54 protein-coding genes and 1 other RNA gene (2 of these 55 cut by a window edge) are annotated in these 57,671 nt (G+C 39.4%); 42 read left to right on the forward strand and 13 right to left on the reverse strand.

Translation table 11 applies throughout. The features are described from left to right. From NYP65_RS00215 to NYP65_RS00260, 10 genes are all read left to right on the forward strand, one after another. Positions 1-420: the end of a TrmH family RNA methyltransferase gene (locus NYP65_RS00215; RefSeq protein ID WP_410294037.1), read on the forward strand. The gene continues 561 nt to the left of window position 1, outside the view; only the last 420 of its 981 coding nucleotides appear in the window; the start codon falls outside the window, past its left edge; its stop codon occupies positions 418-420. A 53-nt stretch (positions 421-473) separates the two neighbouring features. Then, positions 474-1,541 (forward strand): phenylalanine--tRNA ligase subunit alpha, encoded by a 1,068-nt coding sequence (pheS, locus tag NYP65_RS00220; protein WP_473410435.1) that lies wholly within the window; start codon positions 474-476, stop codon positions 1,539-1,541. A gap of 3 nt (positions 1,542-1,544) precedes the next feature. Further along, the gene (gene pheT, locus NYP65_RS00225) at positions 1,545-4,163 is read left to right on the forward strand and encodes a phenylalanine--tRNA ligase subunit beta (protein ID WP_422112712.1); all 2,619 of its coding nucleotides are present in this window, start codon (positions 1,545-1,547) and stop codon (positions 4,161-4,163) included. Between the two features lie 242 nt (positions 4,164-4,405). Then, positions 4,406-4,948 (forward strand): arginine repressor, encoded by a 543-nt coding sequence (locus NYP65_RS00230; RefSeq protein ID WP_016797133.1) that lies wholly within the window; start codon positions 4,406-4,408, stop codon positions 4,946-4,948. Between the two features lie 154 nt (positions 4,949-5,102). Continuing rightward, a complete protein-coding gene (locus NYP65_RS00235) occupies positions 5,103-5,996 on the forward strand; it encodes an exodeoxyribonuclease III (RefSeq protein ID WP_473410436.1) in 894 nt (297 codons plus the stop codon). 69 nt (positions 5,997-6,065) lie between these two features. Then, on the forward strand, positions 6,066-6,893 hold the full coding sequence (locus NYP65_RS00240; RefSeq protein WP_473410437.1) for a DUF3710 domain-containing protein: 828 nt from the start codon (positions 6,066-6,068) through the stop codon (positions 6,891-6,893). A 90-nt stretch (positions 6,894-6,983) separates the two neighbouring features. Beyond that, positions 6,984-7,757: a DUF3159 domain-containing protein gene (locus NYP65_RS00245; protein ID WP_353938824.1), complete on the forward strand. Its 774-nt coding sequence runs from the start codon at positions 6,984-6,986 to the stop codon at positions 7,755-7,757. Positions 7,758-7,799: 42 nt separating this feature from the next. Next, positions 7,800-9,206 (forward strand): class I SAM-dependent RNA methyltransferase, encoded by a 1,407-nt coding sequence (locus NYP65_RS00250; protein ID WP_473410438.1) that lies wholly within the window; start codon positions 7,800-7,802, stop codon positions 9,204-9,206. A 385-nt stretch (positions 9,207-9,591) separates the two neighbouring features. Continuing rightward, on the forward strand, positions 9,592-9,759 hold the full coding sequence (locus NYP65_RS00255; RefSeq protein WP_004574620.1) for a recombinase family protein: 168 nt from the start codon (positions 9,592-9,594) through the stop codon (positions 9,757-9,759). Positions 9,760-9,960: 201 nt separating this feature from the next. Continuing rightward, positions 9,961-11,361, forward strand: coding sequence for a hypothetical protein (locus NYP65_RS00260; protein ID WP_004574619.1), 1,401 nt, complete (start codon positions 9,961-9,963; stop codon positions 11,359-11,361). A gap of 169 nt (positions 11,362-11,530) precedes the next feature. Here the strand turns inward: NYP65_RS00260 and NYP65_RS00265 are convergent, their stop codons facing one another. Next, positions 11,531-11,941: a hypothetical protein gene (locus tag NYP65_RS00265; protein ID WP_004128465.1), complete on the reverse strand. Its 411-nt coding sequence runs from the start codon at positions 11,939-11,941 to the stop codon at positions 11,531-11,533. A 251-nt stretch (positions 11,942-12,192) separates the two neighbouring features. On the opposite strand from NYP65_RS00265, the gene NYP65_RS00270 reads away from it, so the two are divergent. Continuing rightward, on the forward strand, positions 12,193-12,432 hold the full coding sequence (locus NYP65_RS00270) for a restriction endonuclease (protein WP_004132045.1): 240 nt from the start codon (positions 12,193-12,195) through the stop codon (positions 12,430-12,432). Between the two features lie 309 nt (positions 12,433-12,741). On the opposite strand, the gene NYP65_RS00275 is transcribed toward NYP65_RS00270, so the two are convergent. Then, a complete protein-coding gene (locus NYP65_RS00275; RefSeq protein ID WP_473410439.1) occupies positions 12,742-13,017 on the reverse strand; it encodes a type II toxin-antitoxin system RelB/DinJ family antitoxin in 276 nt (91 codons plus the stop codon). A 320-nt stretch (positions 13,018-13,337) separates the two neighbouring features. On the opposite strand from NYP65_RS00275, the gene NYP65_RS00280 reads away from it, so the two are divergent. Then, on the forward strand, positions 13,338-14,135 hold the full coding sequence (locus tag NYP65_RS00280) for an LEM-3-like GIY-YIG domain-containing protein (protein ID WP_004110959.1): 798 nt from the start codon (positions 13,338-13,340) through the stop codon (positions 14,133-14,135). Between the two features lie 378 nt (positions 14,136-14,513). Here the strand turns inward: NYP65_RS00280 and NYP65_RS00285 are convergent, their stop codons facing one another. Further along, the gene (locus NYP65_RS00285; RefSeq protein WP_473410440.1) at positions 14,514-14,765 is read right to left on the reverse strand and encodes a type II toxin-antitoxin system Phd/YefM family antitoxin; all 252 of its coding nucleotides are present in this window, start codon (positions 14,763-14,765) and stop codon (positions 14,514-14,516) included. A 432-nt stretch (positions 14,766-15,197) separates the two neighbouring features. On the opposite strand from NYP65_RS00285, the gene NYP65_RS00290 reads away from it, so the two are divergent. From NYP65_RS00290 to NYP65_RS00300, 3 genes are all read left to right on the forward strand, one after another. After that, positions 15,198-15,809 (forward strand): CadD family cadmium resistance transporter, encoded by a 612-nt coding sequence (locus NYP65_RS00290; RefSeq protein ID WP_004123508.1) that lies wholly within the window; start codon positions 15,198-15,200, stop codon positions 15,807-15,809. A 403-nt stretch (positions 15,810-16,212) separates the two neighbouring features. Then, on the forward strand, positions 16,213-16,698 hold the full coding sequence (locus tag NYP65_RS00295) for an NUDIX hydrolase (RefSeq protein WP_421779210.1): 486 nt from the start codon (positions 16,213-16,215) through the stop codon (positions 16,696-16,698). Between the two features lie 181 nt (positions 16,699-16,879). Next, entirely contained in the window at positions 16,880-17,482 is a 603-nt protein-coding gene (locus NYP65_RS00300) for a hypothetical protein (protein ID WP_410294045.1), read from the forward strand. Positions 17,483-17,633: 151 nt separating this feature from the next. Here NYP65_RS00300 and NYP65_RS00305 read toward each other — a convergent pair whose 3' ends face one another. After that, positions 17,634-17,882, reverse strand: a complete 249-nt coding sequence (locus tag NYP65_RS00305; RefSeq protein WP_422111692.1) for a type II toxin-antitoxin system Phd/YefM family antitoxin — start codon at positions 17,880-17,882, stop codon at positions 17,634-17,636. 169 nt (positions 17,883-18,051) lie between these two features. Here NYP65_RS00305 and NYP65_RS00310 point away from each other — a divergent pair, with 169 nt between their 5' ends. The 9 genes from NYP65_RS00310 (at position 18,052) to NYP65_RS00350 (ending at position 26,665) form a co-directional block, all read left to right on the forward strand. Beyond that, positions 18,052-18,192, forward strand: coding sequence for a hypothetical protein (locus NYP65_RS00310; protein ID WP_473410441.1), 141 nt, complete (start codon positions 18,052-18,054; stop codon positions 18,190-18,192). 239 nt (positions 18,193-18,431) lie between these two features. Beyond that, the gene (locus NYP65_RS00315) at positions 18,432-18,881 is read left to right on the forward strand and encodes a hypothetical protein (RefSeq protein ID WP_473410769.1); all 450 of its coding nucleotides are present in this window, start codon (positions 18,432-18,434) and stop codon (positions 18,879-18,881) included. Positions 18,882-19,315: 434 nt separating this feature from the next. Then, complete coding sequence (locus NYP65_RS00320; RefSeq protein ID WP_473410442.1) at positions 19,316-20,419, forward strand: ABC transporter ATP-binding protein; 1,104 nt, start codon at positions 19,316-19,318, stop codon at positions 20,417-20,419. A 10-nt stretch (positions 20,420-20,429) separates the two neighbouring features. Then, complete coding sequence (locus NYP65_RS00325) at positions 20,430-21,209, forward strand: ABC transporter (protein WP_473410443.1); 780 nt, start codon at positions 20,430-20,432, stop codon at positions 21,207-21,209. Then, on the forward strand, positions 21,206-22,156 hold the full coding sequence (locus NYP65_RS00330; protein ID WP_473410444.1) for an ABC transporter permease: 951 nt from the start codon (positions 21,206-21,208) through the stop codon (positions 22,154-22,156). Before NYP65_RS00325 ends, NYP65_RS00330 begins: the two co-directional genes overlap by 4 nt. Positions 22,157-22,581: 425 nt before the next feature. Further along, positions 22,582-23,088: a GNAT family N-acetyltransferase gene (locus NYP65_RS00335; protein ID WP_473410445.1), complete on the forward strand. Its 507-nt coding sequence runs from the start codon at positions 22,582-22,584 to the stop codon at positions 23,086-23,088. A gap of 129 nt (positions 23,089-23,217) precedes the next feature. Then, a complete protein-coding gene (locus NYP65_RS00340; protein WP_172535031.1) occupies positions 23,218-24,177 on the forward strand; it encodes a hypothetical protein in 960 nt (319 codons plus the stop codon). Positions 24,178-24,375: 198 nt separating this feature from the next. Next, the gene (locus NYP65_RS00345) at positions 24,376-25,659 is read left to right on the forward strand and encodes an MFS transporter (RefSeq protein WP_473410446.1); all 1,284 of its coding nucleotides are present in this window, start codon (positions 24,376-24,378) and stop codon (positions 25,657-25,659) included. A gap of 361 nt (positions 25,660-26,020) precedes the next feature. Beyond that, positions 26,021-26,665 carry a helix-turn-helix domain-containing protein gene (locus NYP65_RS00350; protein ID WP_473410447.1) on the forward strand — a complete coding sequence of 215 codons (645 nt, stop codon included), beginning with the start codon at positions 26,021-26,023 and terminating at the stop codon, positions 26,663-26,665. 23 nt (positions 26,666-26,688) lie between these two features. Here NYP65_RS00350 and NYP65_RS00355 read toward each other — a convergent pair whose 3' ends face one another. Then, positions 26,689-27,090: a DUF2178 domain-containing protein gene (locus NYP65_RS00355; protein WP_415702339.1), complete on the reverse strand. Its 402-nt coding sequence runs from the start codon at positions 27,088-27,090 to the stop codon at positions 26,689-26,691. Then, complete coding sequence (locus NYP65_RS00360) at positions 27,087-27,290, reverse strand: helix-turn-helix transcriptional regulator (RefSeq protein ID WP_004113289.1); 204 nt, start codon at positions 27,288-27,290, stop codon at positions 27,087-27,089. The genes NYP65_RS00355 and NYP65_RS00360 overlap by 4 nt, the downstream gene beginning before the upstream one ends. 776 nt (positions 27,291-28,066) lie before the next feature. On the opposite strand from NYP65_RS00360, the gene NYP65_RS00365 reads away from it, so the two are divergent. Together NYP65_RS00365 and NYP65_RS00370 are read left to right on the forward strand one after the other, a co-directional pair. Beyond that, positions 28,067-28,690 carry a peptidase gene (locus NYP65_RS00365; RefSeq protein WP_473410448.1) on the forward strand — a complete coding sequence of 208 codons (624 nt, stop codon included), beginning with the start codon at positions 28,067-28,069 and terminating at the stop codon, positions 28,688-28,690. Positions 28,691-28,861: 171 nt separating this feature from the next. Beyond that, on the forward strand, positions 28,862-29,617 hold the full coding sequence (locus tag NYP65_RS00370) for a permease (RefSeq protein ID WP_101889380.1): 756 nt from the start codon (positions 28,862-28,864) through the stop codon (positions 29,615-29,617). A 411-nt stretch (positions 29,618-30,028) separates the two neighbouring features. Here NYP65_RS00370 and NYP65_RS00375 read toward each other — a convergent pair whose 3' ends face one another. The 3 genes from NYP65_RS00375 to NYP65_RS00385 are packed head-to-tail and all read right to left on the reverse strand — an operon-like array spanning position 30,029 to position 32,339. Then, positions 30,029-30,793, reverse strand: a complete 765-nt coding sequence (locus tag NYP65_RS00375) for an ABC transporter permease (RefSeq protein WP_004132068.1) — start codon at positions 30,791-30,793, stop codon at positions 30,029-30,031. 59 nt (positions 30,794-30,852) lie between these two features. Beyond that, positions 30,853-31,578, reverse strand: coding sequence for an ABC transporter permease (locus NYP65_RS00380; RefSeq protein ID WP_020757887.1), 726 nt, complete (start codon positions 31,576-31,578; stop codon positions 30,853-30,855). Further along, on the reverse strand, positions 31,575-32,339 hold the full coding sequence (locus tag NYP65_RS00385; RefSeq protein ID WP_004132070.1) for an ABC transporter ATP-binding protein: 765 nt from the start codon (positions 32,337-32,339) through the stop codon (positions 31,575-31,577). The genes NYP65_RS00380 and NYP65_RS00385 overlap by 4 nt, the downstream gene beginning before the upstream one ends. 139 nt (positions 32,340-32,478) lie before the next feature. Between NYP65_RS00385 and NYP65_RS00390 the strand changes: the two genes are divergently transcribed. From NYP65_RS00390 to NYP65_RS00440, 11 genes are all read left to right on the forward strand, one after another. Next, on the forward strand, positions 32,479-33,180 hold the full coding sequence (locus NYP65_RS00390) for a response regulator transcription factor (protein ID WP_004574609.1): 702 nt from the start codon (positions 32,479-32,481) through the stop codon (positions 33,178-33,180). A 6-nt stretch (positions 33,181-33,186) separates the two neighbouring features. Continuing rightward, the gene (locus NYP65_RS00395) at positions 33,187-34,593 is read left to right on the forward strand and encodes a sensor histidine kinase (RefSeq protein WP_473410449.1); all 1,407 of its coding nucleotides are present in this window, start codon (positions 33,187-33,189) and stop codon (positions 34,591-34,593) included. 261 nt (positions 34,594-34,854) lie between these two features. Next, positions 34,855-36,069 (forward strand): argininosuccinate synthase, encoded by a 1,215-nt coding sequence (locus NYP65_RS00400; protein WP_415702171.1) that lies wholly within the window; start codon positions 34,855-34,857, stop codon positions 36,067-36,069. Positions 36,070-36,117: 48 nt separating this feature from the next. Beyond that, on the forward strand, positions 36,118-37,629 hold the full coding sequence (argH, locus tag NYP65_RS00405) for an argininosuccinate lyase (RefSeq protein WP_415696664.1): 1,512 nt from the start codon (positions 36,118-36,120) through the stop codon (positions 37,627-37,629). Positions 37,630-37,694: 65 nt separating this feature from the next. Then, positions 37,695-39,014, forward strand: coding sequence for a tyrosine--tRNA ligase (gene tyrS, locus NYP65_RS00410; RefSeq protein WP_473410450.1), 1,320 nt, complete (start codon positions 37,695-37,697; stop codon positions 39,012-39,014). Positions 39,015-39,095: 81 nt separating this feature from the next. Then, positions 39,096-40,652 carry a tetratricopeptide repeat protein gene (locus NYP65_RS00415; protein ID WP_473410451.1) on the forward strand — a complete coding sequence of 519 codons (1,557 nt, stop codon included), beginning with the start codon at positions 39,096-39,098 and terminating at the stop codon, positions 40,650-40,652. A 97-nt stretch (positions 40,653-40,749) separates the two neighbouring features. After that, positions 40,750-41,847 (forward strand): HAD-IIA family hydrolase, encoded by a 1,098-nt coding sequence (locus tag NYP65_RS00420; RefSeq protein ID WP_473410452.1) that lies wholly within the window; start codon positions 40,750-40,752, stop codon positions 41,845-41,847. 75 nt (positions 41,848-41,922) lie between these two features. After that, the gene (locus tag NYP65_RS00425) at positions 41,923-42,708 is read left to right on the forward strand and encodes a TlyA family RNA methyltransferase (protein ID WP_473410453.1); all 786 of its coding nucleotides are present in this window, start codon (positions 41,923-41,925) and stop codon (positions 42,706-42,708) included. A gap of 186 nt (positions 42,709-42,894) precedes the next feature. After that, positions 42,895-43,962, forward strand: a complete 1,068-nt coding sequence (locus NYP65_RS00430) for an NAD kinase (RefSeq protein WP_004132084.1) — start codon at positions 42,895-42,897, stop codon at positions 43,960-43,962. 9 nt (positions 43,963-43,971) lie between these two features. Beyond that, complete coding sequence (gene recN, locus NYP65_RS00435) at positions 43,972-45,768, forward strand: DNA repair protein RecN (RefSeq protein ID WP_060785468.1); 1,797 nt, start codon at positions 43,972-43,974, stop codon at positions 45,766-45,768. A gap of 97 nt (positions 45,769-45,865) precedes the next feature. Next, the gene (locus tag NYP65_RS00440) at positions 45,866-46,498 is read left to right on the forward strand and encodes an HAD family hydrolase (RefSeq protein ID WP_004132088.1); all 633 of its coding nucleotides are present in this window, start codon (positions 45,866-45,868) and stop codon (positions 46,496-46,498) included. A 38-nt stretch (positions 46,499-46,536) separates the two neighbouring features. On the opposite strand, the gene rnpB is transcribed toward NYP65_RS00440, so the two are convergent. After that, an RNA gene (gene rnpB, locus NYP65_RS00445) (RNase P RNA component class A) lies at positions 46,537-46,908 on the reverse strand. 157 nt (positions 46,909-47,065) lie between these two features. Between rnpB and hpf the strand changes: the two genes are divergently transcribed. Continuing rightward, positions 47,066-47,740: a ribosome hibernation-promoting factor, HPF/YfiA family gene (gene hpf, locus NYP65_RS00450; protein ID WP_004132090.1), complete on the forward strand. Its 675-nt coding sequence runs from the start codon at positions 47,066-47,068 to the stop codon at positions 47,738-47,740. 215 nt (positions 47,741-47,955) lie between these two features. Beyond that, complete coding sequence (gene secA, locus NYP65_RS00455; protein ID WP_020757898.1) at positions 47,956-50,724, forward strand: preprotein translocase subunit SecA; 2,769 nt, start codon at positions 47,956-47,958, stop codon at positions 50,722-50,724. Positions 50,725-50,828: 104 nt separating this feature from the next. Here secA and NYP65_RS00460 read toward each other — a convergent pair whose 3' ends face one another. After that, positions 50,829-51,368, reverse strand: coding sequence for a hypothetical protein (locus NYP65_RS00460; protein WP_018621066.1), 540 nt, complete (start codon positions 51,366-51,368; stop codon positions 50,829-50,831). Between the two features lie 72 nt (positions 51,369-51,440). On the opposite strand from NYP65_RS00460, the gene NYP65_RS00465 reads away from it, so the two are divergent. Continuing rightward, entirely contained in the window at positions 51,441-52,145 is a 705-nt protein-coding gene (locus NYP65_RS00465) for a lysophospholipid acyltransferase family protein (RefSeq protein ID WP_004574600.1), read from the forward strand. 9 nt (positions 52,146-52,154) lie between these two features. On the opposite strand, the gene NYP65_RS00470 is transcribed toward NYP65_RS00465, so the two are convergent. Further along, positions 52,155-54,452, reverse strand: coding sequence for a protein kinase domain-containing protein (locus NYP65_RS00470; RefSeq protein WP_004574599.1), 2,298 nt, complete (start codon positions 54,450-54,452; stop codon positions 52,155-52,157). 83 nt (positions 54,453-54,535) lie between these two features. Further along, on the reverse strand, positions 54,536-55,639 hold the full coding sequence (locus NYP65_RS00475) for a polyprenyl synthetase family protein (protein WP_115794200.1): 1,104 nt from the start codon (positions 55,637-55,639) through the stop codon (positions 54,536-54,538). A 263-nt stretch (positions 55,640-55,902) separates the two neighbouring features. Between NYP65_RS00475 and NYP65_RS00480 the strand changes: the two genes are divergently transcribed. Both NYP65_RS00480 and NYP65_RS00485 read left to right on the forward strand, forming a co-directional pair. Further along, a complete protein-coding gene (locus NYP65_RS00480) occupies positions 55,903-56,853 on the forward strand; it encodes a hypothetical protein (RefSeq protein WP_473410454.1) in 951 nt (316 codons plus the stop codon). Between the two features lie 135 nt (positions 56,854-56,988). Further along, a protein-coding gene (locus NYP65_RS00485) for an RNA polymerase sigma factor (RefSeq protein WP_115757643.1) crosses the window boundary here: on the forward strand, positions 56,989-57,671 show its 5' portion. 622 nt of this gene lie beyond the right edge of the window; the window shows 683 of its 1,305 coding nt (coding positions 1-683); it begins with the start codon at positions 56,989-56,991; its stop codon lies beyond the right edge, outside the window.

Raw genomic sequence — 57,671 nt, forward strand, 5'->3', positions numbered from 1 at the left:
GTTGACGATTGCGTAAGCCGATTTAACTCAAAGCTTGTTCGATCTAGTGCAGGATCGTTATTCCACTTGCCAGTAGTAAAAATGAGCGAAAACGAATGGTTTGATTGGGCAAAAAATGCAAAGATTAAAGTGATTGCTGCTGATATTTATGGCACGGAAAATAAAAAGCCAAAGTCGTTTGCGCGTGTTTTAGATTCGTTTAGAAATGAGTCTAATATCGCCGATAATGTCACCTCTAATGTCGCAATATTATTTGGAAACGAAGCCAGAGGATTGCCGCAAGAAGTCTTAAATAAAGTAGACGAAATATCGGTAATACCAATCTACGGAAAAGCAGAATCAATGAACTTAGCAACCAGTGCAGCGGTAATGCTAATGGGCTTGGCTATGTCTAGTCATGAGCGAAAAATGGGGATTTGAGACGTTTTTTGAATGCTTCACAAAAGTACGCATACACGGATAGGAAGGGTGCTGTGGCAAAGAGTCAGCCATTTGACGCAAAGTCAATTACAAAGGTAGTAAAAGAGGGCATTGCTTGTGTTCAAGCCGCTAAAACAATGGAAGATTTAAAAGCGGCAAAAACTAAGTATGCTGGCGCTCAGTCTGCAATGACACTTGCTAGCAAAGCTATTGGAAGTCTTCCAGTAGAAGAAAAGAAAGAAGCTGGCAAAGTAATGTCTGCTTTGCGTGCTGATTTTGGTAGGGAATTTGCAGCGGCTCAAGAGCGTATTAAAGCTCTAGAAGAAGCAAACATGCTTCAAAAAGAAACAGTCGATATGACTTTGCCAATAAATCGTAAGCCGCTTGGCGCTCGCCATCCGATTGCGCGTATTATTGAAGATTTTGAAGACTTTTTTGTGTCTATGGGTTGGCAGATTTCTGCAGGTCCAGAAGTTGAAACAGAGTGGTTCGACTTTGATGCATTGAACTTTGGTCCAGATCATCCTGCTCGCCAAATGCAAGACACTTTCTACGTGCAAGGAAATCAAGCAAAGGATGCTGCAGGATTTGTTGGATCTAACATGGTTTTGCGTACGCAAACTTCTTCCGACCAGGTTCGCGCGTTAATTGAGAGAGGCGTTCCTCTGTACATTGCATCCCCAGGTCGCGTGTTCCGCACGGATGAGCTTGATGCAACGCATACGCCAGTCTTCCATCAATGCGAAGCTTTGGCTGTAGATAAGTACTTAAGCATGGCAGATTTAAAGGGTGTGCTAGATCGCCTTGCTGTTGCAATGTTTGGCCCAGATGCAAAAAGCCGTTTGCGTCCAAGCTACTTCCCGTTCACGGAGCCTAGCGCAGAGTTGGATCTTTGGTTCCCAGATAAAAAGGGCGGCCCAGGTTGGATTGAATGGGGCGGATGCGGAATGGTTAACCCGAACGTTCTTAAGTCTGCAGGCTTAGACCCAGATGTTTATACGGGATTTGCTTTCGGTGTTGGTTTGGAGCGCACTTTGCTGCTTCGTCACGATATTAACGATATGCACGATTTGGTTGAAGGCGATAAGCGCTTCGCAGAACAGTTTGTGATGGGAGAGTAACTCATGCCAATGGTAGATATTGACTGGCTTAAAGATCATGTTGAAGTGCCAGAAGGTTTGACTTATGATCAGCTTGCTAAAGATTTGGTGCGAGTTGGCTTAGAAGAAGAAGAGATTCACGATTCTCAAGTTACAGGTCCTATTGTTGTAGGTTACGTTGTTGATGCTACTCCAGAGCCACAAAAGAATGGCAAGGTTATTAATTGGTGCCATGTTGATGTTGGAGATAAATACAACGAGGTAGACGAAAATGGCAATAAGGTTCCTCGTGGAATTATTTGCGGTGCTCCAAATATGGCTGCTGGAGAAAAGGTTGTTGTAACTCTTCCTGGCGCTGTTTTGCCTGGCGATTTTAAGATTGAGCCTCGCAAAACTTACGGCCACATTTCTAATGGAATGTGCGCGTCCGAGCGCGAGCTTGGGTTGGGAGATAGTCACGATGGCATTATTTTGCTTCGCGAATATGGATTCTCTAAAGCAGAATATGAGGCGTTAAAGCCTGGAGATGACGCAATGTCGCTTCTTCACTTAAACAAGCCTTTGCTAGAGATTAACATCACTCCTGATCGCGGATACGCGTTCTCGTACAGGGGTGTTGCGCGCGAATATCACCATTCAACTGGTGCTGCATACACGGATCCTGTAGTGGAACTTAATAATAAGGCAAGTCAAGTTTCTGTTGAAAACGCGTCTACAGATATTGAAGTTAGCATTGAAGATACAAACCCTATTCATGGTGTTGTTGGATGCGATCGATACTACGCGCGTGTAGTTAGAAACTTTAATCCACAATCCGCAAGCCCTAATTGGATGCGTAGGCGTTTGACTCGCGCTGGAATGCGTGGAATATCTCTTGCAGTAGACGTTACAAATTACGTAATGCTTGACTTGGGTCAGCCTCTTCACGCTTATGATTTAGATAAGATTGAAGGTCCTATTGTTGTTCGCCGCGCTAAAGCTGGGGAGCATTTAACAACTTTAGATGGCAAAGATAGAGAGCTTAACGTTGAGGACTTGCTTATTTGCGATTCTCCAAAGGGAAATCACGGTTCGCGTGTTCTTGGACTTGCTGGCGTAATGGGCGGAATGTATGGAGAAGTGACGAGCGAAACAAAGAATATTCTTGTTGAAGCTGCACACTTTGATCCCGTTTCTATTGCTCGTACAGCTCGTAGACACAAGCTTCCAACCGAGGCTTCTCGCCGCTTTGAGCGCGGAGTAGATACTCAGCTTCAGCCTGCAGCTGCGCAAATGGCTGTTACAATGCTTAGCGAGCTTGGCTCTGGAGAGCCTTCTAATACGCCTACAGACGTAAACAATACTGTTGATAGAAACGTTATTGTTTTCAAAGCTAGCGAGGTAGAGCGTGTTTCTGGATTAAGCATTGATTTGAACCGCATTAGCGATATTCTTACGGATATTGGATGCTCGGTTGCTGGCGGCGGAAATGGTTCGTTCTCTGTTTTGCCTCCAACTTGGCGCCCAGACTTGAATGATCCATGCGATTTGGTTGAAGAAATCGCGCGCTTGGTTGGCTACGATGAAATTCCTGTTAAGGTTCCAGCTGTTCCTGTTACTGGCAAAACTGGTTTAACGCAGGAACAAGCAACTCGTAGAGCTATTGCTTATGAGCTTGCAGAAATGGGCTTGGTTGAATCTTTGAGCTACCCATTTGTTGGTAAGGAAGATTTTGATGCTTTCCGCGAAGACGTTGATTCTGTTGCTAAAATTAGCGTAAAAATCGCAAATCCTTTGGCTGGCGATCGTCCTTGGCTTCGCAGGAATGTTCTTACCACTTTAGCTGGAACGGTTCGCAGAAATATTCGCCGCGGTTTGAGCAATGTTTCGCTTTATGAGCTTGGCCACGTGTATTTTGCAGATCCTAATGCTCCTGCAATTCCTGCTTTGCCTGGCTCGGTTCGACCTACGGATGCTCAGCTTGCAGCTTTGGATGCAGGTTTGCCTAAGCAGCCTTTGCATGTTGCAGCGCTTTTTACTGGTAAAGCAGAAGAAACTGGCTGGCTTGGTACGCATCGAGACGTTGATTACAGCGATGCTCTAGAAGCTGTTCAGCGTTTAGGAAAGCGCATCGGCGTTGATTTTAAGATTTGTCAGCTTAGTGCAAACGATGCTCCTGCCTCTTGGCATCCAGGCCGTACTGCCAAAGTGTTTGTTGCTGTTGATGGCGGCGACGATGTTGAAATTGGCATTGTTGGCGAGCTTCACCCTAGCGTGAATGAGAATTTGGATTTGCCAAAGCATTCTGCAGCATTCGAGCTTGATTTGAGCGCATTGTTTAATGCTATGCAAGTTAAGCCTGTTCAAGCAAAGCCTGTTTCTACATTCCCACCTGTTAAACAGGACTTTGCGTTTGTTGCTCCTTCTTCTTTGAGTGCTAGCGACTTAGAGAAAGCTATTGTTAAAGCTTCTGGCGATTTGCTTGAGTCTATAGAGTTGTTCGATGTTTATGAAGGCGAGCAGCTTTCAGATGGTTTGCGCTCTCTTGCTTATTCTGTGACTTTTAGAGCTGCAGATCGTACGCTTTCTGGCGAAGAAATGGAAGCTGTTCGAGAAGCAATTACAAAAGCGGCTAAAGATTTGCATGCAACTTTGCGCGTGTAAAATCGTGAATTAGCTTTTGATTAATGCGGCTGAATAACTATTCTTTAGTTGTTTGGCCGCATTTTTTATTGTGATTTTATTGTGATTTTTATCCAGTATATTCGTTATATCCAATATGCAAATATTAATAAAGATCAATATATATTAGTAAATATTGGCCAATCTTGGTAAATATACGGAAAGTTATGCATATATACATGTATATTAGATTGGAATAGTTTTTTTAGAAAGGTTTGTCAGCTATGGTTCATGCAAAGAAGAATTTTGGGAATTTTGATGATAATGACTCTGCTGGCAAACAGCGTCCTGCAACTAAGGCTGCGCGATTAAACGCGATTGAGCAGGCGCTTTTAAGCGAGGTTATTACTTCTCAATCGCAGCTTGCTGCTGTTTTGGCTCGTAATGGTTTTGATGTTACTCAAGCAACTCTGAGTCGCGATTTAGACGAGATAAATGCTGTTAAAATTCGTCTTACAGATGGCAGAATTGCGTACGTCTTGGGAGATGGAACTGGCAACCGTCACGCAATGGATACGGTTAGGATTGATCAGCAAGTTGCAAGAACTCTTTCTGGTCTTATTACAGAAGTTGGATTTGCTAATAATATTGTTGTGATTCACACTCCTTCGGGTGCTGCTCAATATGTTGCTAGTGTTATTGATAGACAGCCGTTAAAGGGGATTTTAGGTTCGGTTGCTGGCGATGATACCGTGCTTATGGTTTGTGTTTCTAACGAAGAAGCGGAAAATCGTGCAAATTGGATGCTTTCTGTTGCGTCACGGTAGTTGAAAATCTGTAGCAAAGCTGCGCGCAAAGATACAATTATTGATATAAATATACAATTATTCGTTATTTTGTAATATGCATTTGTAATATTCATTTGTAATATTCATTTGTAATATTCATTTGTAATATGCATATTCGATTAGAGTGGATTTTATGATTACTATTGCAACTTCAAACTTGAATGGTATTCGCGCTGCAGAGCGCAAGGGGATGCTTGATTGGGTGCAAAATCACACTCCAGATGTGTGGTGTATGCAAGAGGTTCGCGCTCCGCAAGATGCGATTGACCCGATTATGGGTAAAATCAAGGATTTGTATGCGTCTAAAAGTGGTGAATCTGTGCAAGATGAATCTGTGCAAGATGAATCTGTGCAAAATGACAAACAATTTTGCGTTACAAATCAGATTTGCGATATAAAAGGGCGTGCTGGAGTAGCGCTTGTAACATCTTTGCCAGTTGTAAGTCAGCGCTATGGCCTGCCTGGTTTAAGCGAAGACGTGGATTCTGGCCGCTGGATAGAAACCGACGTTCATACGCCTGAAGGGTATGATATTACGGTTGCTTGCGTGTATGTTCACGCTGGAAATGTTGACGATCCGCAGAAAATGCATCAAAAATTCCGCTTTTTAGACACTATGCTTACGCGATTAGGGGAGCTTAGAGATATTGCTGCAAGTGGCGGAAATCAGGCGATTTTGTGTGGTGACTTTAATATTGCACACACCCCTTTTGATATTAAAAACGCTAAAGCGAATGAGAAAAGTGCTGGATTTTTGCCAGAGGAGCGCGCGTACATCGACCGCTGGATTAACGAGTATGAATTTGTAGACGTTATGCGAATGCTTGCTGGCAATATTCAAGGGCCATACACGTGGTGGAGTCAGCGCGGCAAGGCTTTTGATAACAATGTTGGATGGCGTTTAGACTATCAATTTGCTACTCCAGAGCTTGCGGAAACTGCTTGCGGATTCGTGATTGATCGCGCGCCAAGCTACGATTCGCGTTGGTCGGACCATGCTGCGCTAAGCATAAGATACAATGTGTGATTTTGCTTTGCTTGTGGTAATCTTGTGAAGTTGAGTAAAAGTGGCATTGGCCGTTAGAAAAGAGGAATCATGGGATGGTTTAAGTCGAAGCGCAAGGCTAAAGCTGATAGTAAAAATGCTGGAAATCTTGCGGATTTGCAATCCCAAAATTCGGCCTTAAACGAGCTTATTGAAGGCGGATACAGCGCAGACACGTATTTGGGTCGAGGAAATCTTAGAGGTCCTTGGAATATTTCAGACGAAAAAGTTCCTGATTTAAGTACATATATTGACTTCGGAGCTATTCGTATTCCGTATTTGCAAGGAATAGAGTTGCGCGTAAAAAAGCAGCGCGAGTCTAACCAAGTTCTTGGCATAACAGTTACGTATAGGTCTTCTAGTGTAGAAGTTGAAGCGTTTGCAGCTCCTAAAACAGAAGGAATCTGGAACGAAGTTCGCGCGGATTTGCTTAAGGGGAATTCTGATGCCAGGGAAGTGAATGGCGTTTTTGGCAAAGAGATTATATTACCAGTTAAAGTTGAAGATAAGACTGTAGATACGCGAATTGTTGGAGTTGACGGTCCGCGTTGGATGCTTCGCGGAGTTTTTTCTGGTGTAGCTGCTGGCGATTCTTCGGTTGCTGGTGATGCAAAAAAGGCGAGTGATGAAGCAGTTTTGCTTAACAAGTGGTTTAGCGACATTGTTGTAGACCGAGGCAGTGAGCCATTAGCTCCTCGAGATATGATTCCAATGCATGATGTTTCGGTTCCTAGAGATTCTGACAATGGTGGTTCTGGCGATTCTGCTGGTGATTCTGGTGAAATTCCAGGCCGTCCAAAGGGTCCGCTTGGCGCAGATCAGCAGGTAGAAGTCAAAACTACGCTAACTCGCGGTCCAATGTTCTCTGAAGTTCGTTAGTAAAGCTTTATAGTAAAAGTCGAATAGCAAAAGTCGAATAGTTGAATAGCAAAAGTCGTTAGCAAAAGTCATGTAGCAAAGGATATTGTCTTGGAAAAAAATGCGAGCAGCAAAAAACGCTCAGGATTAGCCTCTTTAGCTTCCATCGGTTCCGAAGGAAAAGCGTTTTCTGTGATTGACTCCATTGGCGGAGTTCGAGGCGTAATCGAATCCATGCTTCCAGGATTACTGTTTGTTATTTGCTTTGTTGTAACGCGAAACGTGCAAACAACGGTTATTGCGTCTGCAGCTCTTGCAGTTTTGCAAGTGGTGGCGCGACTTATTCAACGTCAGTCGATTATGGGCGCGCTAAGTGGGCTTGTTTCCGTTGGAATATGCCTTATTTGGGTGTGGACTAGTCATCAAGCGCGCGACTACTACATGATGGGCTTTATTACAAACGCTGTTTATGGTGCGCTTCTTGCGATTTCGCTGATTGCGCGCGTGCCAGCTCTTGGGCTTGTGATTGAGTCGATTCGCAAAATGCCTACGGAAAATTTTGGCGCGTGGCTGCACGAATGGCTTGATTACAGGCCACTTAAGCGTGCATACATGTATGTTACTGGATTGTGGATTGGTGTTTTTGCGCTGAGGCTTGTTTTGCAAGTGCCATTATATTTGACGAATCACGTTGTGTGGCTTGGCACTGTTCGATTGCTTATGGGATTGCCGTTCTGGGCGCTGGCAATTTGGGTTTCTTACTTGATTATTGCAACGCCATTTATGCGTCTTCATCATAAAAATCGAGAAGTAGAGCAGAGTGAAGTAGAGCAGAGTGAAGTAAATTCTAGCGAAGTAAAATCTAGCGAAGCAAAATCAGCTTAACAAAAAATCAGCTTAACAAAACGCAAAACTAAGGGGTAGTACATGCAAGTAACGATGCGAATCGAGAGATATGCGGATCAAGGCAGATGCGTAGGTCATCTCGAAGGACGCGTTGTATTCGTGCGATTTGCGCTCCCTGGTGAGCTGGTTGTTGTGCGCATGGATGAGCCGATGCGTTCAAAAGCGCACTTTTTTACTGGCGAAGTTGTAGAAGTTTTGGAGCCTAGTGCGGATCGTGTGGAGCCGCAATGGAAGCTTGCGGGCCCGCTGGCTCAGGGCGGCGGAGTTGGCGGCGCGGATTTAATTCACGTTTCTTTGCCTGGTCAGATTCGTTGGAAGGCTTCCGTAATTGCCAATCAATTCCAGCGTTTAGCGCATATGGATGTTGCGGAAAGCGATGTTAGTGTTGAGCGCATTCCAGGGGACGAGGAGCTTAACGGATTTAATTGGCGTACGCGCATGGAGTTGGTTGCGGATGATGAAGGGCGATTGTCTATGCGTAAGCGCGAGTCGCATGACCGCATTGCGATTGATACTATGCCACTTGCGTCGCGCGCGGTTTTGGCTGTTGCGGATTCTTTGGACTTGTGGAATCGTTCTTTCTCGCCAAATGCGCAAATTCGCCTTGCTGTTCCAGAGCCTAGGGTTGAGGGTTTGGATTTTAATGATAAGGCTGCGCTTCTTAGTGCGATTGGCGAAAATTATGCGCTTATAGTAAATGATGAGTTGGTTGCAGGATCGGCATTGTTGCGCGAGCGCGTGCGCGTTGCGGTTGCTGGCGATTCATCGCGTATTCGTACTTTTGACTACGATGTTGACGCGCGCGGTTTTTGGCAGATTCACCGCGCAGCTCCAGAGCATTTAGTGAACTACGTTTTGGGGTTAGTTCGTTCTGCGCTTGGTGGGCGCACTAAGAATACGGTTTTGTGGGATTTGTATTCTGGTTCGGGTTTGTTTACGATTCCGCTTGCGACTTTGGCTAATGTTGGCGGAGATGCTGCTGGTGATGCAGGTTTCGCTGGCGCTGCAGAGCCAGCTCGCGTGCTTAGCATTGAGGGTGCGCCGATTGCTGTAAAGAACGCAAGGCGAAACATTGGGCGCGCAGGGCTTAGCAGGGATGTTGTTGAAGCTTTGCAAGGTGATGTTGCGCAAACGCTTGAATCGCAGGTGTTTAAGGCGAGTAAGTCGTCTAAGATTGTGCGCCGATTTGCGCATCCAGATGTTGTTGTGTTGGATCCTCCGCGCGCTGGTGCTAAAGCTCAAGTTTGTAAGCAGATTGCGAAGTCTGGAGCAAGAGCTGTTGTGTATGTTGCTTGCGATCCGACTAGTCTTGCTCGCGATGTTGGCACGTTTAAGGAGCTTGGCTACAGCGTTCAGTCTTTGCGCGCGTTCGACATATATCCCAACACTCATCACGTCGAGACTGTCGTATTGATGTCTAGGGCTTAATAGGTGGGTGCAATTTTGCCCTTGTGTAGCAGGGGTTTGCGAGGGCTATCGTTAAAAGGTTTAATGCGAAGCAGCTTTAAGCTGGGTTCTCGCGGTTTTTGAGCGTGATTTTGCTGTATGAGGGAACATGTCAATGGTGTAGGGTCGAGTGCACAGGATGTTAACGTTAAAAGGTGCACCCACTTGCACCCGGGGTGGTTTATTCAAAAGTAACTATAAAAGTAATTACAATAGAAGTCCAAAAAAGTCCTAGTTTTTGCTGCAGAATTCCCGTGAAAGGGACAGCATATGGATGTTACTAATTAATTCTATATACTTAGTAGATATTTATGCAGATGAAGGTATTTCTGGGACTAACATGAAGAATCGGTGAGAGTTTAATCGAATGATTGAAGAGTGTAAAGCAAGGTATATAGATCTAGTGATTGCTAAATCTATTTCACGCTTTGCCAGAAATACTTTAGATTGCTTACAATACGCTCGTGAGCTAAAGGCTAAACAAGTTGCTATTTACTTTGAAAAGGAAAACATCCATACGATGGATGCTAGTTGATGAAGTACGAGCGAAAGATGCTAGTTTAGAGTTAAAGCTGAAAACAGGGCAAGTTATCAATATTAAAAAGTAAGAGAGTCATAGACCTATGTAGGATTGCCTTCTTTACATAGTTCTGTGTCTCTCTTTTTTGTATAGTATAAGTGATGAGCATGTATAATATATAACAAATTAAAAGTTGGTCGGAGGGGGGTACAAATTTTGACTAATTATCTTTTGAATAATGTGATACAAATAAAAAAATATGAGGATTATTATAAATATAATTTTGATATCGATAAAATTAAGCAGGATATTTGCACAAACAAAATAGATATGAATTTAGTAGATTTATTCAGATTTCGAATTTTTTTAGATTCTTGTGTGATGTTGTTTAACAAAGAAAAATTAGAAAAAGATTATTTAAAAGATACTTTTGATTCTAAAAATTATATTGCTAGTATTAAGAATAAATATGGAGAAACGATTAAAGAAATTGAAGACAGATTTAAAATAACTGTTGATGACACGTTTTATTATGAATTTAATGAATCAGAATTAAAATATAAACCTAAGTCATTATGGGATAGTAGAAAAATTTTAAGAAATTCATTTGCACATATGCAGTACGGATGTTTTATGAGTTATGGAGAGAACGGCCCAATTCCATATTATTTTGCATTCAATAAAGATAAGGGGATTTTAAAAAGCAAGGGATTGGTTATAGAACCACTTTGTCATGAATTAATAGGAAAACTATACTTAAATCAAATGACAAAATCTATTGCCTACAAACATACCTATATTAAATTAAGTGAAGAAATTCCATATTTTATGGAAGTTAAATATAAAGGAAAGCGAAAATATACTCTTGATAATCAGCTACATCCTATGAATAATAAGGTCTTTTCGAGTGGAGAATTTCAAGCTTTAAAAGAATTTTTAGTTAATAATGAGGATTGCTTTGAAATTACTAAAACGGAAATTACAGAAAAAGAATTAACGAAGTATTGTGAAATGTTACATAAATATCTAGGTAAAGATATTACAAAGAATGAGCTAGGATATTTTGTCAAAAGCATCTATGATATAGAAACCGAATTTTCAAATTTTTTAACTCACCTAATTCAGTTGAATGATAGAATCATAGATTATAAAATTGCTATAGATTCAAAAAAAGCTAAGATGATCGATCGAATATTGAAAAGTATTGATGAATTAAAAGAAGACAGTGATTCATGGATAGAATTCCGATGGTTCTTTAAAATTATATATATTATTAATTTTTCATTGAGGTTGGAAGATACTGACCTAGAATCGATAAAATATTCTGTTTTAAACGTAGATGACTTTGAATATGATAGTTCACAAATGGCATTGTTTGTTAAAAAGAAAATATCAGATGGTACGATTAGAAGTAGGGATGAAAAGTTTGGAAACACTATATATATTCTACATAAGATAAGAAATGCAATAGCACATGGTAGAATAAAATTAGAAGTTATTGATAATAAAGTATATTATGTATTTGAAGATTGTTATTATAAAAGAACTGAATTAATAAAAATTGCTGTGGAAAACATGAATCAATTTATAAATAATGTGAATGCGTTAATAAAATAGCAACATGTTTAAGTTGTGTAAATGATGAGTTTAAATGTAGGAAAATAGTATCAGTAATTTGTGGCATCTAAACCACCTACACAACATATCAAATTCAATCCATAGTTATAACCCGACACACGTGGAGACTGTCGTATTGATGTCACGTGTGGATTAGGTGGGTGCATTTTTAGGCTTTGTGCTTTTGGTTTCTTCTTCGTAAAAACTCTTTAACAATGATTGGAATTATAGTTGGGATACATTCAAGAGTAATAAAAAATGTAATGTACGTGCAAGTCCAGCTACTACCCAATTGCCGAGGAGACTCTTGTAATATCAATAAATCAATAGCAGGGGCGATAAGCGCGATAGCGATGGTTTTACAAACTCCTAAGTTTTCGAGTGTTTTTTGATTGACAACAATCGAGTAAAGAAGAATTTTTGTTAAACCAAGTGCATGAGCTATAACAATGAGTAAAAAGGGTGAGTCATAAACAATTTCCCAATCGAGTGATTTAAGAGAATTGATAATAAGTCCTAAAAGAGGGAGTAATAATGAAAAAAGGAATAATCGTATAGCTTGATATACAGATTTCTTCATAACTAACCTCCTTAAATTTATATAGTCAAGTGGATGCCTACTGTCATAGACAGACTATTTTTCACTTATTTTACGTTAATTTATCTTACTTAGAAAGTTGGGATAATCATATCCGATTAAAATCTAGCGGTCATTTGCAGACAGGACTTAAAGAACTGGATAAATATGGCATTGAGTATCATATCGTGAAAACATATCCCAATGGGGTGAGGGTTGGATATGGCCGAATTATAAGGCACTGAAAAAGAAGAATGGTGTTAATCAAGCGTGGTTTTCGGCTAGCTGGTAAGCAAGGGCATGGTCTTTTTGTTACAACGTCTAGGTTTTCGCAGAAAGCTAAAGATTACGCTGACAATCATCATATTATTTTGGTTGATGGTGTGAAGCTTGCAAATCTTATGATTAAGCATAATTTTTGTGTTTCAACAAGAAAAACGTTTGAGATTAAAACGATTGATACTGATGCTTTGCTTGAATATCAAGATGAGTAGTGTTTTTGTGTAAGTTTTGTGACTTGATTTTGTTGATTTTGAGTTTGTTACTGAGTTTTTTGAGATTTTAGATATGAATTTGCTATTTTATCAGTTATAAATTATAAATTATCGATTTTGCCATTAAATTTCACTTATAAGTGATGAGTGTGGTGAAAAGTCTTGGTTCTGGCTTTGTTTTGGCTCTGGCTGTGGATATTTGTTAATCGTACATTTTTTACGATTACAGGTTGAAGAGGTCTGCGTGGCTACCAGTATCGATAAGTGTGAGGGTGAGAGTATCAGCATTCGTGAACTTAACGTTGTACATCAGCCTTGCAACAGCGCTTTCTTAAGGTCTTCCATAGAAGAATACGATGGTACGTTAGGGTCTCTGGAAATTCTTTTGGCTTCTTGCATGGCCGCTAGTGTTTCAGTATTGAACTTTGGGATTTCTACTTTAAAAGGAAGTCCTCCATGCAAAACGCATTGGCGTAAGAAGATGTTTACGGCGCTTGACATGTCGATACCGAGTTCTTTAAACAGTTCATTTGCTTCTGTTTTGACATTACTATCGATACGAATTTGAGTAGGACTTGTTGCCATAGTATTAGCTCCTTTTTAAGACGATTATGATACAATCAGTATACGTTGTCAAGCAATAAAGAAGAAATAGTAATATTTTGCACTCAATGATTAGTGTTAATGTTAAAAGAGTAACAAATTGCAATGGGAAATTACAATTTGAAGTACATCATGCAATTTGTTGATTTTTATGATAAAAACGCTGATTGACTTTAATATTTCAGAGAAAAACGGATGTAGAGTTATGCTATATCAACAGATGAAGATTATTGTATTGGATTTTGTTAAGTCTTATTTTAGTTGTATACGAATAATGGGAAACTGCTCATTAGGAGAAAACGATGGATAGATTTTCAGAAAAAAGTCTTCTTTCACTTGGAGATTATTATGTGTATGGGCTTATCGATCCACGTAGTAAGCGAATCTTCTATATTGGAAAAGGCGCAGGAAACAGAGTATTTGAACACGAGAAAAAAATCCTGGGTAGTTCTGAAAGTGAGAACCTGAAACTTAAGACAATATCAGAAATTAAGGCTGCTGGACTTGAAGTTGAAAAGATTATCATTAATTCAAACCTTACTGAAGAAGAGGCGTTTGCGTCAGAGGCGTCTTTAATCAATGCATTTAATTACGTCAGTGACACAGGCCTCACTAATATTGTTGCTGGGCATCATTCTGCAGAGGCATTATCGGTTGATGAATACGAAAGAATAAATGGCGCGGTCGAACTTGAAGAAAAAGACATAAAGCACAGAATTCTTGTTATAAAAATAAATAGGCTTTATCGGAGATGCATGGATGAGAATGTATTGTATGATGCTGTTCGTGGTATCTGGAGAGTATCAAAAGAAAAAGTAAAAACCGTTGAATATGTTTTTGGTGTATACAATTCTTTGATTGTGGCTGTATATAAGCCGTCAAAGTGGTTTGTTTGCAAAGAGGCAAAGGACAGACTTCCAAGGCAGGATATCATTCTTGAGCCAAAAAAGGCGAATAGATTATTTTTTGTGGATGATAGATATGAACAAGGATTTACACTTGATGAAAATGAAGCTTTTTATCTAGGGAAATCTATAATCAGATTGAAATTGAATCAGTCGGCGCAGAATCCGATTACATACCTAAATCCGCAGAAGTGAGATAAATTATAGTTTATTGTAGGAAATGATTTATTAGAAAGTGCGTTTGTTTTGAAGTTGAACTTGAAATTTACGCCCATTATTAGAACATCACGGCTTCCAGCCAACAAGCTGATATCGCATGGGTATGGTGTTAATAGAATGGGTATCGCCTAAAATCAAGCTATTAAGCCAATCTTAAACCTTTTAACGATAGCTTTTTCAATAATCGTTAGCATAATAATGATAGTTATTGAGAATAGTTATTCCAGTAGTGCGTCAATATTTCGTTTTGAATATAGAAGTCTGCGCACTTCCATAGTGTCGTCGATGACAACGTAAAAAACAGAAAAGTTGCGTACGCTAATCCTGTAGTAGAGGTGTTCTTGTGTTTTTTGATTAATTACTCCTTACGCTATCAAAGACATCGTCTTTAGAAAGACGCGTAGAAGTGTTTGCGGCAAAAGTATCTGCTTCGTCGAGTTTTCTTTCAATGTTGTCAGTGAGGGCAGAGTATTGTTTGATGCTCATGAGAACCATAGTCCCATAACCATTTTTTGTAAGGAATACTGGTGTATTTGAATTTATAACTGTTTCTTCTACTTCTGGGAATTTATTTCTTAAATCGGAAACTGGGCGAATATTAATCATAGTATCAACCTCCTTTTATCAAAAAAGTATCATAATATTATCAAGATTACAATTATATTAGTGGCTTGACACTCAAAAAAGTGTAGCTATACTACCCGTTCTCTTAATCCATTTAGAATCAATTTGTTTGTTGTCAAGAAAATAAAATAATATACTATAAGACTTTTGAAAACAATGGCTTTATTTAGATGAATAATGTTTGGTCTATCTAATTTTATATATTTTCAATCTTCACAGTTTGCGTGGATATCTATCAGCATATTTGACAAAATCATATAGTTTAAGTAAATTTCACAAGTAATATTTCAAGGAAAGGTGGGAAAATTGTGAAGTTATTTCTTAAAATGTCTCCATTGGCAACTGCCGAGGCACAATGTGTGTGCAGTCAATTTTGATTGGCTATAAACATTAAACATTTTGAAAGGAGAAATAATGGAAACAATAGTATCCGCTTTATTAGTTTTTGTTTCTACATCCATTGACTACTTAGTTGTTTTGACTATTTTATTCGCTAGTCAAGGAAAGAAAGGTTTGAAATCAATTTATGTAGGGCAGTATTTAGGTACAGGACTGCTTGTACTGGCTAGTCTTATTGCCGCTTACTTTTTAAATTTTATTCCACAAGATTGGATTATCGGACTCCTTGGTCTAATTCCGCTAGGTCTTGGTATAAGAGCAATTTTTGTGGATGAAGATATTGATGAAGAAGATATCGAGGGGAAAATTACCGGAAATGGATCAAAAATCTTAGCATTTACAAGTTTAACAGTGGCAATGGGTGGAGATAATTTAGGAATTTATATCCCTTATTTTACAGGAAAGAGTTTGATTGAGATTGGTATAAGTTTAGTAATATTTGCCTTAGGGATTTTGGTTCTATGCAAATTATCTCAAAATCTCGCCTCAATTTCTGCTATCGGAGAGACTGTGGAAAAGTACGAAAAAATAATTGTACCTGTCGTGTTTATTGGACTCGGTCTCTATATATTGATTGAAAATGGAACGATTAATTATTTCATAGGTCAAGTCCTAAAAGTGGTGTAAATTCATTTCCTTTCCTTTATCTGCTATTTTTACGTTCAGGCTCAAACGAGAAAATAAGTGGTGCTTCCCACCCTCACGGCGCTTGATCGTACTATAAGATGCAGGAGGCTGATTAGGTGGGTGCTTTTGCCCTTGTGTAGCAGGGGTTTGCGAGGGCTATTATTAAAAGGTTTAGCGTGTGGCGGCTTTAGGCTGGCTTGGAGCGGTTTTTGAGCCCACTTTGGCTGTATGAGGGAAGATATCAACGCTCTAGGGTCGAGTGTAATAAGTTCAATGACTGTTGCTTGTGCACAATGTGATATACAAATGTATCAATCACTTGGGTTTTCAATTCAGATTGGGAACTTGTTTGCATTTGAACCATAAGTCACAGTAATTAGATAAAAAAATAAAGGAATAAACTATGGAACATAATTGCGGATTTATTAACGATAAAAAAGCATTTAGATATAGAGCAGCAGCCATCATAGTCGAAGAAGGTTGTGTGCTATTTGCAAGAAATGATGAGGACGACTATTTCTACTCAGTTGGCGGAGCGGTTCACGTGGGCGAGACATCAGAAGAAGCCGTTAAGAGAGAAGTATTTGAAGAGACAGGTCTTAATTACGAAGTAGATCACCTTGCCGTCATACACGAGCACTTCTTCATCGGCAGCTCCGGCTTAGATGGAGTAGACTTCCATGAGCTTACACTCTACTACTTGATGAAGTCCATTGGCAAAAGAGATTTTACGAGCCAAAGCACTACAGAGTCAGGTGCTAAAGAGACAATGCATTGGTTACCTATAGATGAGCTTGATAAGTTCAAGGCTTACCCGACATTTATGAAAGAATATCTTAAATCGGAGCATAGTGGAATAGAGCATATAATTTCAGATGAGCGATATTAATGAATCCCGCTATTATGGCAAGAGATCGTTACATAAACATTATTTCATTGAAATTGACAATCACCGCCAATGGTATATTACAATAATTAACAGTACCCGACGCGCCTCTTAGCAATGCGGATCAAGTCGGGTCTTTTGATTTTTGGTCTATAACACGATATTTAACAAGGGAGTTGTTCAAGTGGCGAATAGTAGGAAGTTTGTAGCAAAAACGAAAGATGTTAGCTTAACGGTCAGAAGGGCTGATTCTTTTAGTATTAGTTATGTTAATTGTGAAAAAGATATATTTTGTGTTGAAGAAAATCAAGACGGTATAAAGCTCGTTCAAACAGAAAAAGTGTCGGCTTTTTACTGGCTTAAGTGGCTTGCTAAAGGCAGTCCTGAGGTCATTGTTACGTTGCCGGAGAATGTTGATTTTTGTGAGATTGAAGCTGAGTCTAATCAAGTATTAGTAGCAGATATTAAAGCTGACAAGATTTATGCAGAAGTTCATAACGGCAGGGTGGAAGCAAGGAATGCTCAGGTGAATGATGTTTTTCTAAAGTGTCTTAATGGTTCTGCTGTGGCGCATAATGTTAAGGTTGTTGTTTCTTGCATGGTGGATACGTTAAATGGTACGAGTGTTTTAGAAGGAGAAATTACCAAAGGCGCATGTCTTGAAGTAGTTTGTGAGAATGGTATGGCTGAAGTTTGTGATAAGCATAAAGCAGATCTTGGGCGCAAAACAAATGGATGTGCTCACTATGCTGTGCACTGCTTGAATGGAAAAGCTGTAGTGAAGTAATACTGTTGTGGTGTTTTATGTCCGTTACTTTGACCAATCGCACGAAATAGAGTTTGGCATATTCTAAAAAATGCTTCAGAATGTTGGAGTATTAGGCTTGGTGGTTTTTAATCCAAGTGTTGCGACTTTGAGAATAATATCAATCAGTTCTTCATTTAGCAAGTTCCTCATAAACTTTTTTGTTCTTTTTGATGAACATGTTGGATAAAGCCATAACTTCATCGTCTGATGGAACAGTAACTTTTTCAGTTTTGGCTTTTGGGAATTCTAAAATTACGTAGCGAGGAGCATTGTTTTTCAAAATAACAGCTGATCCGTATGTGTCAACAACTCGCGCAACTCTAGAAAAGTTTTGATTTGCTTCGGAAATAGAAACAAGTGTGTCTGTATTTACATTCATATCAAGAACCTCCATTTTTAGAAGAATTATAGCATATATTTTAGGATAAATAAATCCTAAGTATTTTGAGAGTTATTTTATAAATGACAGATAGCCTATGTGTGCTCTAGTTGCTTGTGTTTTGGGGAACAAATCGGTGTAGAAATTGTAAAAAAGTTCCCTACACTGTTTGATTTCTCACGGTAAAGGCTTGTTGGTTATTCCAGAAACTAAGGTTCCTGAGTTTAAGAAGTTGCTTGTTGAATATTATGAGGGTGAAGATTTGCAGGTGATTGCTTCGTTTATGAGGGAATATTGTTGGAAGCATTAAACGCTCACGATTATGTTGGTTCTTATGGCTCTGCGAATCTTACTGTTTATGAAAAGTATAGTTTGCTAGTGAACGAAGAGATTAGTGTCGATAATCTAGACAAATTAATAAAAAAAAATAATATATTTATTAAGATTATTATAGTAATCAGAGCGAATGGGAGATCTTGTTTGCTTAATAATCTGTTTTATGATTATTTGATACAGAGTCGTGTTAACGAAAAGGAGGCTAGTAGTGTTATGAGAAGTAAAACTATTTTTGGTAAAACCATTTTTCAAAGTTGTCTTGTTGTACTTCTGCTGATAGGTTCTCTCTTTTCTCTTGCGGGATGTGCTGATGATGATGAGAAGGCGGAGCTTGCTTCGTATCATTGGGAAACAGTAGCGGTGTCTCAAGAAGAGTTTCGTATACCAGAAAACTATATGAATAAGGATGAATTGTATCTCTTTGTGTCACGAGATATTCTTGATTCTCACTATGATTTGTCTAAAGTCACTCTTGGAGATAAGCGTATTAAGTTAGTTGACTCATCGTTCAATTTACCTGGTCCAGGACTTAAAGCTTTATTTTTGGTTGGAAAATTTGATTTAAAAGACAAGCCAAGCTCTTGTAAGTCAAGCTCTTGTGTTCTTAAAGTACCAGGGCTTAATAAAGCAGGTAATGTTGCTATAGGTTATAAGAAGAAATAGTAGTATTTTGCAAATGTTAAACAAATGTTTTGTGATTGCTTATATTTGAGTTTTTGACGTAATGCTCGTATAATTTTCCACGTAAAGCACATTTAAGTTTATGAGGTGTTGCGCTATGACTGCCCAAATGATCGCTAGTCTTAAGAACGGTTTGAAAGGCATATAAAAGCACATAAAACAGCTTAAGATATATATATTCTTTAGCAGTATAAACACGCATTGCACATGATGTTTTGTCATTATGTTTGCACATGCGCGCTAGTTTTTGCACGTTTTTTGCATGTTTTTGCGCGTTCTTATCGTTCTTGTAAGCAAGCGTTATCTTTTTATCTAACTGATTTTCATTGTTGAAATTTATTCAATAACAGTAAGAATTAAGGTTTAATAACAGTAAAAATTAAGCTTTAATAACAAGTAAGAACGAAGCAATAATAATGAATAATAATATAGAAGACGCAACTAATAGTCGCGATAACAATAATAAGCAGTTAATATTGCGTATTGATAATGTAACAAGATCTTATTCTCGTGGATTTGGTCGTAAGAAGACAACTCGCCAAGTTTTACATAACGTATCTTTTGATATTCATTCTGGTGAAATATTTTGCTTGCTTGGTCCGAATGGTGCAGGTAAAACAACTACTGTAAAAATTGTTGGTACATTGTTAGCTCCTGATAGTGGTAGTGTTCGTATTGCCGATATTGATGCTGTGAGTAATCCTCGAGAAGCACGTAAGCACGTGTCGTTACTTCTTGGAGGTGAGCGAGGATTTTATCAAAAGTTAAGTGCATTAGATAATCTTCGTTATTTTGCGGATCTTTCTGCTGTTCCATATAGGGAGCAAGGAAAGCGTATTCACGATGCTCTTGAGCAAGTTGATTTACTTGATAAAGCCCATGATGCTGTTCAAACTTTTTCAAGGGGAATGTGGCAGCGGTTGCATATTGCTCGATCGCTGGTTGCTAGAACGGATCTTATGCTTTTAGATGAGCCTACCACTGGTTTGGATCCTGAAAATGCTAGGAAAGTACGTGAAATTATTCATGCTTTACGAGATCAAGGAATAGCGATTTTGTTAACTACGCATGAGATGAGTGAGGCTGAGAAATTAGCTGATACTGTTGCTGTAATAAATCACGGTAATATTATTGCTCAGGGAAGTGTTCAGCAGTTGGCTTCTTTGCAGCATATTGATCATGTAACAATGTACGCGTATGACGGTGAAGTATCAAGTGGAACTCCTAGTGTTAAGGAAGAATTGCAAAAACTTGATGGAGTGTTGTGGTGTGATGTTTTTGAATCGCATGGAGTGTTAAATATTACTATCGCGTGGAGCAAAACATTATCTCAAGAACGAAATATTAAGATTCCTGTTGATGGGATTACGCGTTTAGGTGATCGCGCTGCAAGTTTGGAAGAAACGTATCTTGCTATTGTGCAAAATGATAATTTTTCTGCATCAAATACTTCTACTTCTTCTACTTCTTCTGCTGCTACGCTGTCTTCTTCGTCTTCTTCACTTTCATTGAATAAGTAGGAGGCTTAATATGAATACTTCTACTCATTCATACGCTTCTGTGATTCGTGGCTTATGGTTTCAGCTTAAAAGCTTAGCGAAAACAACGTTTTTCTTGCAAAATGCGATACTTGCTCCAGTATGTTTTGCGTTGATGAAAATTGTTGCCTACTATGGTTTTTCTCATAATTGTGCTAATTGTCTTAATAATATTTGGGTTGATTCTTCTATAGCTGGATTATGGTCTGCTACAACTACTGCTGTTGGAATTATTGGATACCAGCGTTATTTAGGGACATTGCAATATTTAACTTTAAGTGTTATCTCACCTTCTGCAGTGTTTCTTCCTATTGTAGGATCCGCAGCTTTACTTGGTTGTATTGGTATGCCGCTTGCGATTATTACCGTTGCTGTTTTCTGCCATGGGTTCTTTATGATAACATTCACGCAGTTAGTTGGATACTTACTTTCTATGCTCGCTTGCGTAGCTTCTGCTGCATTATTATCTGGAATTTTTGTATTATGCCGTAAAGCTACAGTTTATGAAGGTTTGATTTTAATTCCTGTATGGATGGTTTGTGGAATAGTGATACCTGTAGAATCAATGCCATTGCCAGCTCGCGTTATTGCGTTTATTCATCCGCTCACGTCTGCAGTGTGGGTGGCTCATGCGCAATCGTTTAATACTACTACTGTATTAGCGATTGTGTTATGCGTTGTATTATCCAGCGTTCTGCTTGTTATTGCAGGTTTTATGTTACGTCATGCTATTCGACTTGCAACGCTTAATGGGAGTTTGAACATAATATGATACGAAATAATAATCAGGTTAAAACTATGCGAAATAAAATGCGAAATAAAATTATTCAAAATAGTAAGTGCGCTAGATTGCATAAATATAGTCAATATTCTCAGTATGGTCACGTAAGCGTTTTATCTAGTATACGAACTGGTGCAAGAGTGAGTATACAGAGTATACCTAGCTTAAATAGTTGGAATACCGCTGTTATCCGTATGATTGTTGAGCCTCTTTTATCCACGTTCTTATACGTTTTTCTAGCTGGAGCTGTAAGCGGAGGATTCAATGGAGCAGCTAGTTATGCGACTAGCGCGGGTTTTAACCATAGTTTGATTGCATCAACTCTTGCTGCTGTTATGGGAGCGTGTTCTATTTCCACAAGTATGACTGTGTCAGAAGCACTAGCATGGGACCGTTTTGAAGGCACAACACCATTCGTGCTTACAAGCGCAAAAGTTGCATTACCATTATGGCTCGGTCGTATTATTGCGCTCGTGACTATTTCTTTGGTGAGTGATGTTGTGACTTTGTTTATAACAATGCTTGTAGTAAGCCCGAGTGCTTTCTTTGTGATTAATATGAGTGCGTTGATGCTGTTGTTCCTTATTGTTCCTGTTGCTTCTACGGGATTTGGTATTGCTATAGCTGCTATAAGCATGATGATGAATGATGTTTATACTATTTCTAACGCGCTTAGTGCAATACTTCCTATTGTTTGTGGTGTGATTGCTCCAATTAGCGTATTTCCTAAGATGATGCAATACGTGTTATATGTGATTCCAGTAACTCATGTTACGCAAGTATCGCGTAGCATAGTTGATGGTTCTGTAAATGTTGGTGTATCGCTACTTGTGATTCTTATTGTTGGTGCGTTGTGGGCAATTGTTGGTGTGATCATATGGAATGTTGGTGTGGCGATTCAACGACGTAAAGGTACTTTAACAAATATAGGATTTTAGCTGATAAATATGGGATTTAGTTAATTATATAAATATTAAATTCGCGTATGGGGAGTGGGTGTAAGACTAGTGGCATGTTGATTATTGCGTAAGATTGTTCAGCAAGCTATTAAGCCAATCTTAAACCTTTTTGCGATATTTTTTCCTATCGTTAAAAAGTGCACCCACTTTTTGTTTGTATATTTGGCTATATCATACATTACTTTTCTAGTAGAAGCTGTGCTTTATGGAAAAGAAAAATTTTATGGATTTGAAAAGCTCGCACTAATTGAAAGAAAAAATTAAATTTTTTCTTTAATAAAAGCTTGTATGTATGGTTTTTTTTTTAATAGTAATACTATTAAAGCTAAACAGACTATTATGGATTCTAATTTTAATAGAATTGTATTCTTATTAGAATCACATATTAAAAATAAGGAGAGCTTATGAGATTAATTAGACCAGATAGTAAATATATTCAAGGTTATATAGAAGCTAATGAAGAAGATGAAATTTTTAGGCCGAATGCTGAAAGACGTTTTATACACCCTGAGACAATTATAGAGAGTTCTTATAATATTGAACATGGTATAAATTTACCTGCAAATTATGTTAAAGCTACTACGTTTTGGCTGATAGATAATGAAAAATTTATTGGTGAAATTAATATTAGGCATGAATTAAATTCTTTTCTAATTAACTATGGTGGTCACATAGGGTACGAAGTTAGACAATCTGAATGTATGAATGGCTATGGAACAAAAATGCTTTCTATGGCACTTACATATTGTAAAGAGACTTTGAATCTGCATAAGGTTTTGATTACGTGTGATGATGACAATATTGGCTCGATAAAAGTTATAGAAAATAATGGTGGAATTTTAGAAGACAAAGTGAAAAATAGCTTATCAAGAGGAAACGTTACAACAAGAAGGTATTGGATTAATATATAGGAAAAATATTAAATTTTATCTATACTGACCACTTAATCGTGGCTTAGGACAATTTTTAGACATTTTGTGCAATCAAAGCTGTGCAATCATAGCACGATATTCCGTAATTGCTTTTTCTAGGAGAAGATGATGAGTGAGACGAAGGTAAGGCCAGTGCTTTTCAAGCATGCTTTTTGGGGTCATGTGATTACAGAAACTGTTGCTGGTATTTGCACTCTTATTATTGCGTTGCTTGTACAGCAGTTCGTAGGCCACCGCGTACTATGTTGGGAAACTGTGGTCATACTCGCGTTGAGTGTTGTGGTGTTTTCGCTACTAAGCACAGCGTATTTGCAGTGGGATAGGCATCGTAGACCGAATGACGGGTCTGTCGATTTACTCAGAGGAATCATCGATTTTGTGCTCAGACTGCTGGTGACTTCTGGTATTGCTTTATTGCTTGTTTCCGATATCACATTGCTAAGCATTATTCTTGGCGCAGCGATTACTAGTGTGTTGCTGTTTGTTTTCGAAAAGCCTTGGCAGCCAGGTATGACGGATGCGCAATTACAGGAAGCTTCAAAGAAATCGGTTGAGCTTGGCGTTCAAATGCTTGAAGAAGAGCGCGTAAAGCGCGCCGAGGCGAGAAACATGATTGCATTACAGCATGCGAGCGCAGGTAAAACAGGCACTCCTAGAGGTACGTCTCTAACATTCTCCTCGTTAATTGTTGCGAATATGCTGATTGAAGCAGTATGCGATGTTGCAACATTTTTGCTTGCGCTGATGCTGCAATGGTGGATGCTGGGTAGTATCGTTGGCTGGAGCACGCTACTCGTCATATTCTTTGGCAATATGCTATTTTCTTGCGCGGCTGCTGCGGTTATGGTTCTGATGGGCGCATTGAAGGCTGATCAACAGAAATGCCTAACAAAAAGTTGGCCTTTCTTAGTTATTGTTGTATTGCTTCGACTGCTGATCTTTGGTGTTCTCGCTTGGCTTCTTACACCGAGTTTAGTGTGGGTGAGTGTAGTTGCTGGCATTGTGCTTACAGATATTGTTATCGTTATAAAGCATCATCCATGGAGAAGAACCGCAGTAGCTGCATAAGATTTTGTAAGACTGTTTTCTTCTCTTTTGAGCAAAAGGTTCTACATACGTCGAAAGCGTTGTGTTGATGAGAGTAGAAAAGAAGTTCAAATACTCGCGATTATTTACGCTAGAAGAGAACAGACTAAGCGACTGGAATAATTAGAACAATTGTAAATCGTAAGCGCAATATAGGAAACAGAATGTAGGAACAGAAAAATGTCAGATTCATCGATGAAAGAGAAAGAAAAGCAGGAAAATACTCCCACAGATGAGAAAAATCCTCTATGTTGTGAATCACATGAGCAAATATGTGAAAACCTTAACAGTGCAAATAAAGAATTGTACAAGTATAAGGTTTTACAACTGAGTGCGGAAATCTTTTCCATCTTAATGATTATTGGAACTGTTTTTATGGCATCCAATAAGCTACAGCTTTTTGGATGGATCACCTATTGTTTTGCAATTCTGTTTCTTGTTGGAGTTTCTCTTATTTGGGTTATTTGTGTTATTTGGCAACGCAATCTACACAGTCGTTTTCGTAGTGAAAATGTAGATTGTAACAAATCTTTTCTTAGCTATGATAATCAACAGGGGAAGGGTAGACTCTCACTGGTTCTTTGTTGCTTTTTTGTGTTAAGTGGTATTCTAACTGCATTTTTTGAAATAACTGCGTTGCATCTTCCAAATCGGTGGCTTTTGCAGACTTGGGTATATGTTATATGCGCGGCAATGCCAGTTGTTTGGATGATTACGATTGCTCTTGAATGTGTTTTCTATAATCTCTATCTTATTTCGCGTATACGGAAAATAGGTATAAGAATTGTACTTCGTTATCTATCTGTTCTACTTTGCGTATTGATTATCTTAGGTCTTGGATTTTTTGACGTTTTATTTATTGTTGGAAGATATTCTGTGAAACAAAATGATAATGGTACATACACAGAGCACGTGGATGATATGTATGCTCCTTTTGAGTATTATCTTTATAAGTCTGAAGGCCCATTTTTCCTTAAGTATCTTCGACCAATGAAAGATTCAAGTGATACTGATCCAAAAATAAGTGAATCTGAGTGGTATAGCAGAATCGATCGCAATAACAGGAAAGATACAAGATTAAAAGATACAAGATTAAAGGCTGAAGAGCCAGAGAAAAATTCCGATTTGCATGATGCCACTGAGCGTGATTTAGAATCAAAGAGGGAAAGAAATGCAGCGCTTAAGATATTTGATAAGTATTTTGCGGTGCAAGGCTTTACGTTCAAGGAGAACTATACTGCCAAGGGGGATATGTACTTTGTTTTGAATGAAAACAGTTCGGACATTACCTATCTGCAGTATAACAGGGACTCTCAGGATGGAAAATGTGGTCTTTATATTCTGTTTAAGGCTTCAAAATCTTCAGATGGAAGCTGGTCGCAGAGTGATGCTCATATGCAGAACACCTATACTTATGAATATAGCACTGGGCTAATTGCAAAGAGCAGTAGGGCATATTGGTAGTAGGGTTTATTTGTAGTAGGGCAGAGTGGTTGGATGCCAGAATCGAAGAGTATCTGAAGATTGTCAGATAGTGATTGTCAGATAGTGATTGTCAGATAGTAGCATCCATATTTGCGTGCTTTAGTTGCTTATGTTTTAGGGAACAAATCGGTGTAAAAATTGTAAAAAAGTTCCCTACATTATTTGATTTCTTATGCTGTTACAGTTGGTAACTATAGTGTTTCACCTTGTTTCTTTTTCCGTTGTAAATTATTTGTTAGTTTGTAATTAGGCGGTATCTAAATCAAATATTTCAATACTAATTTGGTTTCCGTCAAGTAATTTCATTATGTGTAATAACTGATTTGAAAGGAGTTGCATTATGAGTAGTGTTATATCTTTGGGAGAAAAAATTAAAAAGGCTCGTCTGGAAGCTGGGTTGACGCAGGAGGAGCTTTCGGAATTATTGATGGTATCTCGTGCTGCTGTAGCAAAATGGGAAACGAATCGGGGTTTGCCAGATATAGAGAATCTGAAATTTATTGCATCTGCTCTAAGCGTGACTGTTGATTATCTTTTGGATGAGAACAGTAGCGTTGATTTTTCTATTACTAAGAAGCCTATTAATCTCAATAAATATGGTTTCGACGGTAGGTTGAGCGGTTTTAAGAAGTCGAAAATTAAAGAGCAGATTGTATTAGATGAATATCCTGACTCAGAAATCAATATGCTAACTGTTGTTAAGACTTATAACAGTTCATCTGAGAAAATGGTGGATAATTTTGTTGGATGGTTTTCTACTCTCCTTGGAGGATTACCATTGTTTGGCATATATGATTTCAGTAAAGCTGTTTCCACTCTTGGGGCTGATCAGTATTATTTGGTGGATAAAAAAGATAAGCAGTATTTCGTGCTTATAACTGATGAGTATATTATTAGCAGAATTATGGGAGTGGCGTTTAATAGTAAAAAGTTCCGTATTGGAGATAAAGAATTTATGAAAGTTGGTAAGCTTCGTAATAAGTAGTAAATGGGTGGGTGGGTCTGGTTTTAATATTTTTTCTCATAATATTTGTTGACAAAAAACATGATTAATGGAGAAAAGGCAATCGAAATAGCTAAAAGAGCAGCTAGTAAATATGCTTTTGTTATAAATGCAATTATGGCAATTATTCCCATTAGGTGCATTAGTATGAATGCCATTGTTGCATTTACTTTATCTTTGATTTTCTCGTTTCTTTCATCGTTCACATTTATTTTGTAGGCGTGGTCTTTTTCCATCATCTTATAGTGCATGATTTTTACGTGTGAAAGTGAGATAATTGCAACAAAAACAACTGACAGTACAATTTCTACGGATTCGTTCAGTTTAAGAGTCAGTGCAAGAATTAGTCCGCAAATACCTATTACATATCCTATGTACCAAAAATTCTGGTTTTTTTGTTTTTTCATTTTTTATCTTCCTCGTATATAAATATTTCTTCGATTGTTAAATTAAAGTACTTAGCAATTTTGTATGCCAATATGATTGATGGGTTGTATCTTCCGTTTTCCAAAGAACCGACTGTTTGTCTTGATACTTCGAGTGCATCGGCAAGTTCTTCTTGTGTTATGCCTTTTTCTTTTCTAATTTGTTCAAGTCTATTTTTCACATTACATTCTCCTTTCTAATGGAAAGCTAGCTTTACATATAATATAATTGTTTTGAAAGCAAATGTCAAGTTAGCTTTCCATTGTTGGTTTAGGTATTGTTGTGGGATGTGAATTAGACGTATTGGTAAACCTGAAGGAGTGTGAAAAGTATAGTTTGCTAGTAAATGAAGAGATTGGCATTGATAAAACTGTAGTGTGTTTGCGCTCCGACCTGCCTTTTCGCTTAGAGCGAGCTAATGACTCGACACAACAAAATTCAGTACAATCGCACTACGGTTTTTTATAGTGCGACACACCCGCGAATCGACGATTTTGAGCTGCATAATGCGCGAAAAATCACTTCGATTCGCTGAGCCGCTTAGCGTAGAAGCACGGTGTGCTTCTACGGCGGCGAAGACGTTCGCACGGCTAATCCGTGCGAACGATTTTCCTGATTCTTTTCCCATTATTTGTTTTGCGACACGCGAGAAGATCGTTTCCTTAAAAAAACCTGGGAAAATTCTTCAAAAACCTTGAAATGCGTATTTTTACGGTTGGTTAGTAATTTATGTGTAAAATTTACGGAAAATAGTATTAGTTTAGTAAAATCACAATAAAATATTTAGAACAAACCTTAACGTTAGCTGAATGTTTTAGTTGATTTTCGGTAGAGCATGTTGTATCTTTTAAGTCAGTTACCGATGAATCCCTAGTTCTCGGTTACTACGCGGGAAACCGCAAAGGCAAATTTTTCTATGCGCCCCTAACGCATAGGAGAAGAAGAAAGGAAATTAAAATGATGAATAAGAAGGCTATCGCCGCTTTCGCTGCTGGCGCAACTTTGCTCGCTGGCTTTGCAATGGCAACCCCAGCAATGGCATTTGATTTTAATGTTGGTTTGGATAAAGACGGTTCTTGGGTTTCTACTCAGAAGAAGGCTGCTACTAAAGCTGAGGTCTTGAGGCTCGAAGCTGCTGTTGCAGATGCTGAGGCTACTGTTGCAGAGAAGACAAAGGCAGCAAATGATGCTCAGACAGCTACCTATGCTGATGATACTGATGGTGCAAAGAAGAAGGCTGCTGTAGAGAAAGCTCAGAAGGAATTGAGCACAGCTCAGGAAGATCTTGAGAAAGCTCAGAAGGCTTTGAATGAAGCTAAGCCTGCTCCAGCTGAAGCTGATCCAAAGAATCCTCAGGACACAAAGCCAGCTGAGACTTCTAAGGATGCAAAGGCTAAGCAGGGTCAGTCTGGCCAGGCTGGTGCTAATGGTGCTGCTTCTGTCGCTAAGACCACTGTGGTTGAGAAGAAGAAGGATGGCGGTAAGAAGTTGCCTGCTACTGGTGTTGGCGTAACTTTGACCGCTTTGGCTGCCACTATGCTTGCTGGCATGGGTGCTGCTGTTCGCAAGGCTCGTCACTAAGCAATGCGTGCATTAGCTAATGCATAGCTGCCAGCGCTTGTAGTGTAGTGGCTTTGTAAACGCTAATGTTATACTTATGGTGGTTGTGGGTTCTCCTGCAGCCACCATTTTTCTAACTAATTGAATATGTAAATTAGTCAAAATTATTATAGAATCGAGGCGACGTTGCCTATGTGTTTTAAAAATCGTAATTTGCAAAATGATTCTAAAGTTAAAACTTGTGAAGAGTGTATAGATAAAAAAACTTTAGACAGTATTAGTTATTATATAGTAGTATTTTATGTATTTTTGATTGCTATACCAGTATCAGCGGTATTTATATTTAATGCATTTAATAAAACAAATAATTCTATTGAGTGTAAAGTTAATTGTTCTACTGATTGTTCTATTTGTAGCTTTGTTTGTAGTTTTGTTGATTATATTGGAATTAATTTCAACGCTGATATTTTTGTTTGTACTTTTATCTATGCGGTTATTTTATTCATATATACTTTTAAGATCTACTCAGTGTACTTTAAACCCCAAAAAGCTAAGTGTAAAGAAATTTATGATGATTTAGAATTTAATCGCAATTTTATGGCGTGTAGTGCAGCATTTTCAGTTGTTTGCTTGTTTATATCTGCTTGCTTTTCTTCAAATTATGTTACTAAAATTACTGTATCTCTTGCCCTTCTATTAGTTACTTGTGTTCTTGGTTTTCGAGTGAAATCTTGCAATAGCAAATATGCTTTAACTAAGATTGATATAGACTATATGCCTACAACAAATAAGTATTCGAAGATTGGAGAACATGAAAGAGAGAGTAAACTTCTTGTTAAAAGGAAGTCTTATCTAAAGTATTATAAGGTAATGGAAACGAATTATCTTATGATGTCAGCGCTCTTTTTATTAATAACATCTGTATTAGGCATTAATTCTATTATCTAATTAAAAAGTGTGTCAATGTTGTTTGTGCTAGCGGCAGCTATGTAGTTCTTTTATTCCAGTGTATGCATAACTGTATGCATAACATGTTGCTATGCATACACTGGAACAAGATTTTATTGGCTTCAATTCTGTCTATTTAGTTTTTACTGTTATTATCTGTGATATTCTTATCCATTCGTCGCTAGAACCTTGTTGAGAGATTAGAGCTTTGAGTGTGTTGCTTTCGGTTTTGTTTGCTACTAGGGGCATTCAAAACCGAAAGCTTTTTGTTTTTGTTCTATCTGTTTCCATACTGCGTTTTGAGCGTTTTGAACGTTTTACGCGTTTTGTGTATAGCTAAAACCTTATACGCAATTTTGCAATTCACATCTGCATTTGTTATTTCGTTGCATTGTTATTTAGTATCTTTTGTTATCTCATTTCTTTTTTACCAAATTGTGTTATTGCAATCAAAAATACAAACACAGATATTGCAATTGCACATGGCAAAAATGGTATAAGATTAAATCCGTTTCCTAATCCTGTTGATGTAACTGCATGTAGAGAGCGGGAAACCATATATCCGCTGTAACAATAAGGATAAACTATCCAAAGTGGAGTATTTGCTATTAATACGCCAGGAATAACAAGAAGTATATTTAATCCAACGGATAGCATTGACTTTTCAAAAAGCACAGTAATCGCCCACATGACTATTACGCTTGGAATCATAGTCAAAAACAGATCTAAACACCATTTTAATAGATACATAATTGGGAGCGTTTCTGTAACTCCTGTGCTACTGGTTGCAAACAATCCTGCTATAACGAATACGGCAAAAAATACGACCATTTCCATAAGCAAATAAAATAGCAGTACGCAAAATTTTGCAGCAGAAATCGCGTATCTGCTAACAGGCAGTGCCAGCATTTTTAGTATTCCGTTATTGCTTGTTTCTCGTCCTGCAATCATCACGCAAATAACAATCATACTAAGCGGAAGCAAATAGTATGAATAGACTAATGCGCTTTGAATAAACATAGCAGCCCATGCGTGTGTATATTCTGGAGTGAAGTATCTATGAAGGCTTGCTACACCAGATCCAACCACAATTAGTGGTGCAATAAAAATCAAAGGAATAATTTTACTACGCTTTACTTTCTTAAATTCGATTCTAAGAAGTTCAAAAAATCTCATTTTCATAGTCTCCTTATTCATAGTTATATAGTGCAAGTTTTTACTTATAGTGCGTGTTTTTATTCATAGTGCAGGTTCTTAGCCGCCCACAATCCAGAACATAAAAACAGAAGTGTTTCAACTATGGATACGATTACGACCGTAGTATTAGGTTGCGCGCTCATGGCAACTGCTGGTTTTAGCATAACTATAAAAGGTGATGCCATAAAAAGCACAATGTCTGACGAAGCCAATGCCATGCCGCTTAAAAATCCTGCTACACCAATTCCAAGCGTTACCCACATGTTTTCAAATCGTGATGATACAAAAATCATAAAGGACAATACAGGCATTGACGTAATAAATGAATATGCAGCAAAAGATATAAGAGTACTTACATTAAACGTACCTTGTGGCAAATCTGTTACACCGATTTTTGCAAGTGCTAAATTTTGTATGCAAATAGCGATTAGTAATAGAACAGTCAGCAGAATAAATTTGCATAGGTACATAGCAGGAACGCTCATAGGCAGCATATGCATCTTTTTTACTGCATTTCCCTTAAATTCCATGTTGTAGATAATGCATGCTGCGACTATTATGCCGAACATGTTTAACACCATAATCATGCCGTAAAGCTGTGTAAGAAGAATATCCATAGGAGCTAAAGGCAGGTTTAATAATGTATTTTTTCGTACAATAAAATTCACAAAAGCGTACGCTGCTCCCATAATGCCAATAGCAATCATAAGAGCTATAAAGCCAGTTCTCTTGCATTTTTTTAGTTCGATTACAAGCGTTTTCATAGTCTTGCACTCTGCTTCCTGATCTTATTGTCTTCATCAATCATGGATAGGAACATATCTTCCAAATTGTCGGAAGCAAAACCAGATTGTAATGCATTCTGTCGTAGTTCATCTAAACTACCTTCAAATAACAAGTGTCCGTGATTAAGTATTCCAATATCATCTGCAATAAGCTCAATTTCGGATAGCATATGAGAAGAAATAAGAATCGTGCAATCGTAAAGATCTGGCAGTGACTTAATCAGATTTCGGATTTCGTGTATGCCAGATGGATCGAGTCCATTTGTTGGCTCATCTAAAATCAAAATAGGTGGTCTACCAAGCAATGCTCCAGCAAGACCAAGCCTTTGCTTCATGCCAAGCGAATATTTTTTTGCAAGACGGTCTCCAAACTCAGAAAGACCTACTAATTCTAATGCGTCATCAACTGCACTCTTAGGTAGTTCTAAAATGCGACGTATAATGTCAAGATTTTCTCTACCTGTTAGATTTGCATAGAAAGATGGTGATTCAATAAATGAGCCTATTTCTTTCAAAATAGGTATGCGATCGGCAGGAAACTTTTTTCCGTCGATTGTAAATGCACCTTTTGTTGGAGCTGTAAGCCCTAGGAGCATTTTCATTGTTGTAGATTTTCCAGCTCCATTTGGCCCAAGAAAGCCGTAAATGCTACCTTTGCGAATATGAAGTGAAACATCATTAACAGCAATAAATGACTTATATTTTTTTGTTAAATGTTCTGTTGTAACAATATTGTTCATGGCAATATCTCCTTTCGGAATCTATGATATTGCGTCAACCTTTCTACAACATTCTCTTCACCTTACATCTACCTTACATTTTTATTCGAGGTCAAAAAATGAATATTCACATGGCATAATATATGTTAGGGGGTTCTCCATGAATCGGAATGATTATTTATTGAACAAGCATCTGCTACTTGTTGATGATGAGCAGGAACTTTTAGATATGGTTGTATCCATATTAAGCGAATATGGTTTTCATAATATAACTACTGCAAAAAGCATGAAAGATGCTGTAGAGGCAACACAAAAATTACGTCCAGAATTAGCAATCCTTGATGTTATGCTCCCCGACGGTAATGGGTTTGAGTTAATGAAGCAGATAAAACAATATAGTGATTGTCCTATCTTATTCCTTACTGCTTGCGGTGAAGATGAAGATAAGTTTAAGGGATTTGACTTAGGAGCAGACGATTATATTGTAAAGCCGTTTCTTCCAAAAGAGCTAACGTTTCGCATTATGGCAATTTTAAGACGAAGCTACAAGAGCGAAAATCCCATTGTTAAACTGAAAAATAGTCAGATTGATTTTTCTTCTGCCCAAGTAATAAAAAATAACGAACATATTCCACTCACAGCCAAAGAATATGATTTACTTTCTGCACTTTATAGAAATGCTGGATGCATTGTAACAATTGACGCGTTATGTGAAGCTGCATGGGGTGATAATCCTTTTGGATATGAAAATTCTTTAATGGCACATATACGTCGTATCAGAGAAAAAATAGAACTCAATCCATCGCAGCCTGTTTCTTTAATAACAGTTAAAGGCTTAGGGTATAAGCTGATTGTGGAGTAAAGCAGAATGAAAAGCATACCAAAACTAATACAACGCTTTATAAGTATTTTTCTACTAAGCGCTGTGCTTATAGTATTAATGAATATTATTGCGTTTATTGTACTTATAGGAAATTACGCTCCCGATAAAGAGATGTCTCCTTATAGCATAGCCAAAGAGACGGGAGAAGCATTACAATTATCCGCAAGTGGGGATTATGTATTATCAAAAAATATGTCTTCCAAATTGACAAATTCTGGCGCATGGGCAATTTTGATTGATAATAATACATTGAAAGTCGTATGGAAAACAAAAGACGTTCCTGCAACTATTCCAAACGATTATACTTTGTCTGATGTAGCTAATTTGAGCGTTGGTTATATTGATGGTTATCCAACTTACACGGGTGATAATAAGAATGGAGTTGTCGTAGTCGGATTTCCGCATAAAAGCTTTTGGAAACATACACGACCAAGTTGGAAATACAGTTTAATCTCAAATTTTCCGCAGATTCTTTTAAGCGTATTCTTCATCAACATTTTGCTTATTCTTGGAATTTATTTAATAGCTAATATAAAACTACTAAAATCAATTAATCCGATTACAAAAGGGATACAACGTTTATCTAGTGGAGAAAGCGTGCATATTCCAGAAACAGGAGCGCTTTCAGAAATTTCATCTAACATAAATTCTGCTTCCGATATTTTGCAAATACAAAAAGAACAATTGAGAAAAAAGGAGACTGCAAGAGCGAATTGGATAGCTGGAGTTTCACATGATATTCGTACGCCGTTATCTATGGTTATGGGGTATGCAGGACAGTTAGAAAATTCTCTCCATATTTCGCAAGAAGATCGTAAAAAAGCGACGATGATTATTAAGCAAAGTGCAAGAATGAAGAATTTGATTAATGACCTTAATTTGGCTTCAAAACTTGAATATAATATGCAACCAATTATGAAAAAAGAAGAAAATGTTGTTGCTGTTGTTAGGCAAGTTGTTGTGGACTTTATGAATATGGGTATGCAAGATGAGTTTTCGATTAAGTGGGAAACAGATGCTAAATTGACTGTTTGCAATATTAGCGTAGACAAAGATTTATTAAAACGAGCAATATCTAATCTTATTCAGAACAGCATATCTCACAATGAAAATGGGTGTACGATTTATGTATCCGTTGCTGAAAATAATAATAATTGTATTATTTGTGTTGAAGATAACGGTATAGGTGCTTCAGATGAAAAAATCGACAAGCTTAATCATGCACCGCACTATATGATTTGCGATACAAGTACTGCAGAACAGCGTCATGGTTTGGGTCTGCTGATTGTTCAGCAGATTATTGGCGCTCATAATGGAACGGTTGATATAAGCAGAAGCAAATACGGTGGGTTTAAGGTTGAGTTAACAGTTCCGAATAAAAAATATTTATAACGCATTTGCGATTATGTTTATAAATTATGCTTATAAGTTATGCTTATAAAATTATGCCTTAAAATTGTGCCTACTAAGCATATCTGTTAACTGTATAAGTATTATCTTTGTTTTGGTTTTTGATTAAATACTTCTAAGCGCGAATCGCCAAAATGGTGTATTTCTGCGCGTGTTGAGATTGTATATATAGTTGTATAATATACTATGTATTGTTTATTTATTCAATATTATTTATTCAATATATGACCGTGGGAGGTCGCTATGACTAATAAGAAGCGTATTGTATTGGCGTATTCGGGTGGCCTCGATACATCTGTAGCAATTCCGTACCTTAAAGAGCAAACAGGCCAAGACGTTGTAGCTGTTTCGCTAAACGTTGGTCAAGGTGGAGAAGCGCTAGAAGTGATTAAAAACCGCGCTTTAGCATGCGGTGCTGTTGAATCGTATGTAGTTGATGCTCGCGAAGAATTTGCAGATAACTATTGCATGCTCGCATTAAAAGCAAACGCACTTTACGAAGACGTGTATCCTTTAGTTTCCGCGCTTTCTAGGCCGCTTATTACTCGTCACTTGGTTCACGCAGCGCACGAATTTGATGCCGATACAATCGCGCACGGTTGCACGGGTAAAGGAAACGATCAAGTTCGTTTTGAAGTTGCGATTCAGTCTTTAGACCCAGAATTAAAGGCAATTAGCCCAATTCGTGATTTGTCGCTTACTCGAGATGTGGAAATCGCTTTTGCAAACGACCATAATCTTCCGATTACTCAAAGCAAGAAAAGCCCATATTCCATTGACCAAAATGTTTGGGGAAGGGCCATTGAAACGGGCTTTTTGGAAGATCCGTGGAATGCTCCAATCGAGGAATGCTACTCTTACACAAAGAATCCTTTGGAAGCTAAAACTCCAGACGAAGTTACAATCACATTTGAAAAAGGCGTGCCAGTTGCGATTGACGGCCACAGCGTAACTCCGCTTCAAGCAATTGAAGAGATGAATCAAAGGGCAGGCGCTCAAGGAATCGGCAGAATCGACATTATTGAAGATCGTTTAGTTGGCATTAAGTCTCGCGAATTGTACGAAGTTCCAGGCGCGCAAGCTTTGATTACAGCGCATCAAGAGCTTGAAAATTGCTGCTTGGAGCGCGAACAGCACAGGCTTAAGCGTGCTCTAGATAAAAAGTGGGCAGAATTTGTGTACGACGGCCAGTGGTTCTCGCCAGTTGTGCGTTCTTTGAATGCGTTTATAAACGAGACGCAGGAGCATGTTTCTGGAGATATTCGCATGACTTTGTACGCAGGAAAGGCTGTTGTAACAGGCAGAAAGTCGGATGAGTCTTTGTATGACTTTAACTTGGCTACTTACGATTCTTCCGATACCTTCGACCAGCGCGCTTCCAACGGATTTATTGAAATCTACGGATTGTCTAGTAAAGTTGCTGCCGCTCGAGATATGCGCGTTGCAAAGAACGACTAAGAACAACTAATAACGACTAAAAACAACTAAAAAGACGAAAGAATAACTATGCACGATGCAAATGCCAATGACAGCGCAAATGCCAACACTAATCATCCAATAGCCTTGTGGGGCGGCCGTTTTAGCTCGGGGCCTTCTGCGGAACTCACAAAGCTTAGCAAGTCAACGCAATTTGATTGGCGGTTAGCGGATGGCGATATTGCAGGCTCTCGCGCGCACGCACACGCTTTGCATCGTGCAGGTTTATTAACAAATCAAGAATACGCAGATCTTTGCAAAGCGCTAGACGAGTTGCAAAACCGCGTAGATAATGGCACTTTTGCTCCAATTGAAGAAGACGAGGACGAAGCAACAGCATTAGAGCGCGGCTTGCTTGAGATTGCAGGAAGCGAACTTGGCGGAAAACTTAGAGCTGGCCGCTCTAGAAACGACCAAATCGCAGCTTTAATACGCATGTTTTTGCGCAGACACGCGCGCGCGTTAGCGGCACTAGTGTTAGATGTTTGCAATGCTTTAGTCGCTCAATCTTTAGAAGCAAAAGATGCTGTAATGCCTGGCCGCACTCATATGCAGCACGCTCAACCAATTTTGCTTGCACACCAGCTAATGGCTCATGTTTGGCCGCTTTTGCGAGACGTAAATCGCCTTGCGGACTGGGATTTGCGCGCAAACAAAAGTCCATACGGAGCAGGGGCATTGGCTGGCAACACTCTTGGCTTAGACCCCGAAGAAGTTGCTAAAGAGCTTGGTTTTTCCGCTGTTTGCGCAAATTCGATTGATGCTACAGCAAGCCGCGATGTTGTTGCGGAATTTGCGTTTATTGCATCTATGATTGGCGTTGATATTTCTCGCTTAAGCGAAGAGATTATTATATGGAATACTCAAGAATTTGCGTTCGTAACTTTAGACGATGCTTATTCTACTGGCTCTTCGATTATGCCTCAAAAGAAGAATCCAGATATTGCGGAGCTTGCTAGAGGAAAAGCAGGGCGATTAATCGGAGATTTAACTGGATTAATGGCCACTCTTAAAGGCCTTCCAACCGCATATGCTCGCGATTTGCAAGAAGATAAAGAAGCGGTTTTTGACCAAATCGACACTCTAGAAGTTTTGCTTCCAGCATTTGCAGGCATGGTTAGAACAATGCGATTTAACACGCCTCGCTTGCTTGAGCAGTCTGCAACTGGTTTCGCTCTTGCTACAGACATTGCAGAATGGCTTGTAAAACAAGGTGTTCCTTTCCGCAATGCTCATACGTTATCGGGATTATGCGTAAAACGTGCCGAAAGTCTTAAATGCGATTTAAGCGATTTGAGTAACGACGATTATGCAACGATTTTAGACGGCATTATTGATGCAAATAAAATACCAGATCTTAGACTTGTTCTTTCTAGCTATGGCTCTGTTTCTTCTAGATGTGGCAAAGGCGGAACAGCTTTTGTGCGCGTAAAAGAGCAAATTAATCAAGCTCAGCTTGCGATTAGTGAGTATAAGAAATTCGCTGAATCTGTAAGCGACGGAACAGCTTATAAGAGTGTCTCCATGTGCTGCCAAAATTGAAAGGCTTGTAGCGCGCAAATGCGCCCGATACTTTCGGTAATTTTTGCAATAATAAGGAGATATAAATGGCTCAGGTGAGGAATTACAAAGAAGCTGGATTTGCTTCTTTGTTTGAAGAGCTAAAGTGGCGTGGATTGATTTCTCAATCTACTGACGAAAATCAACTTGCTCAAGCACTTGACGGAGAACCATTAACTTATTATTGCGGCTACGATCCTACTGCTGCATCGCTTCATATTGGCAATCTTGTTCAGCTTATTAACATGCGTCATTTGCAAGCTGCAGGCCATCATCCTATTGCTTTGGTTGGCGGTGCTACGGGCTTGATTGGAGACCCTCGCCAAAGCGGAGAGCGCACGCTTAATTCTAAAGATATTGTTGCTGGATGGGCGGAGCGTTTGCGCAAGCAAATCGGCCGCATTTTGCCTCTTGATGGAGAAAATCCTGTTCGTTTTGTAAGCAACTACGACTGGGTTTCTAAAATGTCTGCTATCGACTTTTTGCGCGATGTTGGCAAGAACTTTAGAGTCGGCACAATGCTTTCTAAAGATATTGTTGCTCGCCGCTTAAACTCCGACGAAGGCATTTCTTTCGCTGAGTTTAGCTACCAAGTTTTGCAAGGAAACGACTTTTTGTACTTGTTTGATAATTACAACGTTACTTTGCAACTTGGCGGATCTGATCAGTGGGGTAATTTGACTTCTGGCATGGATTTGATTCGTAAGGTTCGCGGAGCTTCTGTAAACGTGTTTACAAGCCCAATTATTACGGATAATCAAGGTCGTAAGTTTGGAAAATCTGAGGGTAACGCAATGTGGCTTGATCCTACAATTCTTAGCCCTTATCGCTTCTATCAATTCTGGTTTAATCAGCCAGATGATGAAGTTGTTAAGCTTCTTAAGGCTTTTACGTTCTTACCTAAGAGCGAGATTGAGCGTTTGGAAAAGCAGATTCAAGAAGATCCAGGAAGTCGTGAAGCTCAGCGTGTGCTCGCTTGGGAAGTTACAAGTTTTGTGCATGGCGAGGATGTTACAAATCAGGCGATTGCTGCTTCTGGAGCGCTTTTTGGCAAGGGTGATTTAGCTGGAATTGACGAGCAAACTCTTGAAGCTGCTTTAGACGGCGTTAAAGTTAAAGCACAAGATGGCACTTTGGAATTTGCTAAAGCGCATGTTGCAGATCGTGTTGTTGAAGCCGCTGTTGCTGCTGGATTGTTCCGCACTATTTCCGAGGCTCGTAGAGCTATTGAAGCTGGAGGATTGTACGTTAACAATAATCGCGTAGAAAGCGTTGATGACGTTTTGAGCGATAGCTCATTCTTGCACGGTCGTTTTGCTTTGATTCGTAGAGGCAAGAAGGCTATTGGTGCAGTTGAGCGCGCGTAGTTTTTAAGTGCGCTTGATTTGTTTTTAGCATTAGATTTTAGTATAATTTTATATTTTTAGACTTTGAAAGGTATGCCAATAATGGGCGAAGAACGCGGATCGCGTAGTGGTAAGTCGTTTGGTAATCGTGGCCATTTTAGCCGTCAAAATGGCGGTAAGAACGGGGAACATCGCGGAGGATTCCACAAAGGTGGGTTCCATAAAGGTGAGGAAAATCACGGCGGTTTCCACAAGGATGGATTCCACAAGGATGGATTCCACAAGAGTGGCTTTAAGAAGAACGGTTTTAAGAAGAACGCGGATCGCAAGTTTGATGGCGATACTGAGCGCAGGTTTGATCGCGATAATCGCAAGTTTGACAGAAAAGATAATCGCGAAGATAGGTATAATCGCGAAGATAAGCGCAATCGCGATAATCGATACAATCATAGCGATTACAATAAGCGCACGAATCGTGGTTTTGAGTCTGATTCAAAAGAATCGGGAAATCCAAGATACAAGAAGTTTGATCGCGATAATCGCGTAGAACGTGGCGAGCGCAGGTTTGATCGCGATGGTGAGCGCAGGTTTAACCGCGATAATAATGACAATCGCGGCGGATTCCACAAGAGTGGATTTAAGAAGAACGATTCTAGAAAGCACGATTCGAAGTCGTCTTTCCGCTTTGAAAATGGTCCTCGTAGAAACTCGGATGGAACTGTTTCTTACCCATCTCAAAACCCGTATACCGATAGGCGTCCAGGCGAGCCAAAAATGCCTAAGGGCTTAGAATATTCAATGCTTTCTAAGGAGTCTCGTGAGCGTCTGCGTGGTCTTTCTAAGGAGCATTCCGAAAACATTGGCTTGCATATTCTCGCTGCATACGCTTTGCAAGACGAAGATCCAGAGCTTGCTTTAGAACATGCAAAGTGGGCTGCAAAGCAGGCATCTCGCATTGATTTTTCGCGCGAAACGCTAGGATTTATTGCATACCGCCAAGGCGATTATAAGCTTGCTGCACGCGAGTTTAGAACGGCTATGCGAATGAATGGTTACACGGATTACCTTCCATTTATTGCAGATTGCGAGCGCGGTATGGGCAACCTCGATAAAGCGCTAGAAATTTGTATGTCGGACGAAGCTAAAAGCGTTAGTGGCGAAGTTAAGGCAGAAATGTTCCTTGTGTATGCAGGCGTTTTGGCGGATACAAACCATGCAGATAAGGCGATTGAGCTTGTTCACGCAATGGGCAGGTCTAAGGGCTTGCCTGGCGAGTATAGAATGCGCGCTGTGCAAGCGGAGCAGTACTTCCTTGAGGAGGCTGGGCGAAGCGATGAAGCGATTGAGCTTGATTCTTTGCTGGATCGCTTAGAAGAGCAGTATGCAGATATTGAAGACGAAGAAAATCCAGAAGATGTTGTAATTGACTATGATTTGGAACATCTTAATGATGCGATTATGGACGAAGTTGGCATTAGTGAAGATGATGCGCAATTTGCTCCAGATGATGATTTTGATGATGATTCGGATGATGATTCGGATGATGATTCAGACGACGATTCAGACGACGATTCAGACGAAGATTCAGACGAAGATTCACAAATCGCAGATAATACTGAAACTGTAGAGATGAATGCAGTTAATCCTAAAGAGGAATAGTATAAATCATATTTTCTAAGCCCGGCTTCTGTATTGTAAAAGTATAGTAAGCTGGGCATTTTCTACTTTAGTATTCTTAAAATCGTGAGGATATTTTATGCAACTTGATGAACGAGCGAATTTTTCAAATAGTAAATCTGCGTTAAGCAAGGATTTTCGCTTAGCTTTGCTTGACTTAGATGGCGTAGTGTATAGAGGCGGAAAATCCGTTGAATACGCAGCCGAATCAATTGAAAATGCTCAAAAAAATGGCATGTTTATTGAATACACAACTAATAATTCTTCTCGTTTTCAAGAAGTTGTAGCAAGTCAGCTAGAAAGTTTTGGCTTAAAAGTAGAGCCGTGGCAAATCATAACGTCTTCACTTGTAGCTGCTCGAATGGTTGCTCGATATGTTCCAAGCGGTTCAAACGTTTTAGTTTTAGGCGCAGATCATCTTGTACAAGAGGTTCGTAGCGCTGGTCTTAATCCAGTAAAGTCTTGTAAAGATAATCCAAAAGCCGTTATTCAAGGCTGGTATCCGCAAATGACTTGGCAAGAAATGGCACAAGTCGCTTTTGCTGTAGAGCGCGGAGCTAAGTATTTTGTTACTAATCGCGATTTAACAATTCCACGTGAATTCGGTATAGCTCCTGGATGCGGTTCTATGATTCAAGCTGTAGTAAATGCCACTGGAGTAGAGCCTATTGCGTCTGCTGGAAAGCCCGAGTGTGCAATGTATGATGAAGCGCGATTGTTGGTTGCTGCAAACGCAAAGCACAACGATGAAGATATTAAAGAATATGCGCAAAAAGACGAATTTGGAAATCCTGTAATAAGTATTGAGCACTCGCTGGCTGTAGGAGACAGATTAGACACAGACATTGAAGCAGGTACCAGAGGAGGGTATAAGTCGCTTCTAGTGCTTACGGGCGTTACCAATCCGCGCATGCTGCTTGAAGCTCCAAAACACTTGCGACCAAGCTTTGTTTCTAAGGATTTAAGGGGATTGAACGAGGTGCATGTTGCTTCAAAGCGCGTTGACGATTCTACGTTTACGTGCGGCGATTCTAGAGCACAAATCGTTTGTAACACTATTGAAGTAAACAATCCTAATGATTGCAATGCTTTGCGAGCTGCTTGTGCGCTCGCTTGGAGCTTAATGGATAGTGGAAAATCGCTTGAAGATTACATTCTTCCAGAGTTTTCTTTGTGATTTGTGACTTGTGGCTTTGTGATTTGTGGCTTACGACTTGCGATTTACGACTTTATACTTTAAGCGAGGTTTTTAATGCTAGACGAAGATGATTTAGCTCAGCGCTTAGACTGCGCGCTTGTAAATCGCAGTTTAGTGAAGAGTAGAACTACATCTCAACGCTTAATCAAGTCTGGAGTAGTGAAAGTAGATAATCGCATTGTTAAAAAATCGTCATTTTTAGTGAAAAAATCGCAAAAAATAAGTCTTGACGAATCAAAAGAAGAAAATTCTTGTGTTAAATACGTTTCTAGAGGAGCACTAAAACTCGAAGGTGCATTCTGTTTATTTGAGAATTTAGGATTAAAAGTTGATTCAAATACTAAAGCATTAGATATTGGCGCTTCCACTGGCGGTTTTTGCGATTATTTGTTGCAAAATGGCGTGAATCGCGTTATAGCTTTAGATGTTGGACACGGTCAATTGCACACAAAAATCGCAAGCAATCCGCGCGTTATTGAAATGAGTGGCGTAAATATTAGAAATGTTTACGCGGAAGATCTGCCATACAAGCCGAATCTTATAGTCTCCGACGTCTCTTTTATATCTCTTAGCTTTGTGATTCCAGTAATTGCACGTATTGCGCAAAATAACGCGAATATTGTTCTTCTTGTAAAGCCGCAATTTGAAGTTGGTAAAGGAAATCTTGGCAAGCACGGAATTGTAACAGATAAAAACCTAAGACTTAAAGCCTTAGAAAATGTTAAAGAATGCGCTAAAAACAATTGTTTAAGCGTTATTGCAACTCGCGAATCACCTATAGAGGGAACTCACGGGAACGTTGAATATCTTCTTTATGCGCGATTTAATAGTCAAATTTAATAGTCAAGAGATTGTTTGATAAATATTTGCATAAGATTAATGTGCAATATTGCAATATGTAGATTAATGCACAATATGTAGTGCAACAATTACAATAACTATTAATGTTTGTAAAGCTGCGATTAGGCTACGATTAATCTGTAAATAAGCTACGATTAATCTACAAATAGCTACAAAGGGGGTGCTATGCAAGAACGTTTAGAAGGTAATTCTGCTTCTCGCAATGCTCTTGTGGTTACGCATGCGCGTCTTGATGGCAACAGTGCTGTTGTAAATCAAGTTACTACTCAGCTTAAAAATGCTGGTTTTAATGTTAGTGTGTTTCATAGTGCTGCAGTTTCGGATTTTGCGCAAAAAATCGCTCAAGGAGTAGATAAAAATACGGAAATTGTTGTTGTGCTAGGTGGGGATGGCACAATGCTTCAAGCTGCAGAATTAGTGCATTGCACTCCTGTTCCAATTATTGGAATAAACCTTGGGCATGTTGGTTTTTTGGCGGAATTTGAGAGCTTCCAGATAGATGAAGCTGTGCGAAGAATTGCGCAAAAAGACTACTTTTTAGAGCATAGAATGGAAGCGCATGTAGATGTTTGGCTCCCTGGAGCGAGCGAGCCTTTAAGTGATTGGGCGCTTAATGATATTACTTTAGATAGGGCAGATCGTGGGCGAATGGTGGAGCTTTCGATTCGCGTTGACAATGTTGAAATGTCGTCTTTTGGCTGTGACGGCGTGATTGTTTCTACGCCTACTGGTTCTACTGCGTACGCGTTTTCTGCAGGTGGGCCGATTATGTGGCCAAATGTTGAGGCTTTGCAACTTGTTCCTTTGGCTGCACACGCGCTTTTTTCTAGACCATTGATTATTGGAGCAGGTTCTACTTTTACGATTGATATTTTGCAAGAATCAGCTTCTGGTGGGTGGATTTGTTGCGATGGAAGGCGTCAAAGAGCTTTGCCGCAAGGTTCTAGGATTCAAATTAGGCAATCTAAAGATGAGTTGCTTTTGGCACGACTTTCTGGCGTTCCATTTACGCAAAGATTAGTTACTAAGTTTGATTTGCCAGTTGTTGGATGGCGTGAAAATCGCAGAAAAGTGGCCGCTAAGCCTAAGATTTATGAAGCAAATCTTCATAATGAAACCGATAGAAATTATGAAGATAGCGCATGCGTAGATGGTGCAAGTGTAGATAGCGCTGATGGCAATGCTGACTGTAATGCAGAATATTCAATCGTCCCTAATAATCTAAACCTATAGGGGGTATTTGTGCTTGAAGAACTTGAGATTCGTAATTTAGGCCCAATTTCTAACGCTGTTATTACGCCTTCTAAAGGAATGACTGCAATAACTGGCGAAACTGGTGCTGGAAAGTCTATGCTTTTAAGTGCTATAAAGCTTATATCTGGAGGAAAAGCAGATTCTGCAAAAGTATCATCTTTTGCAAATGAGTCGTGGGCGCAAGGCGTGTTTTCTGTGTCAAAATCCAGCGATGTTGCGCAAATATTGCAAGAATCTGGGATTAATGCCGAAGAATGTGAAGATGACGATTCTAAAGAAGAAGTTTACGTATCTAGATCTGTTCCAAAAACTGGTAGATCAAGAGCTGTAATATCTGGTTATTCTGTTCCAAAATCATTGCTAGAAAGCGTTTGCTCGCACACAATAACAATTCATGGTCAAAGCGATCAGCTTCGCATAGCAACAGCCTCAAAGCAGCGTGAATTCTTGGATTCAATCTCTTGTAATTCTAAAGAATTGCAAGACTATGAATCCGCGTTTAATAAGTGGCAAAGTGCCGTTGAATCATATAATCGCCTTATAAATCAGCAATCGTCTTCTAGGCAGCGCGCAGACTATTTGCGTGAATCGTTAGAAAAAATTCGCCAAATCGATCCAAAACCAAATGAGGATGAAAATCTTAAAGCTAAAAGAGATCGCATAGAAAACGCTGCTCAAATCGTTGGAGCTATTAGCGAAGCAATCTCTTCGTTAGACGCAAGTCAAATTGATTATGGCGCAATAGATTCAGTTGACGCATTACATTTGGTAGACAATGCATCTAAGGCAATTCGCTCAATTCGAGTTGACGGAGATTATAGCGCGATTGCAAATCAACTTGACGATATTTCTTCCCAAATTTCCGACATTGTTATGCAACTTGCGCAGCAGTTAGATGTTGATGAAAGTCAGGAAGATTTAGACGCTATTAACAATCGTATTCACGATTTAAGCGATTTAACACGCAGATGGGGCCCGCAAATTGACGATGTTTTAGAGTGGGCCAAAAAAGCGCAATTTGAGCTTGAAGATTTGGATGATTCGCCAGAAGCTGTTGCGCGCGCTAAAGATTTGTGCGAGAAGACTTATAAAGACGCTGAAAAACTTGCCGAAGCTCTTTATAGCACGCGCAAAGTTGTTGCAAAAAAGTTTAGCGACGAAGTTAGCAAAGAGCTTGAATCCTTATCTATGCCAGATGCGCAACTTTTTATTAATGTTTCTAAGCGCGATAAAAACAAGGACGGAAAATTTGATTTGAACGTGCACGGCTTAGATAGTGTTGAGTTTCTTTTTAAGCCTTTCCCTGCGTCTAACTATTTGCCAATGGGCAGTAGTGCTTCGGGTGGAGAACTCAGTAGGCTTATGCTTGCAATGGAGCTTGTTAGCGCAAAACAAAATCGCAGTAATAATCAATCAATGACGTTTATTTTCGACGAAGTTGATGCAGGTGTTGGAGGCGTTGCAGCAGTAGAGTTAGGCAAGCGCCTGGCTTTGCTTGCTAAAAGTTCACAAGTGATTGTTGTAACGCATTTAGCTCAAGTAGCAGCTTTTGCAAACGTTCAATTTGTTGTTAGAAAAAAGATTGAAAGCGCGGCGGATTCTGGAGCTGATTCTGGAGCTGATTCTAGTGCGGATTCTGGCGAGAATTCTAGTTTTGCAGATACAACTGTTACCAAATTAGATGAGATTAGCCGCCAAAGCGAAATCGCAAGAATGCTTTCGGGAAGCCAATCGCAAGCATCTTTGGATCATGCAAAAGAATTGCTTGAAAATAGTAAAGTCTAATGAAAAATCTTAAGCTAATTCAAAGTAATTTTTCTAAAACAGATTTTTCTAAAACAGAATAATAGGGTTAATATCAAAGATAATCGGGATTAATAATATGAGCGAAAATGCATTAGTTGATAATTCAAATTGTGCTGCGATTTTTGATTTTGACGGAACTTTGCTTGATTCTTTGAACGTTTGGGACAAGATAGACGAAGAGAGTTTTGCTAAGCGCGGTATTAAAGTGCCTGCCGATTTTGCTGATTCCACGGCAACAATGACACCTCGCCAAGTTGCGGATTACGTTATTGAGCGCTTTGGTTTTACGGATTCTCCCGAAGATTTAATGAAAGAGTGGCAAGACATGGCTTTTGACGCATACGCAAAGCATTTGCCACTTAGAAAAGGCGCTAAAAATTACGTTGATTATTTGCGTAAAACGGGTGCGAAAACTGTTCTTATAACTACTCTTTCTAAGTCTTTATGCGTTGCTGCGTTAAAGCGTACGGATTTGTATGATTACTTTGATTTGATGATTTTTGGAGAAGATTTAGAAAGTAATGCAAAAAATAGCTATAAAACTTATGTTGACTTAGCAAAGCGAATTGGCGTAAAACCAAGCGATTGCACTGTTTTTGAGGATTCTGATGCAGCACTAAAATCAGCTCGTTTAGCTGGAATGAAAACTTGTGGGGTAGTGGATTTAATAAATGGTGACTTTGACTTTGCGCCAAAGAGTCTTAAATAAGAGTCTTAAATAAAAGCCAAAAATAAAATCCAAAAGTTGAGGTGAGGTTTCACATACCCCGGGTTTTGTCGCGTGCAAAATGCACACGGATGACCATCCATCTCGATTTGACGTTACCGCCAAACTCTAGCAGTCTACCCGAAGACTTAGGCGAGCAGCCCTTAAACACCTTCTGCTTGACCTTGCTCCCAATGAGGCTTGCCATGCGGCTAACTGTTACCAGAAGCCCGGTGGTCTCTTACACCGCCGTTTCACCCTTACCTAAACAAAAGTTTAGGCGGTCTATTCTCTGTTGCGCTATCTCTCAGGTTGCCCTGGGCGGACGTTATCCGCCATTGTGCTCTACGGAGCCCGGAAGTTCCTCAGCTACTCCGAATGAACATTGCAGCCGCGGTCATCGTGAAACCTCAACCTTCCCAATTATAGCAGACGTCTTAATTTTGCGCATATTTTGCGACTCGCTAGAAAATGGCGGCTTTTAGCGGATATAATAGATGTATCAGCGGCGCTGGTGCCGTTGACGTGTACACAAGCCGATTTTATATCGGATTACTTAAGGAGGTTCGCATGGAGATTGTCATCACTGGACGTCATACGCAAATTAAGCAAAGATTCCGTGACGTTGTAGAAAGCAAGATGAATCGTGTGACCGCCATTGCTCCAGATGCGCAGCGCATTCAGATTGTGCTTAACACTGAGGGCAATCCAAGGCAGGCAGATACTGCAAAAAGAGTTGAAATTACTGTAGTTGCAGGAAGTACGGTTATTCGCGCAGAAGCGTCTAGCACAGATCAATACAGTGCATTAGATATGGCATTAGATAAGTTGACGCTTCGCTTGCGTAGAACTAGAGATCGCCGCAAGGATCATCGTCGTGGCTACGAGCAGATGGTTCCAGTTGACTTGGGTGTTGTAGAGCCAGAAGTTGAAACAACTGTTGAAGAAGTTGTTCAAGTTGATGGAACAAATAGTGCAGATGCTGCGGTTGCTTCCGACTTGGGTCCTGGCGAATCAGTGGAAGTGAGTGTTGGAGATACTCCTATTGTGATTCGTCGTAAGCTCCACATTGCCGAGCCAATGAGCATTGATGAAGCATTGTACGAGATGGAACTTATTGGTCACGATTTCTTCCTGTTTGTAAATAAAGAAACCATGCGTCCATCGGTTGTATACCGTAGGCATGGATGGAGTTATGGTGTGTTTGAGATTGATACTCCAGAAAATGTTGCTAAAAAGAAGTAACAAAACAGTAAAGAAACAATAGAAAAATAAGGGTAAATAAAGTAAATAAAATAACTCATATGAGTGCAATGCCCGTCTAGTAATAAGCTAGGCGGGCATTTTATGCGTTGTTTTGGACTCGCGAGCTGCAAAAATCGTAGCCGTCGCGTAATATAGGCACAGTTTACGTCTATATTGGCTAGCCGAATAATAGACACGACCTAAGGGAGCTAAACGTGGTAGATATCGTTGATAAAGCCTTGCGCATGGGTGAAGGCCGTCAATTGAAGCGCCTTGAGAACGTTGCGAAGGCTGTGAATGCGCTTGAAGATCAGATTTCTGCGCTTTCGGACGAGGAACTTAAAGGACAAACGGCAAAATTCAAGCAAAAGTTAGACAATGGTGCGAAGCTTGATGACTTAATGCCAGAGGCCTTTGCTACAGTGCGAGAAGTTTCAAAGCGTACTCTTGGTCAGCGTCACTTTGACGTTCAGCTTATGGGCGGTGCAGCATTGCATTGGGGCAATATTGCAGAAATGAAGACTGGTGAAGGTAAAACACTCGTTGCAACACTGCCTAGCTATTTGAACGCTTTGGAAGGCAAGGGCGTTCATGTTGTTACTGTTAACGACTATCTTGCTAGCTACCAGAGTGAGCTTATGGGTCGTATTTACAGGTTCCTTGGCATGAGCGTTGGATGCATTATTACAGATCAGCAGCCTCCAGAGCGCAGGAAGCAATACAACGCAGATATTACTTACGGCACAAACAACGAGTTTGGCTTTGACTATTTGCGAGACAACATGGCTTGGGAAAAGGGTGATCTTGTTCAGCGTGGTCATCATTATGCAATCGTCGATGAGGTTGATTCTATTCTTATTGATGAGGCTCGTACGCCACTTATTATCTCGGGACCTGCCGAAGGCGATGTTACGCGTTGGTATCGCGAGTTTGCAAAGCTTGTTCTAAAGCTTGATCGCGATGTTGATTACAAAATTGACGAAAAGCGTAAGACTGCTGGTATTTTGGATCCAGGCATTGCAAAGATTGAAGATTATTTAGGTATTGATAATCTTTACGAGCCAAGCAACACTGCTTTGATTGGCTACTTGAACAATGCTTTGAAAGCTAAGGAATTATTCCTTCTTGATCGCGATTACGTTGTTACTAATGGCGAAGTTTTGATTGTTGATGAACACACTGGCCGTGTTCTTCCAGGTCGTCGTTATAGCGAAGGCTTGCATCAGGCGATTGAAGCTAAAGAGAATGTTGAAGTAAAAGCAGAAAATCAGACTTTTGCAACTATTACTTTGCAAAATTACTTCCGCATGTACGACAAGCTTGCTGGCATGACTGGTACTGCAGAAACGGAAGCTGCCGAGTTTATGGGAACATACAAGCTTGGCGTTCTTCCAATTCCTTCTAACCGTCCAGTTATTCGTATGGATAAGGACGATTTGATCTTCCGCACTAAGAAGGAAAAGCTTGCTGCGATTGTTCGAGACGTAGCTCAGCGTCATGCAAAGGGTCAGCCTGTTTTGCTTGGTACAGCATCTGTTGAATCTTCCGAAATCGTTTCCTCGCTTTTGGACGTTGCTCGTATTCCTCATCAAGTGTTGAATGCTAAGCAAAACGCTAAGGAAGCAGCTGTTGTTGCTGTTGCAGGTCGTAAGGGTGCTGTGACTGTTGCTACAAACATGGCAGGTCGTGGTACAGATATTATGCTTGGCGGAAACGTTGAGTTCTTGGCAGATGCAAAGCTTAAAGCAGAAGGCTATTCTCCAGACGATACTCCAGAAGAGTATGAGAAGCGTTGGCCAGGAGTTTTGGCAGAAGTTAAGGAACAAGTTAAAGACGAGCACGAAGAAGTTAAAAAGCTTGGTGGCTTGTATGTTCTAGGCACTGAGCGTCACGAATCTCGTCGTATTGATAATCAGCTTAGAGGCCGTTCTGGTCGTCAGGGTGATCCTGGCGAATCGCGCTTCTACTTAAGCTTGGAAGACGACTTAATGCGCTTGTTCAACACTCAGCTTGTTGCTCGCGTTATGGCTAAGGGTTTGCCAGAAGGCGAACCAATCGAATCTAAGTATGTTTCTAACGGCGTTCGTACAGCTCAAAAGACTGTTGAAGCTCGTAACTTTGAAATGCGTAAGAATGTTTTGAAGTATGACGACGTTATGAACAAGCAGCGTACGGTTATCTATTCGGAACGTCAAGCTGTTCTTAAGGGCGAAGATATTCACGAAGATATCTTAAAGTTCATTAAAGATACTGCAGATAGCTACGTTCGCGGAGCAATGAACGGTTCCGACAAGCCTAAGGATTGGGATTGGGAAGGCCTTAAAGATGCTGTGAACGCAGTTATGCCAATTATTGTTGATTGGGATCAGCTTCGCTTGCAAATTGAGCCTCTTAAAGGTCAAAAAGCTGTTGATACTTTAAGAGACACGATTGTAGATAGTGTAACAACTATTTACGCTGTGTTTGAAGAGCGAATGGGCTCCGATAGCTTGCGTCAGTTTGAGCGCAGAGTTGTTTTGGCTGTTCTTGATAGAAAGTGGCGTGAACATCTTTATGAGATGGACTACTTAAAGGATGGCATTGGCTTGCGCGGTATGGGTCAGCGAGATCCTTTGGTTGAGTACCAACGCGAAGGCTTCCAAATGTACAACTCTATGATTGAGGCCATTAAGGAAGAGTCTATTCAGCTTCTGTTCCGCATGAATCTTGAGCAGATTGTTGCAGAAACAGAAAACCAAGATGATTCTTATATGGACGAAAGCATTGAGCAAGAGGAGCAAGAAGACGAGCATTCTGGAATCGTCGGCCCTGCTCCTATGAGCCATGCAGAAGGCGAAGTTCCATTAAGCAAGCGTCCAAAGGCGGAGGAGTGGAAGACTCCTTGGGCAGATGGTCGTACGTTCCCTGGAACAAATAAGAACGACGAATGCCCATGCGGATCTGGCAGAAAGTACAAGCTTTGCCACGGTCAAAATGAGGATTAAAGTCAAAGTCTTATAAAAGTAACGTTTTATAAAAATGAGGCTGGTGTTAATGCATCAGCCTCATTCTTTTCTTTTTTGCTCGAATACACTTAAACTCGCTAGTTCTAAACTCGCGCGCCTTTTCCAAACTCGTTATAGTCTTCGCTAGAAGTATTGTCCTTTTTTCTGCTCATAAGTAGGCCTGCGCCACCAATCAAAAATAGGAAAGCGCTAACAGAGCCAGTGTAAATCGCAAAATATGGCACTAGAACGCTCAAAATCATGCCTAGAACGCCCAAAACAAACACGCTCCATAAAACTATAAGGGTAATGGAAACGTTCTTAAAATGGGGGTTTGGAGCAACAAAGTCATCTCCGTATTCGTCCATTGTTTTATCAACATCGAGCCAGCTTGATGTTGTGTTATCTCTTGGACCAGGTTTAGTGTTAAATGCTATGTTTCTTAATGGTTCTGCAGCTTGATTAATGCGTTTTCTAAAGATTTTTGCGCTTTTGGACTTTTCTAAATCATTAAAATCTTTTTTGTGCTCGCTAACGAATTGAGACCAGTCGTCGTTAAAGTTTTTACTAAACGAATCGTCACCATTGCTGTTTTCGTTATTATACAAACGGTTATGGGAGTTGGTATTCTTAGAAGAAGTCATGAATTATACTGTAGCAAGTCTGCTTGATAGTTTGAATGCTATTTTGTGAATCTTGCTAGAATGGGGATTAGCATGTTGTATTGGTTCTTTGTAAAGGGGTTTGGATTCATTGCTCGCTTAAGGATTCACCCTACTGCTCAAGGAGTCAATAATATTCCTAAAACAGGTGGAGCGATTATTGCAGCAAATCATCTTGCTGTTATTGACGACGCGCTTTTACCTCTTACATGCCCTCGAATGATTCATTTTATGGGAAAAGCTGAGTATTTTGAAGGCAAAGGATTAAAGGGGCGATTCAAAAAGTGGTGGTTTACGTCTGTTGGCGTGTTTCCAGTGGATCGTTCTGGCGGATCAAAATCGCTTGGCGCGTTGAATCACGCTAAAGAAATCCTAGAAAAAGGTCAGCTTTTTGGTATTCACATTGAAGGAACAAGAAGCCCAGATGGAAAGCTATATAAGGGTCATTCAGGCGCTGCAAGATTAGCTCTAGAAACAGGATGTCCGATTGTTCCAGTTGCGATTGTTGGCACTCGCGAACTTCAAAAACATGGCCAGATTATGCCTGCAAAGGGCAATACTAAGGCGATTTACGGAAAGCCAATCGAAGTTAGCAAGATGAGTCCAGAAGAAATTACGCACGATATTCTTCGAGATCTTACTAATAAAGTAACAAAAGCAATCCAACAAATGAGCGGTCAAGAGTACGTTGACGAATATGCGCAAACTGTTAAAAAGCGCATGCTAGAAGAGTCGCAAGCAAAAACAGATAATCGTTAAGTTAAATAGTTAAATAATCGTTAACGTTACTGTTGTTGGATTTCCGCTTTCGTCTAGAACTCTAACTTGAGACCCTGGAGCCGCGGATTGGAATCTAACAGTGTGCATAAGATCGCCCAAAGGCGCAGAAATATTAACTTTTAATCCAAGCGATTCAAGTATTCTTCTAGCTTCATTAGCGTTCTTATTGCGCACATCTGGCATTGTTATAGTCTTCGGTCCCTTAGAAACAACAACATCGAGTTTATCTCCCCAATGCATTTGCGTTCCCTTTTGCACAGACGCGCTAATAATCTTGCCTTTTCCTACTTTGTCATTAAACTCTTCGCTGTAGTTTGGAACTAATTTTGCTTCGTTAAATGCCTTATCTGCTTCTTCTTTTGTAAGATTAACAACGTCTGGCATAGAAACAGGCATTGGCCCTTTAGAAAGAATCACAGTAATATTTTTATTGTGATTCATTTGCATTCCAGGAGTTGGCGAAATCTCAACAACGCATCCTTTAGGAATTTCCAAAGAATAAATATCTTCGCTTGATTTATGCGTAATAGAAGTAAATCCTGCCTTTTTTAATGCTTTTATAGGATCTTTTCCAGCATTGGAAGTTGGATCTATAATGTCTTCTGGAATAGTTGACTTGCGTACGCCTTTTGAAACAACAATTTTAACGCGGCCATTATTTCGCTTAGAGATTTTGCTGCCACTAAAATCTGGATTAGTGAAAATAATGTTTCCTTCGGGTATGTTGTCGCTAAAGTCTTTAGAAACCGAATAAGGAATATTAGATATTTTAAGAGTGCGCTCGTAGTCTGCCCACGGAACGTTTGTTATTTTACATGCACTTTGTGATGCGCATTCTTGCGTGTTTGGTTTTGGTAAAGACCAATAGCTTCCAGGGCCTAAATAGTACCAGTACGCGCCAAATGCTACTGCGGCTGCTGCGATTGCTGCGCAACTTGCAGATATAATAATAATGTTTTTGCGCGTTTTTTTGCCATTGTCGTTTGCATTATTAGACTTATTTCTTTTAGCTTTTAATCGTTCACTAATAAATTGCGGTGCGCGCATTGTAACAGTGAGCATATTATTATCGTTAAAGTCTTCTAGAGGATTGCTACTTGTTGAAGACGAATAGTTTGAAGAACCTTCATTAAAATCGGAGTTTTTTGTAGATAATGCTTGAGTTGCGTCAATATCAGCTGTTTTATCTATGTCTGTAGTTTTATCCATATCTACAGTTTTATTTAGCTCTTTTGTGTTAGATATAGTATCATTCGACGAATCAGAATTACCCAAAGTATTGCTATTAAAAGTATTGCTATTAATGCTAGGCGGAAGCGGTATTTGGGATTTTAGATTAGAGTTTTTATCTTCAAGTTTGTTTGTTATTATCGAGCCTTCAAAAGATTGATTTTCTGCGTCTAAATCTACTTCAAACTTATATTGCCACTCTTCTTCGCTTAAGCCAGAGCACACTCTTCTTAAAATATTAAGCGCTTTAGAAGCATCACTTGGTCTTTTTTCCATTTCTCGAGCAGTAATCGAACTAAGAAAATCAGCAACCGAAGAATTGATATCTTTGCAAACAGTTTTTATAGAAGGGGTGTCTTCGTGAACATGCTTAAAAACAAGAGTTACTGAATTATCCGCGTTAAAAGGAACTCTGCCAGCTAACATCTCCCAAGCCATCATTCCTGCGGAATATAAATCTCCTTGAGGAGTTGCAAGATTCTTCTCAATCATTTCTGGAGCAAGGTATGCAGCCGTTCCAAGAAGAAGACCCGTAGAAGAAAGAGTTGCTTGAGAAATTGCACGCGCAAGTCCAAAATCGGTGATTTGCACGTTTCCGCGGTCGTTAATCAAAATATTTTCTGGCTTAATATCTCTGTGTACAACGCCAGCAAGGTGTGCGGATGCAAGACCATCTAAAGTCTGAGCCAGCACGCGCAAAGTATCTTTTACACTAAAAGTGCCGTATTTGTTCATCTCGTATCTAAGATTTACGCCATGAACATATTCCATAACTAAGTAGTCAAGTCCTTCAAATTCGCCAGTATCGTAAACTTGAACAATATGCGGATTTGCGATTGATGCTGCAGAAGTTGCTTCTCGGCGGAACCTTGCAATAAATTGTTCTCGGTGAAGACCTTGAGCAAGCTGAGTATGCATGATTTTAAGCGCAACAGGGCGATTAAGACGCTCATCTTGCGCTTTATAAACAGTAGCCATGCCACCTTCCGCTATCTTTTTAACTATGCGATAGCGATTTTCAATACACATTCCCAGTTGCGCTTGAACTTCACTCATATAGTAAATCCCTTATACGCGTATTAAAACACACTATTTAAAAGTGTACAGGTAATACAGTAAAGAATAGTCGCAATTTGCGCTTATTGCCATTCTTTAGGAATAAACATGCTAGAAATATTGTGCAAAATGACTTTACTATGATTGCTTAGCGAACTAGCGTCTATTTTTTCTTGCGATTCAACCCAAAGATTGTGAATGCGCTTTTTAGACTTACTTATAGCGCCACTTTTACTATAAATATCAATGATTCTTTTAACGTCATCTTCGTTTCGGCTTTTAGAAGTGTATGCGTCTATAAGGAAGAGCTTATCTTCGGGAGTGCAAAGTTCTAATACGTCTGCTAGAAGAACAGCGCGTTTTCCTTCCCGAATATCTCCTCCGATTGGCTTACCTGTGTGAGCAGAATCCGAAACAATATCTAAAAGATCGTCTGCAAGTTGGAATGCGATTCCTAAAGGATCTCCAATTTGATTTGCTAAATTGATTGCGTAGTCTTTTTGCATTCCAGCAGCCAAAAATCCTAGAGCAAGAGGTGCAATAGTTGTGTAACTTGCAGTTTTCCACCTAAAAACGTTTATAGAAGATTCTGCAAGTTTTTGTGGATTATCTAGGCTCATCATTTCGATTGAAAGGTCTAGAATTTGGCCAATTCCAACGTTTTTTTGCATGTTTGTAAACTCGCATAAAACCTCATTAGGATTTTGCAAGTTTTCGCACGCTTTTCTGGTTATGTCGAAGCTTTGAGACGCTAGAATATCTCCGAGCATTAATCCAAGACCAGTTCCAATATGACTATTGTTTGTGGCTTTAGATAGCGCACAATATGCGCTTGGTTTTCCTCGTCTTAAAGCGGATTCGTCGATTATATCGTCGTGAACAAGAGCTGCTGTTTGAAATACTTCTAGAGCACAAGCAACGTCTAGCATTGCGTTTTTTGAGTTTTTGTAAGAGTCGTCACTTTGCGTAGCTGAGTAGCTCTCTTTTGCTGCATCAAAAGCATATAATGCGAATAAAGCTCTAAGTCGTTTTCCGCCTTCGCTAGACAAAATTGCTTGAGAAACAACGTTTTTAAGTGTTTTATTGCAATTAGAAATAAGATTTTTGCAAGCTAAAGAATCAAATTGACTATAAATTAATTCGCCTATACGCGTATCGATGCATGACTTTTGCGAATCTAAACTCATATCTACGAGTTATTCACATGGCTTAGACATTGCAGAAGTGAGTATTTCCTAAGACTTTTCTAGGATTTTTCTAGGATTTATAGCCTTTAACCACATTGCTTAGTTTTTATTGCGTTATCGCTTTTGTAATGCAAAACTCTTATTTACAAAGTTAAAAGAAACAGCGAAATCAATACAGCAAGTATCGAGTAATGAATAACGAATATCGAATAACAAATAACAAATAAAAAATAAAAAATAACAAACATAATAAGGGAGGAATTATGAAAACATTAAAAAACGAATCTAAAGGTTGCGAAATCAACGAAACGCAATTTTTTGAAGACAAAGATCATGAATATTCAACTTTTAAGGAGATGACAAATCTTTATGCTGCAAGTATGATTTGTAACAACTCCGAAGAGTATTTTGCTATGAGCTGTGTTGCTGGAAAAACAATAGAAAAGGTGGATTTTAATAATATTCCAAAAGAGTGCATAGCAGTTTTAGACATTACTAAAGATTATGTTAACAATCATCATGATTACAGCGATAATTGGATTGAAAATCTTAGATCTTTAGCTCCAGAATTTTTTGAAAAGTATATTGATTACATAAACAGAGATTTAGATGTTAAATGTAAGCAGGAAGCATTCTCGGCTTTTGATATTTTTGCAAATCAATCAATACGCAACTGGCATAATATGATTTTCAAAAAAGAAGGAAATATTGTTGGCTACGACCTTATAATGCTTCCGATTGCAATGTTTGACAATATTAACGTTCGAGACACTTTGCTTGTAGATTTATTGGATTCTAAAGGGGAGTACTACAATATTGATTCGTTGCTGACTCTAGCTTTTGAGCCTAGAACAAAAGAAATATCTAAGGATTTAAGATGTTTTCTAGAAGAAAAATTTAACGAAGAGCACGAGCTTCCAGATATTTGCAAAGCGTTAGACGTTGTAAATCTACTAAAAGCTATGGCTTGTGTTGTAGATGGAATCCCAGAGTTAAAAGTGCAAGTTTACGCTTTAATGTGCTATATAAGTTGGTGGTTAAGGCTGGGTGATGTTGAAAAATATGTTGAAATGGCGTTAGATATAGATCCTGATTGCTCAATGGTTAGAATAGTAGATAACGCATATAGGAATCATGTAGAGCCAGCGTGGTGTAAAAAATTCGCCACGCCGCAAGAAGAAAGTAATAAGGAATCGTCCTTAGAAGATGATTAACTTCTTAATGAAAAGTTGCCCTTGCCATAACTGTACCTTTATGGTATAGTAGAGTGCCTTTAGGGTATAGCAAAATTAAATACCCTATTTTGGCTGATTACTTTGTGTTAGCGGGGAATCTACAGGAGGAAAAGTTTGGCGAGCGAAAATAAAGCAAGTGTCGATTCCAAGACGAGCAAAGAAGAACAACAAGACTTTAAGATTGATGAAAACGTTGACGCTCAAGATGTTGACGTTAATGTTGATGCGCCAATGGATCCAGACGAAGATCGCATGGATTTAGAAGATTTTGATGAAATTCACGATGATCTTGATGTAGACGACGTAGACGACTTGGATGATGATGACGACATTAATGATTTAGACGATATTTCTGAAGACGAAGATAGCGAAGACAGCGAAGAAAATAAGCCAGAAGCTCCGCAAGTTCCTCAAGCAAAAGGCGCTTTTATTGTTCGCGATGACGACGATGACGATAATCTTACGCCTTCTGGAAACCCAAAGCGTCGCGTAATTGCTACTGGTGCTACGGCAGACCCTGTTAAAGACTACTTAAAGCAGATTGGTCGCGTTAGCCTTCTTAACGCAGAGCAGGAAGTTGATTTGTCGGAGCGAATCGAAGCTGGCTTATATGCTCAGCATTTGCTCGATACGCAAATCGACCAAATGGAGTTTAAGCGCAAGCGCGAGCTTAAGTGGGCTGCAGCAGATGGTAAGAAAGCTAAAGATCATCTTCTAGAAGCAAACTTACGACTTGTTGTTTCTCTTGCTAAAAGGTATACGGGCAGGGGCATGCTTTTCCTTGATTTAATTCAGGA

It is taken from the genome of Gardnerella sp. c12Ub_1, assembly GCF_055804375.1.

Bases quoted from the DNA above. Each gene is read 5' to 3' on its own strand.
- NYP65_RS00430 (WP_004132084.1), top strand. From the start codon at position 42,895: ATGCAAGAACGTTTAGAAGGTAATTCTGCTTCTCGCAATGCTCTTGTG.
- NYP65_RS00440 (WP_004132088.1), top strand. From the start codon at position 45,866: ATGAGCGAAAATGCATTAGTTGATAATTCAAATTGTGCTGCGATTTTT.
- NYP65_RS00305 (WP_422111692.1), bottom strand. From the start codon at position 17,882: ATGAATGTAAATACAGACACACTTGTTTCTATTTCCGAAGCAAATCAA.
- NYP65_RS00240 (WP_473410437.1), top strand. From the start codon at position 6,066: ATGGGATGGTTTAAGTCGAAGCGCAAGGCTAAAGCTGATAGTAAAAAT.
- NYP65_RS00465 (WP_004574600.1), top strand. From the start codon at position 51,441: ATGTTGTATTGGTTCTTTGTAAAGGGGTTTGGATTCATTGCTCGCTTA.
- NYP65_RS00390 (WP_004574609.1), top strand. From the start codon at position 32,479: ATGAATCGGAATGATTATTTATTGAACAAGCATCTGCTACTTGTTGAT.
- NYP65_RS00470 (WP_004574599.1), bottom strand. From the start codon at position 54,452: ATGAGTGAAGTTCAAGCGCAACTGGGAATGTGTATTGAAAATCGCTAT.
- NYP65_RS00475 (WP_115794200.1), bottom strand. From the start codon at position 55,639: ATGAGTTTAGATTCGCAAAAGTCATGCATCGATACGCGTATAGGCGAA.
- NYP65_RS00345 (WP_473410446.1), top strand. From the start codon at position 24,376: ATGTCAGATTCATCGATGAAAGAGAAAGAAAAGCAGGAAAATACTCCC.
- tyrS (WP_473410450.1), top strand. From the start codon at position 37,695: ATGGCTCAGGTGAGGAATTACAAAGAAGCTGGATTTGCTTCTTTGTTT.
- NYP65_RS00270 (WP_004132045.1), top strand. From the start codon at position 12,193: ATGGTGTTAATCAAGCGTGGTTTTCGGCTAGCTGGTAAGCAAGGGCAT.
- hpf (WP_004132090.1), top strand. From the start codon at position 47,066: ATGGAGATTGTCATCACTGGACGTCATACGCAAATTAAGCAAAGATTC.
- NYP65_RS00235 (WP_473410436.1), top strand. From the start codon at position 5,103: ATGATTACTATTGCAACTTCAAACTTGAATGGTATTCGCGCTGCAGAG.
- NYP65_RS00480 (WP_473410454.1), top strand. From the start codon at position 55,903: ATGAAAACATTAAAAAACGAATCTAAAGGTTGCGAAATCAACGAAACG.
- NYP65_RS00335 (WP_473410445.1), top strand. From the start codon at position 22,582: ATGAGATTAATTAGACCAGATAGTAAATATATTCAAGGTTATATAGAA.
- NYP65_RS00280 (WP_004110959.1), top strand. From the start codon at position 13,338: ATGGATAGATTTTCAGAAAAAAGTCTTCTTTCACTTGGAGATTATTAT.
- NYP65_RS00350 (WP_473410447.1), top strand. From the start codon at position 26,021: ATGAGTAGTGTTATATCTTTGGGAGAAAAAATTAAAAAGGCTCGTCTG.
- NYP65_RS00385 (WP_004132070.1), bottom strand. From the start codon at position 32,339: ATGAACAATATTGTTACAACAGAACATTTAACAAAAAAATATAAGTCA.
- NYP65_RS00230 (WP_016797133.1), top strand. From the start codon at position 4,406: ATGGTTCATGCAAAGAAGAATTTTGGGAATTTTGATGATAATGACTCT.
- NYP65_RS00320 (WP_473410442.1), top strand. From the start codon at position 19,316: ATGAATAATAATATAGAAGACGCAACTAATAGTCGCGATAACAATAAT.
- NYP65_RS00420 (WP_473410452.1), top strand. From the start codon at position 40,750: ATGCAACTTGATGAACGAGCGAATTTTTCAAATAGTAAATCTGCGTTA.
- NYP65_RS00460 (WP_018621066.1), bottom strand. From the start codon at position 51,368: ATGACTTCTTCTAAGAATACCAACTCCCATAACCGTTTGTATAATAAC.
- NYP65_RS00285 (WP_473410440.1), bottom strand. From the start codon at position 14,765: ATGATTAATATTCGCCCAGTTTCCGATTTAAGAAATAAATTCCCAGAA.
- pheT (WP_422112712.1), top strand. From the start codon at position 1,545: ATGCCAATGGTAGATATTGACTGGCTTAAAGATCATGTTGAAGTGCCA.
- NYP65_RS00425 (WP_473410453.1), top strand. From the start codon at position 41,923: ATGCTAGACGAAGATGATTTAGCTCAGCGCTTAGACTGCGCGCTTGTA.
- NYP65_RS00340 (WP_172535031.1), top strand. From the start codon at position 23,218: ATGAGTGAGACGAAGGTAAGGCCAGTGCTTTTCAAGCATGCTTTTTGG.
- NYP65_RS00295 (WP_421779210.1), top strand. From the start codon at position 16,213: ATGGAACATAATTGCGGATTTATTAACGATAAAAAAGCATTTAGATAT.
- NYP65_RS00395 (WP_473410449.1), top strand. From the start codon at position 33,187: ATGAAAAGCATACCAAAACTAATACAACGCTTTATAAGTATTTTTCTA.
- NYP65_RS00290 (WP_004123508.1), top strand. From the start codon at position 15,198: ATGGAAACAATAGTATCCGCTTTATTAGTTTTTGTTTCTACATCCATT.
- NYP65_RS00415 (WP_473410451.1), top strand. From the start codon at position 39,096: ATGGGCGAAGAACGCGGATCGCGTAGTGGTAAGTCGTTTGGTAATCGT.
- NYP65_RS00265 (WP_004128465.1), bottom strand. From the start codon at position 11,941: ATGAAGAAATCTGTATATCAAGCTATACGATTATTCCTTTTTTCATTA.
- NYP65_RS00275 (WP_473410439.1), bottom strand. From the start codon at position 13,017: ATGGCAACAAGTCCTACTCAAATTCGTATCGATAGTAATGTCAAAACA.
- argH (WP_415696664.1), top strand. From the start codon at position 36,118: ATGCACGATGCAAATGCCAATGACAGCGCAAATGCCAACACTAATCAT.
- NYP65_RS00380 (WP_020757887.1), bottom strand. From the start codon at position 31,578: ATGAAAACGCTTGTAATCGAACTAAAAAAATGCAAGAGAACTGGCTTT.
- NYP65_RS00325 (WP_473410443.1), top strand. From the start codon at position 20,430: ATGAATACTTCTACTCATTCATACGCTTCTGTGATTCGTGGCTTATGG.
- NYP65_RS00315 (WP_473410769.1), top strand. From the start codon at position 18,432: ATGAGAAGTAAAACTATTTTTGGTAAAACCATTTTTCAAAGTTGTCTT.
- NYP65_RS00250 (WP_473410438.1), top strand. From the start codon at position 7,800: ATGCAAGTAACGATGCGAATCGAGAGATATGCGGATCAAGGCAGATGC.
- NYP65_RS00400 (WP_415702171.1), top strand. From the start codon at position 34,855: ATGACTAATAAGAAGCGTATTGTATTGGCGTATTCGGGTGGCCTCGAT.
- NYP65_RS00375 (WP_004132068.1), bottom strand. From the start codon at position 30,793: ATGAGATTTTTTGAACTTCTTAGAATCGAATTTAAGAAAGTAAAGCGT.
- NYP65_RS00255 (WP_004574620.1), top strand. From the start codon at position 9,592: ATGATTGAAGAGTGTAAAGCAAGGTATATAGATCTAGTGATTGCTAAA.
- NYP65_RS00330 (WP_473410444.1), top strand. From the start codon at position 21,206: ATGATACGAAATAATAATCAGGTTAAAACTATGCGAAATAAAATGCGA.
- NYP65_RS00365 (WP_473410448.1), top strand. From the start codon at position 28,067: ATGATGAATAAGAAGGCTATCGCCGCTTTCGCTGCTGGCGCAACTTTG.
- NYP65_RS00355 (WP_415702339.1), bottom strand. From the start codon at position 27,090: ATGAAAAAACAAAAAAACCAGAATTTTTGGTACATAGGATATGTAATA.
- NYP65_RS00370 (WP_101889380.1), top strand. From the start codon at position 28,862: ATGTGTTTTAAAAATCGTAATTTGCAAAATGATTCTAAAGTTAAAACT.